Annotated in this window: 50 protein-coding genes and 3 pseudogenes (1 of these 53 only partly in view); 26 read left to right on the forward strand and 27 right to left on the reverse strand. The window is 71.7% G+C overall.

All coding sequences use genetic code 11. The annotated features are described in order from the left end of the window. The first annotated feature begins 681 nt into the window (after positions 1-681). From AB0M83_RS16370 to AB0M83_RS16380, 3 genes are read left to right on the forward strand one after another with little or no spacing between them, the layout of a single operon-like run. The gene (locus AB0M83_RS16370) at positions 682-1,083 is read left to right on the forward strand and encodes an STAS domain-containing protein (RefSeq protein WP_364517699.1); all 402 of its coding nucleotides are present in this window, start codon (positions 682-684) and stop codon (positions 1,081-1,083) included. After that, positions 1,080-2,057, forward strand: a complete 978-nt coding sequence (locus tag AB0M83_RS16375) for an acyl-CoA desaturase (protein ID WP_364517701.1) — start codon at positions 1,080-1,082, stop codon at positions 2,055-2,057. Before AB0M83_RS16370 ends, AB0M83_RS16375 begins: the two co-directional genes overlap by 4 nt. A 55-nt stretch (positions 2,058-2,112) precedes the next feature. Then, the gene (locus AB0M83_RS16380; RefSeq protein WP_364517703.1) at positions 2,113-2,394 is read left to right on the forward strand and encodes an iron-sulfur cluster biosynthesis protein; all 282 of its coding nucleotides are present in this window, start codon (positions 2,113-2,115) and stop codon (positions 2,392-2,394) included. A 7-nt stretch (positions 2,395-2,401) separates the two neighbouring features. On the opposite strand, the gene AB0M83_RS16385 is transcribed toward AB0M83_RS16380, so the two are convergent. Continuing rightward, on the reverse strand, positions 2,402-3,292 hold the full coding sequence (locus AB0M83_RS16385) for a universal stress protein (protein WP_364517705.1): 891 nt from the start codon (positions 3,290-3,292) through the stop codon (positions 2,402-2,404). 270 nt (positions 3,293-3,562) lie between these two features. Between AB0M83_RS16385 and AB0M83_RS16390 the strand changes: the two genes are divergently transcribed. From AB0M83_RS16390 to AB0M83_RS16400, 3 genes are all read left to right on the forward strand, one after another. Continuing rightward, entirely contained in the window at positions 3,563-4,129 is a 567-nt protein-coding gene (locus tag AB0M83_RS16390; RefSeq protein ID WP_364517906.1) for a DoxX family membrane protein, read from the forward strand. Between the two features lie 83 nt (positions 4,130-4,212). Further along, positions 4,213-4,335 (forward strand): hypothetical protein, encoded by a 123-nt coding sequence (locus tag AB0M83_RS16395; protein WP_364517707.1) that lies wholly within the window; start codon positions 4,213-4,215, stop codon positions 4,333-4,335. A 201-nt stretch (positions 4,336-4,536) separates the two neighbouring features. After that, entirely contained in the window at positions 4,537-5,556 is a 1,020-nt protein-coding gene (locus AB0M83_RS16400) for an NAD(P)H nitroreductase (protein WP_364517908.1), read from the forward strand. Positions 5,557-5,614: 58 nt separating this feature from the next. On the opposite strand, the pseudogene AB0M83_RS16405 reads toward AB0M83_RS16400, so the two are convergent. Together AB0M83_RS16405 and AB0M83_RS16410 are read right to left on the reverse strand one after the other, a co-directional pair. After that, positions 5,615-5,789: pseudogene (locus AB0M83_RS16405) on the reverse strand (ATP-binding cassette domain-containing protein); the annotation flags it as partial. Continuing rightward, positions 5,786-6,778 carry a nitroreductase gene (locus AB0M83_RS16410; protein WP_364517709.1) on the reverse strand — a complete coding sequence of 331 codons (993 nt, stop codon included), beginning with the start codon at positions 6,776-6,778 and terminating at the stop codon, positions 5,786-5,788. The gene AB0M83_RS16410 and the pseudogene AB0M83_RS16405, both read right to left, overlap by 4 nt. A 172-nt stretch (positions 6,779-6,950) precedes the next feature. On the opposite strand from AB0M83_RS16410, the gene AB0M83_RS16415 reads away from it, so the two are divergent. Further along, entirely contained in the window at positions 6,951-7,409 is a 459-nt protein-coding gene (locus AB0M83_RS16415; protein WP_364517710.1) for a universal stress protein, read from the forward strand. A gap of 66 nt (positions 7,410-7,475) precedes the next feature. Here the strand turns inward: AB0M83_RS16415 and AB0M83_RS16420 are convergent, their stop codons facing one another. The 5 genes from AB0M83_RS16420 to AB0M83_RS16440 all read right to left on the reverse strand — a co-directional run bounded on the left by AB0M83_RS16420 (position 7,476) and on the right by AB0M83_RS16440 (position 15,874). Then, entirely contained in the window at positions 7,476-10,148 is a 2,673-nt protein-coding gene (locus AB0M83_RS16420) for a cation-transporting P-type ATPase (protein ID WP_364517712.1), read from the reverse strand. Then, a complete protein-coding gene (locus AB0M83_RS16425) occupies positions 10,145-10,879 on the reverse strand; it encodes a hypothetical protein (protein WP_364517714.1) in 735 nt (244 codons plus the stop codon). The genes AB0M83_RS16420 and AB0M83_RS16425 overlap by 4 nt, the downstream gene beginning before the upstream one ends. Further along, a complete protein-coding gene (locus tag AB0M83_RS16430; protein WP_364517716.1) occupies positions 10,879-11,259 on the reverse strand; it encodes a hypothetical protein in 381 nt (126 codons plus the stop codon). The genes AB0M83_RS16425 and AB0M83_RS16430 overlap by 1 nt, the downstream gene beginning before the upstream one ends. A gap of 10 nt (positions 11,260-11,269) precedes the next feature. Next, on the reverse strand, positions 11,270-13,960 hold the full coding sequence (locus tag AB0M83_RS16435) for a GNAT family N-acetyltransferase (protein WP_364517718.1): 2,691 nt from the start codon (positions 13,958-13,960) through the stop codon (positions 11,270-11,272). 168 nt (positions 13,961-14,128) lie between these two features. Beyond that, positions 14,129-15,874, reverse strand: coding sequence for a GAF domain-containing protein (locus AB0M83_RS16440; protein ID WP_364517910.1), 1,746 nt, complete (start codon positions 15,872-15,874; stop codon positions 14,129-14,131). A 133-nt stretch (positions 15,875-16,007) separates the two neighbouring features. On the opposite strand from AB0M83_RS16440, the gene AB0M83_RS16445 reads away from it, so the two are divergent. Beyond that, positions 16,008-17,006: a hypothetical protein gene (locus AB0M83_RS16445; protein ID WP_364517720.1), complete on the forward strand. Its 999-nt coding sequence runs from the start codon at positions 16,008-16,010 to the stop codon at positions 17,004-17,006. Here AB0M83_RS16445 and AB0M83_RS16450 read toward each other — a convergent pair. From AB0M83_RS16450 to AB0M83_RS16485, 8 genes are all read right to left on the reverse strand, one after another. Continuing rightward, the gene (locus AB0M83_RS16450) at positions 17,003-17,641 is read right to left on the reverse strand and encodes a response regulator transcription factor (protein ID WP_364517722.1); all 639 of its coding nucleotides are present in this window, start codon (positions 17,639-17,641) and stop codon (positions 17,003-17,005) included. The genes AB0M83_RS16445 and AB0M83_RS16450 overlap by 4 nt on opposite strands. A 150-nt stretch (positions 17,642-17,791) precedes the next feature. Next, positions 17,792-18,124: a cupin domain-containing protein gene (locus AB0M83_RS16455; protein WP_364517724.1), complete on the reverse strand. Its 333-nt coding sequence runs from the start codon at positions 18,122-18,124 to the stop codon at positions 17,792-17,794. Between the two features lie 52 nt (positions 18,125-18,176). Next, the gene (locus AB0M83_RS16460; RefSeq protein WP_364517726.1) at positions 18,177-19,925 is read right to left on the reverse strand and encodes a molybdopterin-dependent oxidoreductase; all 1,749 of its coding nucleotides are present in this window, start codon (positions 19,923-19,925) and stop codon (positions 18,177-18,179) included. A 340-nt stretch (positions 19,926-20,265) separates the two neighbouring features. Continuing rightward, the gene (locus AB0M83_RS16465; RefSeq protein ID WP_364517728.1) at positions 20,266-21,255 is read right to left on the reverse strand and encodes a universal stress protein; all 990 of its coding nucleotides are present in this window, start codon (positions 21,253-21,255) and stop codon (positions 20,266-20,268) included. Then, a complete protein-coding gene (locus AB0M83_RS16470) occupies positions 21,252-21,863 on the reverse strand; it encodes a CBS domain-containing protein (protein WP_364517730.1) in 612 nt (203 codons plus the stop codon). The genes AB0M83_RS16465 and AB0M83_RS16470 overlap by 4 nt, the downstream gene beginning before the upstream one ends. 796 nt (positions 21,864-22,659) lie before the next feature. Beyond that, the gene (locus tag AB0M83_RS16475; protein WP_364517732.1) at positions 22,660-24,417 is read right to left on the reverse strand and encodes an enoyl-CoA hydratase-related protein; all 1,758 of its coding nucleotides are present in this window, start codon (positions 24,415-24,417) and stop codon (positions 22,660-22,662) included. Next, positions 24,383-24,937 (reverse strand): hypothetical protein, encoded by a 555-nt coding sequence (locus AB0M83_RS16480; protein ID WP_364517734.1) that lies wholly within the window; start codon positions 24,935-24,937, stop codon positions 24,383-24,385. Before AB0M83_RS16480 ends, AB0M83_RS16475 begins: the two co-directional genes overlap by 35 nt. Continuing rightward, the gene (locus AB0M83_RS16485; protein WP_364517736.1) at positions 24,934-25,161 is read right to left on the reverse strand and encodes a hypothetical protein; all 228 of its coding nucleotides are present in this window, start codon (positions 25,159-25,161) and stop codon (positions 24,934-24,936) included. The genes AB0M83_RS16480 and AB0M83_RS16485 overlap by 4 nt, the downstream gene beginning before the upstream one ends. Positions 25,162-25,388: 227 nt before the next feature. Here AB0M83_RS16485 and AB0M83_RS16490 point away from each other — a divergent pair, with 227 nt between their 5' ends. After that, positions 25,389-26,150, forward strand: a complete 762-nt coding sequence (locus AB0M83_RS16490) for a TIM barrel protein (protein WP_364517738.1) — start codon at positions 25,389-25,391, stop codon at positions 26,148-26,150. 29 nt (positions 26,151-26,179) lie between these two features. Here the strand turns inward: AB0M83_RS16490 and AB0M83_RS16495 are convergent, their stop codons facing one another. After that, on the reverse strand, positions 26,180-27,592 hold the full coding sequence (locus tag AB0M83_RS16495; RefSeq protein ID WP_364517740.1) for an RICIN domain-containing protein: 1,413 nt from the start codon (positions 27,590-27,592) through the stop codon (positions 26,180-26,182). Between the two features lie 214 nt (positions 27,593-27,806). Here AB0M83_RS16495 and AB0M83_RS16500 point away from each other — a divergent pair, with 214 nt between their 5' ends. Next, entirely contained in the window at positions 27,807-30,737 is a 2,931-nt protein-coding gene (locus AB0M83_RS16500) for a beta-galactosidase (protein ID WP_364517742.1), read from the forward strand. Here the strand turns inward: AB0M83_RS16500 and AB0M83_RS16505 are convergent. Beyond that, positions 30,717-31,796 carry a substrate-binding domain-containing protein gene (locus AB0M83_RS16505; RefSeq protein WP_364517744.1) on the reverse strand — a complete coding sequence of 360 codons (1,080 nt, stop codon included), beginning with the start codon at positions 31,794-31,796 and terminating at the stop codon, positions 30,717-30,719. The genes AB0M83_RS16500 and AB0M83_RS16505 overlap by 21 nt on opposite strands. After that, the gene (locus AB0M83_RS16510) at positions 31,796-33,622 is read right to left on the reverse strand and encodes a heparinase (protein WP_364517746.1); all 1,827 of its coding nucleotides are present in this window, start codon (positions 33,620-33,622) and stop codon (positions 31,796-31,798) included. Before AB0M83_RS16510 ends, AB0M83_RS16505 begins: the two co-directional genes overlap by 1 nt. Before the next feature lie 106 nt (positions 33,623-33,728). Between AB0M83_RS16510 and AB0M83_RS16515 the strand changes: the two genes are divergently transcribed. From AB0M83_RS16515 to AB0M83_RS16535, 5 genes are all read left to right on the forward strand, one after another. Next, positions 33,729-35,042 (forward strand): extracellular solute-binding protein, encoded by a 1,314-nt coding sequence (locus tag AB0M83_RS16515; RefSeq protein WP_364517748.1) that lies wholly within the window; start codon positions 33,729-33,731, stop codon positions 35,040-35,042. After that, positions 35,042-35,968, forward strand: a complete 927-nt coding sequence (locus tag AB0M83_RS16520; protein WP_364517751.1) for a sugar ABC transporter permease — start codon at positions 35,042-35,044, stop codon at positions 35,966-35,968. Before AB0M83_RS16515 ends, AB0M83_RS16520 begins: the two co-directional genes overlap by 1 nt. Before the next feature lie 104 nt (positions 35,969-36,072). Continuing rightward, positions 36,073-36,882 (forward strand): carbohydrate ABC transporter permease, encoded by an 810-nt coding sequence (locus tag AB0M83_RS16525; RefSeq protein WP_364517752.1) that lies wholly within the window; start codon positions 36,073-36,075, stop codon positions 36,880-36,882. Further along, the gene (locus AB0M83_RS16530; protein WP_364517754.1) at positions 36,879-37,892 is read left to right on the forward strand and encodes a hydroxyacid dehydrogenase; all 1,014 of its coding nucleotides are present in this window, start codon (positions 36,879-36,881) and stop codon (positions 37,890-37,892) included. Before AB0M83_RS16525 ends, AB0M83_RS16530 begins: the two co-directional genes overlap by 4 nt. Next, the gene (locus AB0M83_RS16535) at positions 37,889-39,856 is read left to right on the forward strand and encodes a DUF2264 domain-containing protein (protein WP_364517756.1); all 1,968 of its coding nucleotides are present in this window, start codon (positions 37,889-37,891) and stop codon (positions 39,854-39,856) included. The genes AB0M83_RS16530 and AB0M83_RS16535 overlap by 4 nt, the downstream gene beginning before the upstream one ends. Positions 39,857-40,015: 159 nt before the next feature. Here AB0M83_RS16535 and AB0M83_RS16540 read toward each other — a convergent pair whose 3' ends face one another. Next, positions 40,016-40,837 carry an oxidoreductase gene (locus AB0M83_RS16540; protein WP_364517758.1) on the reverse strand — a complete coding sequence of 274 codons (822 nt, stop codon included), beginning with the start codon at positions 40,835-40,837 and terminating at the stop codon, positions 40,016-40,018. Between the two features lie 5 nt (positions 40,838-40,842). Beyond that, positions 40,843-41,982: a cytochrome P450 gene (locus tag AB0M83_RS16545; RefSeq protein WP_364517760.1), complete on the reverse strand. Its 1,140-nt coding sequence runs from the start codon at positions 41,980-41,982 to the stop codon at positions 40,843-40,845. 153 nt (positions 41,983-42,135) lie between these two features. Here AB0M83_RS16545 and AB0M83_RS16550 point away from each other — a divergent pair, with 153 nt between their 5' ends. Then, positions 42,136-42,837, forward strand: a complete 702-nt coding sequence (locus AB0M83_RS16550; protein WP_364517762.1) for a helix-turn-helix domain-containing protein — start codon at positions 42,136-42,138, stop codon at positions 42,835-42,837. Between the two features lie 29 nt (positions 42,838-42,866). On the opposite strand, the gene AB0M83_RS16555 is transcribed toward AB0M83_RS16550, so the two are convergent. Then, positions 42,867-43,610, reverse strand: a complete 744-nt coding sequence (locus tag AB0M83_RS16555) for an SDR family NAD(P)-dependent oxidoreductase (RefSeq protein ID WP_364517764.1) — start codon at positions 43,608-43,610, stop codon at positions 42,867-42,869. Positions 43,611-43,794: 184 nt separating this feature from the next. Here AB0M83_RS16555 and AB0M83_RS16560 point away from each other — a divergent pair. The 3 genes and pseudogenes from AB0M83_RS16560 to AB0M83_RS16570 form a co-directional block, all read left to right on the forward strand. After that, positions 43,795-44,256, forward strand: a pseudogene (locus AB0M83_RS16560) (ATP-binding cassette domain-containing protein); the annotation flags it as partial. Positions 44,257-44,327: 71 nt separating this feature from the next. Then, positions 44,328-44,759 (forward strand): organic hydroperoxide resistance protein, encoded by a 432-nt coding sequence (locus tag AB0M83_RS16565; RefSeq protein WP_364517766.1) that lies wholly within the window; start codon positions 44,328-44,330, stop codon positions 44,757-44,759. After that, the gene (locus AB0M83_RS16570) at positions 44,759-45,373 is read left to right on the forward strand and encodes an SRPBCC family protein (protein ID WP_364517768.1); all 615 of its coding nucleotides are present in this window, start codon (positions 44,759-44,761) and stop codon (positions 45,371-45,373) included. The genes AB0M83_RS16565 and AB0M83_RS16570 overlap by 1 nt, the downstream gene beginning before the upstream one ends. A 137-nt stretch (positions 45,374-45,510) precedes the next feature. Here the strand turns inward: AB0M83_RS16570 and AB0M83_RS16575 are convergent, their stop codons facing one another. Both AB0M83_RS16575 and AB0M83_RS16580 read right to left on the reverse strand, forming a co-directional pair. Next, the gene (locus tag AB0M83_RS16575; RefSeq protein ID WP_364517912.1) at positions 45,511-46,032 is read right to left on the reverse strand and encodes a HupE/UreJ family protein; all 522 of its coding nucleotides are present in this window, start codon (positions 46,030-46,032) and stop codon (positions 45,511-45,513) included. A gap of 13 nt (positions 46,033-46,045) precedes the next feature. After that, a pseudogene (locus AB0M83_RS16580) lies at positions 46,046-46,474 on the reverse strand (HupE/UreJ family protein); the annotation flags it as partial. Between the two features lie 141 nt (positions 46,475-46,615). On the opposite strand from AB0M83_RS16580, the gene AB0M83_RS16585 reads away from it, so the two are divergent. After that, positions 46,616-47,026 carry a YkvA family protein gene (locus AB0M83_RS16585; RefSeq protein WP_364517770.1) on the forward strand — a complete coding sequence of 137 codons (411 nt, stop codon included), beginning with the start codon at positions 46,616-46,618 and terminating at the stop codon, positions 47,024-47,026. Here AB0M83_RS16585 and AB0M83_RS16590 read toward each other — a convergent pair. Then, positions 47,023-47,676, reverse strand: a complete 654-nt coding sequence (locus tag AB0M83_RS16590) for a hypothetical protein (protein ID WP_364517771.1) — start codon at positions 47,674-47,676, stop codon at positions 47,023-47,025. The genes AB0M83_RS16585 and AB0M83_RS16590 overlap by 4 nt on opposite strands. A 161-nt stretch (positions 47,677-47,837) precedes the next feature. On the opposite strand from AB0M83_RS16590, the gene AB0M83_RS16595 reads away from it, so the two are divergent. The 3 genes from AB0M83_RS16595 (at position 47,838) to AB0M83_RS16605 (ending at position 51,739) form a co-directional block, all read left to right on the forward strand. After that, positions 47,838-49,028 (forward strand): HupE/UreJ family protein, encoded by a 1,191-nt coding sequence (locus AB0M83_RS16595; protein WP_364517773.1) that lies wholly within the window; start codon positions 47,838-47,840, stop codon positions 49,026-49,028. A gap of 116 nt (positions 49,029-49,144) precedes the next feature. Beyond that, a complete protein-coding gene (locus tag AB0M83_RS16600) occupies positions 49,145-50,695 on the forward strand; it encodes a metallophosphoesterase family protein (RefSeq protein WP_364517775.1) in 1,551 nt (516 codons plus the stop codon). 63 nt (positions 50,696-50,758) lie between these two features. Then, positions 50,759-51,739 carry a DUF916 domain-containing protein gene (locus tag AB0M83_RS16605; protein WP_364517777.1) on the forward strand — a complete coding sequence of 327 codons (981 nt, stop codon included), beginning with the start codon at positions 50,759-50,761 and terminating at the stop codon, positions 51,737-51,739. Positions 51,740-51,760: 21 nt separating this feature from the next. Here AB0M83_RS16605 and AB0M83_RS16610 read toward each other — a convergent pair whose 3' ends face one another. Next, on the reverse strand, positions 51,761-53,716 hold the full coding sequence (locus AB0M83_RS16610) for a potassium transporter Kup (protein ID WP_364517779.1): 1,956 nt from the start codon (positions 53,714-53,716) through the stop codon (positions 51,761-51,763). Positions 53,717-53,825: 109 nt separating this feature from the next. Next, positions 53,826-54,215, reverse strand: coding sequence for a metalloregulator ArsR/SmtB family transcription factor (locus tag AB0M83_RS16615; protein WP_364517781.1), 390 nt, complete (start codon positions 54,213-54,215; stop codon positions 53,826-53,828). A 108-nt stretch (positions 54,216-54,323) separates the two neighbouring features. Here AB0M83_RS16615 and AB0M83_RS16620 point away from each other — a divergent pair, with 108 nt between their 5' ends. The 3 genes from AB0M83_RS16620 to AB0M83_RS16630 form a co-directional block, all read left to right on the forward strand. After that, a complete protein-coding gene (locus tag AB0M83_RS16620) occupies positions 54,324-55,325 on the forward strand; it encodes a cation diffusion facilitator family transporter (protein ID WP_364517914.1) in 1,002 nt (333 codons plus the stop codon). 44 nt (positions 55,326-55,369) lie between these two features. Further along, complete coding sequence (locus tag AB0M83_RS16625) at positions 55,370-55,669, forward strand: hypothetical protein (RefSeq protein ID WP_364517783.1); 300 nt, start codon at positions 55,370-55,372, stop codon at positions 55,667-55,669. Between the two features lie 602 nt (positions 55,670-56,271). Continuing rightward, positions 56,272-56,793, forward strand: the 5' end (the start) of a protein-coding gene (locus tag AB0M83_RS16630) for a cytochrome bc complex cytochrome b subunit (protein ID WP_364517785.1). 1,110 nt of this gene lie beyond the right edge of the window; only the first 522 of its 1,632 coding nucleotides appear in the window; it begins with the start codon at positions 56,272-56,274; the stop codon falls past the right edge of the window.

Genomic DNA, 56,793 nt, shown 5'->3' on the forward strand with positions numbered 1-56,793 from the left:
GGACAAGAGGTAGGGCACCCGGGCGGGCTGGAGCAGGACCGGTCCGCGGGACGTACCGGTCCGGGCACCTCGGCGTTCGGCGAGACCCATGCCCGAACTCTGCGACCGCACGCCCTGGTTGCCGATGGGTCCTTGGTCCCCCGGGGAGCAGGTCTCCCGGTCCTTTCTGCGTCGGGCGACTCGTCGACGCCGCCGCCGGTCGAGGAGCGCGACGTCTTCCGTCCTTGGACGGGGAGCAGTTCGGCCCGGTGCCGAGCATCCCGGATACTCGGGGCGTCGCCGTCATGATCGCCCTGCAGGTGTCGATCCCCTACCTCCCGCTGATGAACGAGCCGTCGGAGTGGCTGCGCCCGGCGTCGGGCGTTCGGAAACCGGCCCGGAAACACCGCTGTGGCTCACGCATCGCGGTAGGATCGGGGGGACAGCGCCGGAGCGCCCAGTCCCTGCCCTCGCGACGATCGACCGCCAAAGACGGCCGCATCTGTCCACCAGCCGCGCGTAAGTCGTCACAGCGGTGAGGGTCAGTAGCGGTCGGCAAAGTCAGGAGCCCCGATCGTGAGGCGCAGAACACTCGATCTTCATCGTCTCCGCTGCCCACTCGCGGAACCCGGTGTGGTTCGTGCGGCCAGGGAGGCGCCCGGAGGGCGCGAGTCCCCGACACGCCGGTATCCGCCGCTGACCGTGGCGACAGAACAATGTGGACGGACGCTCGTGCTCGTCGTGGAGGGTGACGTGGACCTGCGCACCGCCCCCGCGGTGCGCCAGGCACTCGAATCGGCGTTGGGCCGGCGGCCGTGGCGGCTGGTTGTCGACCTGTCCCGCGTCCAGTTCCTCGATTCCGCCGGACTGGAGGTCCTGCTGGCCGCACACCGGCAAGCCGCACCGCGCACCGACCTGCGGCTGGTCGCCACCACCCGCGCGACTTGGCGCCCCATTCAGATCACCCGGCTGCACGAACAACTGGCCATCCACACCTCGCGGGCGGAGCCCATCGCCGCGCCCGCCCGACGCGGAAATAAAGACCGCCCTCCCCGAGGCGAAACCCACCAATCCGTCCCCTCGCTCGAATCGGCACCGTCATGACCACAACCGAACACACCTCGCCACCACAACTCTTCCCGGCAGGACCGAAACCCATCGTTGACGGGGAGCATTCCCGGTCCGAGCTGGTCACCATCCGGATCTTCCTGCTCGCCCCGTTCCTCGCCCTCATCTCGGTCGTGGTCCTGGTGTGGGGCTGGGGCTTGAGCTGGCTCGACATCGGCATCGCGACGGGCTTCTACTTCGTCACCACGCTGGGCGTGACCGTCGGCTACCACCGCTACTTCACCCACGGCGCGTTCACCGCCACCCGCGCCCTGCGCATCGCGCTCGCGGTCGCCGGCGGCCTGGCCGCACAGGGTCCGGTGATCAGCTGGGTCGCCGACCACCGACGGCACCACGCCTTCTCCGACCGCGAAGGCGACCCGCACTCCCCCTGGCTCTACGGCACCTCACCGCTCGCGCTGGCCCACGGGTTCTGGCACGCCCACCTCGGCTGGCTCTTCGGCCGCGACAAGACCAACATCGCCCGCTTCGCCCCCGACCTGGCCGCCGACCCCGACATCCGCCGGGTGGACCGGCTCTTCCCGCTGTGGGTTGCCGCCACCGTGCTGGTCCCGGCTGCGTTGGGCGGTGTGATCGGCGGCTCCTGGTGGGCCGCGCTGACCGCGTTCCTCTGGGCCGGGCTGGCGCGGGTGTCCCTGCAGCACCACGTCACCTGGTCGGTCAACTCGATCTGCCACATGATCGGCACCCGCCCGTTCACCAACCGCGACCGCTCCGCCAACTTCTGGCCACTGGCGATCCTGTCGATGGGCGAGTCCTGGCACAACTCCCACCACGCCGACCCCACCTGCGCCCGCCACGGCGTCCTGCGCGGTCAGATCGACATCTCCGCCCGCGTCATCCGCATCTTCGAAAAACTCGGCTGGGCCACCAAAGTCCGCTGGCCCACCCCGCAACGCTTGGCCAGGATGTCCGCCCCGCACCGCGGCAACCGCAAGGCCGCCGGGTGAACCACAGCCGTTCCGCGCTCACCCCGTACAGAAGGCGAGACCGTCGATGTTCACGATGACCGAATCGGCCACCGAAGCGATCAACCAGCTCACCTCGGCCCAGAACGTCCGAGCCGAAGGCGGCCTGCGCCTGACCCTCGACGGCCCGCCCGAGGAAGGCGCCGAACTGACGGTCGAGGTCGCCGCGCACCCGATGGCCGGCGACCGCGTCGTCACCACCGCGAACACTCAGGTGTTCCTCGGCCGCGAGATCCGGGTCCATCTTGCCGACAAGGTCCTCGACGTCCGCAAAGACATCGACGGGCACTACACCTTCCTGATCACGACCCCGAACTGACGGTCGCTCAGGGCGTGGGTGACTGGACGACCATGAGCGGGCACGTGGCGTGGTGGATCAGGGCCTGGCTCGTCGAACCCGTCAGCATGCCGGAGAAACCGCCGAGGCCGCGGCTCCCGACCACCAGCAGCTGGGCGTCTACGGAGTGGTCCAGCAGGCACCGCACCGGGTGGTCCCGTGCGACGACGCGCCGCACCACGACGTCCGGGTACTTCTCCTGCCAGCCGGCGAGCCGTTCCGCCAGGAGTTCGCGTTCGTTCTCCTCCAGGGCGTCGAACTCGCTCAGCAGCTGCTGACCGAGGGTGTGCGCGGTGCCCGCGGAGACCGACAGCCAGCTGTGCACGGCGACCAGGTCCGCGCCCCGCGACGATGCCTCGTCGAAGGCCACCGCGATCGCGGGCTCGTTCGCGGGGGAACCGTCCATGCCGACCACCACCGGACCGTTCTCACGGCCGCCGCCGCGGACCACCACGACCGGGCACCGGCCCCGCGCGACCATCGCCACCACCGTGGAACCGGTCAGCATGCCGCTGAACCCGCCAAGCCCCCGGGAGCCGAGCGCGACCAGCCGAGCATCAGCCGAGGCCTTGAGCAGTTCTGTCACCGGGCCGCCCGTCGCCAGGTCGGCGTGGATCTCCAGGTCGGGATGGGCCGACCGGATGGCCTCGTCGGCGTCGGCGAGCCACTGACGGCCCTGCGTTTCCAGCACCTCGGAGAATCCGTCCGGTGGCCGGACACCGGCGCCGTAGGACAACGCAGGTGGTGACACGGCGTGCACGACCCGCAGCGGCAGGTGCCGGCGCGCGGCCTCGTCCCCCGCCCAGCGCGCGGCCTGCAGCGCCGAAGCCGATCCGTCCACGCCGACGATGATCTGCTGCCTGGTTGTGGTGTCGGCCATGAGAAGAACTCCTCGGCTGTCGCGGACTATCGGAATTCCGAGTCTGTTCCTCCGGGAGATCTCGGCACTAGAGGATTCCACCGCGTTCCGCAGGGACTTTCTTCCCTGCCTCCCCGCGTGGAACCGTCCGGGCAGTGCACCAAAGTCACCGTGATCCGGGGATTTCGGCACCAGCGTCCGGACCGGACGACGGCTCATGCTCTGGCCACAACCGAAAAGGAGATCACGATGTCCGTCCAGGACCGCGGCCCGTCCCTGACCACTCCCTTCATGCCTGACCAACCGGAAGCACGGACTGCCGAACGGCCTCGGCCCGCCTCATCGGCTCGCGGCTCGGCACTGGCCGTCCTGCGCATCGTGATGGGCCTGACGTTCCTCTGGGCCTTCTTCGACAAGCTGTTCGGATTGGGCTACTCCACGAGCTCGGCGCAGGCGTGGATCAGCGGCGGCTCGCCGACCAAGGGATTCCTCGGCCACGTCCAGGTCGGGCCGATGCAGTCGATGCTGCGCGGCTGGGCCGGTGCCGGCTGGGCCGACTGGCTGTTCATGCTGGCCCTGCTCGGCCTCGGCGTCGCCCTCCTGCTCGGGGTGGCCCTGCGCCTGGCCGCCGTCTCCGGCACGGTCCTGCTCGCTCTCATGTGGATCGCCGAATGGCCGCTCGCACAGTCCACGTCGGCCGGGACGGCCACGTCGTCGACCAACCCGCTGATCGACTACCACCTCGTGTACCTCGTCGTGCTCGTCGTCTTGGCCGCCTTCGCCGCGGGTGACACCTGGGGTCTCGGCCGTCGCTGGGCGAAGGTGGATCTCGTCCGCCGCACCCCTTGGCTCCGCTGACAAGGCCTTTCACGTCCACAACGGACACCTGTCGTGTCGGCGACGTTGTTGCCGGCACGACACTCGTCACCACAGGAGACACCTTGCAGCTGAAGCCGACAGTCAGCGACGTGATGACCCACGAGGTGATCACCGTCGCGCCGGAACTGCCGTTCAAGGGCCTCGTCCAGGTGATCGTCCCAACGGCATCAGCGCCGTCCACCTGACCAAAGAGGGCTGGCGCAAGGCCGCCGGTCAGACCGCCGCCAAACTCCGCGGAAGTCGATCGCGCTGGCGGTGGCGTGCCTGGTACCCGGACACCGAAAGTCCTCAACCAAGAGGCACTCCGGCCCTCCCGGTGAGCGCGCCGCCGGTGCGAGGGTCGAGCCGTCAGAGAAACTCCACACCGATCGCGAAGCAGGCTGATGATGGACCGAGGATTCTCGGACGACTTCACCGTCAAGACCGCGGTGGCCATGGCGGTCCGCGCCCCGTCCGTGCACAACTCCCAGCCCTGGTCCTGGCGGATCGGCCCCAGTTCCCTGCACCTGTACGCCGACCAGGACCGGCGGCTGGCGGAGACCGATCCGGACGGCCGGGACCTGCTGCTCAGCTGCGGCGCCGCTCTGCACCATCTCCGGGTGAGCCTGGCCGCGCTCGGCTGGGCCGCCGACGTGCTCCGGTTCCCGAACCCGGACGAACCCGACCACCTCGCGGCCATCACCCTGCACCAGCACGAACCGTCTCAGGACGAGGTCGCGATGGCCGCGGCGATCCCGCGGCGGCGCACCGACCGGCGTCGCCTCAGCTCATGGGCGGTGCCCGGCGGACACACCGAGGCGATGGCCAAGGCCGCGTCTTCGGAGGGCACCGTGCTGCAGGTGGCCGAGAACAAGGCCCGCTACCACCTGGCGACCGCGATCGAAGAAGCGTCCCGGCGCCACGCCGAAGACCCCGCTTACCGCACCGAACTCGAGGCGTGGAGCGGGCGCCACTTCGCGCCCGACGGCGTCCCGGCTCGCAACTCCCCGACGCCGGACGACACCCCGGGCGCGCTGCGGGCCCGGGCGTTCGCCGACCCGCTCCTGACCCAGCCGGCCGACGCCAAGGCCGAGGACGACGAGACCGTCCTGCTGGTGCTTAGCACCGCCTCCGACGACCGGATGTCGCGGCTGCGCGCGGGCGAGGCGACCAGCGCGGTACTGCTGACCGCCACGGCTTTCGGCCTGTCTTCCTGCCCGTTCACCGAGCCGCTGGAGATCGCCGACGTCCGCGAGTCCGTCACCGAGAACGTGACCGGCGGTTCGTACCCGCAAATGGTGTTGCGCATCGGCTGGGCGCCGGCCAACGCCGACCCCCTCCTCGCGACTCCGCGGCGCGATCTCGCGGACGTCTTGCAGCCGCTGGAAGCGCCGCCGAAGAACCACTTCCGTTACCAGAGCCATTAGCGGGGACCGCTCCGTGGCGAGATCGACCAGGCCGAATACCCACGCCGACCGCGCACCAGCCTGCTTCGGCGTGCAGCAGGCCGAGCAGCAGCCGGGGTGTCGTCGTCTTGCCGGCGCCGTTCGGGCCGAGGAAGCCATGCACCTCCCCGTTCCGACAGTCAGGTCGAGCCCGTCGAGTGCCCGAGTACGTCCGAAGGATTTCCGGAACCCTTGCTCTCGATCGCGGCGGTCATCGCGCTCCTCCCCTGTGCCCTTCGGGGAACAGCTCGCCGAGGGGCAGCCTCGGCGAGGGAGCCGCGGGGACCTCGGGGTTGCCGAAACGGAAGATCGCCTGCGGCACCCCCGGCAGGACCAGCTCCGAGACCAGGCGGGCGCGGAAGCCGGTCAGGTGCAGGGGCTGGGTGATCACCGAACCGACGAGCGCCTTCGCCGTCGCGGTCAGCCAGACGCGCTGCAGCGCCGTCCCGGCGGCCAGGTGTTCGGCCCGGGTGTCGCCGTCGGTGCAGACGACCAGGAGGTTCTCCGCGGCCAGCCGGTCGGCGAGCACGGCGTCGTCGGGTACCGGAGTGTCGGTACGCACCAGCCCCGCCACCGGCAGGGCTTCAGCGCTCAGTGCGTCCTCGGGGACGCCGTCCCCGGTCGCCAGCGGGCCTGTGGTGTGGGCGGTCCACATCGCGAGCTCACGCTGGTAGCCGCGGTCTTCGCGGAGCACCCGGGTGGCGAAGCCGAGCAGCTGGGCGAACTCGTCCAGATGCGCGGGCACCACCAGATGCACACCGGTCGCCTCCCCGGCCGCGACCAGCGCCCTGTGCACTGCCGCCGCCACCCGGCTGTGGGAGAACTCGTGCCGATGACTGCGGCGGCGGGCGATGGCATGGTAGAGCGCGAAGTCCCGGTCGGAGACCGCACGCGGACGGCCGATGGTCACCGTGGCCACGGCGTCTTCTTCGTCTTCCCGGAATGCGACATGGCAGTCCCGCCCGAGCACGCGCAACGCGAGTTCGAGGTTGGTGAGCGCGGCGCCGCAGGACATCATCCGGTCCCGGCCGAACGGGTCCTGCCGTCGCAGCACAACGCTGCGACGTTCCAGCAGATCCACCTCGGTACCGCGGACGAGCAGCTGCCACGGCTGGCTGTTGTGCACCGAGGGCGCGCGGCTCACCGCTCGGGCGAGCGTGCCGATCTGTTCGGAGGTCAGTGCTGCCGGTGCTACAGCGGTCATCGCGGTCCCTCCGGTACGCGGAGCCGGACGCTCCGCCTGAGTCATCGTGGGCCCTCGCCGGGGGCCGGCGCCGGAGCACAAAGTCCCGGTTGCGGCGGAATTCGGCCTCTACCAGCGGCCTCGGTGGATGGCGCACGATCGCAGTGACATCGAGGAGAAAGCAGGAGCCGCCATGAATTCGCCACGTCCGCACACGGGCCGGGTCATCGTCGTCGGGATGGACGGGTCGCCCCGCGGCGAATTGGCCTCGAGGTGGGCGCTCGAAGTCGGCGCCCACGCCGGAGACGTCGTCCGGGCGATCCTCGTCCGGACCCGGGACACCCTGCTACCGGGCGCGTCGCTCGCGCTGCAGCCGCACGGGCGAGTCCCGGAGTACTCGCTGGAGGACCACGTCGCCGGCCTGGGTATCGACACCGCCGCCACGGTGGAGGCCCGCACGGTCCACGGCGACCCGGCGACCGAACTGGTGACGGCTTCGGCGGACGCGGACCTGCTGGTTCTCGGCACCCACCGCGGTGGCGCGATGGCGGACCTGGTGCTGGGCAGTGTCGGACGCGAGTGCGTGCGCTTCTCCCGCTGCCCGGTGGTCGTCATCACGCCGGAGCCGGCACACCACCTCACCCTCGCCTGATGTCGTTGAAGGCCGACCTACCGGGCCGAAGCCGAACACGATGGATCGGCGTGGCCAGCCGAACTCTCAGCCGCCGCGGGTCGCCCGGCGGAAGAGTTCGTCCGCGCCCCACACCAGTACCGGCATCGGCAGCATCAGCGCGATCACCCACGCCGGCAGCGCCGCCGTGCCGAACATCGTCTGCAGCGGCGGCAGGTAGATCAGCGCCGCCGCGAAGACCAGCTCGAACGCGATACCGCCCAGCAGCAGGCGGTTCGTCGTGAGGCCGACCGCCCGCAGCGACACCCGCTCCGTGCGGGACGCGAACGCCGTGCCGATCTGGCAGAACACGATCGCCGCGAAGGTCGCCGTCGTCGCTTGGAGGTACGCCTGGTGCAGCGGCGCGCCCGGCGAGACGTCCGCACCCGGGTGCCAGCCCGCCGCGTACAGCACCGCGAAGTACGCGCCCAGCACCAAGATCCCTGACAGCAGACCCATGATCCCCCACGCGCGCACCAGCATCCGCCCGGTGACCACGCCTTCCGACCGCCGGCGCGGACCGCGGGCCATCAGGCCGGGCTCCGCCGGCTCACGACCCAGCGCCAGCGCCGGCAGCGTCTCCGTGCCGAGGTCGATGGCCAGGATCTGCAGCACCGTCAGCGGCAGCGGGATCATCCCACCCGACACCGCGAACAGCAGGAACGGCAGCACCTCCGGCACCGCGTGCGCGAAGATGTAGAGCACGAACTTGCGGACGTTGTCGAAGACCCGCCGCCCCTCCCGCACCCCGGCGACGATCGTCGCGAAGTTGTCGTCGGTGAGCACCACCGTCGCCGCTTCCTTCGCGACGTCCGTGCCGCCGACGCCCATCGCCACGCCGATGTCGGCCCGGCGCAGAGCCGGTGCGTCGTTGACGCCGTCGCCGGTCATCGCCACGACCTCGCCGCAGTCGCGCAGCGCGTCGGCGATGCGCAGCTTGTCCTCCGGCGCGGCGCGGGCGAACACGATCTCCCCGCCGGCGGTGAGTGCCTCGTCGAGGGCCGGCTCCGGCATCTTCGCGAGTTCGTCGCCGCTGATCACGCGGTCCGCGCCGATCCCGACGCGGCGGGCGACCTCCGCCGCCGTCCGGCCGTTGTCGCCGGTCACGACGTGGACGGTGATCCCCGCCGAATGACAGTTCGCGACCGCGGCGGCGACTTCGGGACGCGGCGGGTCGACGAGCCCCACCAGCCCCAGCAGGCACAGGCCCGACTCAGCTTCCTCGCGGCTCCCGGGGACCGCGGGCACGCCGCGGCGGGCGACGGCCAGCACGCGCAGGGCCCGGCCCGCCATCTCGTCGACGCGCTCGCTGATCCGTTCCCGCAGCGCGGGCGTCAGCGGGAGTTCGGCGCCGCAGGCGTCGAAAACCGACGAGCACCGGGGCAAGACCTGCTCAGGCGCGCCCTTGGTGGCCACGAACAGCGAGCCACCAATGGAGTCCACAGTGGACATGCGTTTGAGCCGGGGGTCGAACGAGTACAGGGTCAGCCGACCGGTCTCCCGGGTCGTCGGCTCGAGGGCGGTCCCGTGGCCGGCCGCGTAGCCCAGCAACGCCAGCTCCGTCGGGTCGCCGCTGTCCGAGGCGAGGTCGGCGGTGCTGCAGCGGGCGAGCGACGCGGCCAGCACGCCCGCGTCCTCCAGGGTCACGCCCAGCCCGTCCCGGACCTCTTCGACGTGCATCGCGTTGCGGGTCAGGGTCCCGGTCTTGTCGGTGCAGATCACCGTCGTGGAGCCCAGGGTCTCCACTGCGGAGAGCCGTTTGACCAGAGCGCCTTCCTTGGCCATGGACCGTACGCCGGCGGCCAGCGCAAGCGTGATCGTCGGCAGCAGGCCCTCGGGGACGTTCGCGACGAGCAGGCCGATCGCGAACACGAACGCCGCCGACCACGACAGCCCGGCCAGCCAGCCCAGCGGCAGGAACGCGATGCCGACCACGACCGCGACGCCGGCGATGAGCCACGCGACGCGGCGCACCTGCCGCTCCAGCGGGCTCTCCTCCCGGCCCACCCGGGCCGACAGCGACGCGATCCGGCCGATCTCGGTGTGCCGCCCGGTGGCGTGCACCACCGCGTGCGCGGCGCCGGCGACGCACACCGTGCCGCTGAACACGAGCACCGGCGACTCCAGCGGCCGGGACGCGTCATCGAGTACGTCGGCCATCCGCGTCACCGGCGCCGACTCCCCCGTCAGCATCGAGGCGTCGACATCGAGGGTGCCCTCCACGAGCCGGGCGTCGGCCGGGACGCGGTCGCCCTCGGCGAGCACCAGCACGTCGCCGGGCACGATCTCGGTCGCGGGGACGTGGCACACGCTGCCGTCGCGCAGGACCGAAGCGCGGTCGGGCAGGTAGCGGCCGAGGGCTTCGACGGCCTTTTCCGCCTGTTGTTCCTGGAAGAAGGCCAGCAGGCCGTTGAGCAGGATGACCCCGACGATCGCGATCGCGAGGCTGGTCGTCCCGGCGAACCAGGCGAGCCCGGCCGCGACCCACAGCAACAGCGCGAGCGGGTGGACCAGCTGCCGCAGCAGCGCCAGCGGCCATCTCGCGCCACGGTGGGTCGGCAGCGCGTTGGGGCCGCTGACCTGGAGCCGGCGAGCGGCTTCCCGGGCGGTCAGGCCGGTGATACCGGTGCGCAGGTCCCGCAGCAGGCGGGCGACGGGCTCACGGGCGTCGATCGCCGGGGGTTCCCCGGCGTCCGGCTTCGGCTTCAGGTGGGTGGTCATCGTTTGGGGTTCCTTCGTTTCGGGGTGGCGAGGCCGACCAGGAGCACGGCTTGCGGGATGCCGGGCAGCGGCGACTTCTCGACGTACCGGGTTCGCTCGGCGGGCGACCGCATCGGCAGGATCCGCGAGGAGAAGCCGCGGCTCGCCGCCCCGAGGCGGGTCGCGTGCAGTGCGGCGCCGGCCAGGACGTGGTGGCGGCGGCTGTCATCGGGTGTGGTGATCAGCAACGACGAGTGCCCGGTGACGTCGGCGCCGAGGTGCTCGAGTGTCGAGACCCAGTCCGGGCGGACGGTGCGGACGGTCGTGTCCGGCCAGAAGTCGTCGCCGGCCAGCGCGCCCAGCACGGCGAGGCTGACCGGTCGCAGCACCGTTCCGCGGCCGGGTTCGTCGAGCTTGCGCAGTGCCGCGTAGCGCGCCCACTCGCCGCTGGATGTGCCGCGCGCGTCGCCGGCCCGGACGATGGCCGCGACGTCGGGGCGGGCCGGGTCGCCCGGGAAGTTCACCAATGGTTCGCGGCCCAGCACCCGCACAACGGTCCAGATCGTCGACAACGCCGCGCCGCACTCGAGGAGAGCGGCGGCTCCCGGCCGCTCGTACCGGGTGGGCGGCTCGGTCAGCAGGACCTCGTCCGGCCGGACCTCGGTGACGCAGCGATTCGGGCCGAGTCGCAGCAGCGCGGCGGCGAGCATCGTCCGCGACGGCCGGTCCCAGCGGAACTCCAGCGAGGTCATCAGCCCGCGCCGAGGTGTCTCGAGCCGCGAGTGAGCGCCTCTTCGGCGCCACTTGCCAGTTCCGGGTCTTCCCGGGGCAGGATGATCAAGGCGTGCACCGGCGAGTCCGCAGCGGGGACGATCCGGTCGAGGTCGGTGTGCGGGACGTCGCCGACGAGTAGACCGAGCACCCCGAGCCCGCTGAGGACGGCGGTGATCATCTCCGGCTGATGCTCCGCGACGAAGCAGGCGTCGTCGACCGGCGCCGGTGCCTTCTGCGCCCCACCGTGGACGAAGCGGACGGCGATCGCGTCCACATCGGACCAGCGGCGGATCGCCTGGGCGACCGCGCCGGGGTCGCCCATGCTCGACGAGCCCGGGTTCAGGGTCAGCACACGCACGATCGCTCCATCAGTCTCGCAGGCGGCGCAGGAACGGGTCGGCGGATACATCCGGCTCGAACCGGGCGCGGACGTCGAGTGCCACGCAGCCCTCCTCACGGTCTTGCGGGGGTTCCGGGTGGCGGAGCCCCCGGCCCGGGGCGGAGCCCCGGTTGTCACGGACACGCACCGGGTTGAGGTCCAGCTCGGCGAGCTCGGGTACGAGCTCGGCCAGCCGGCTGACCTTCAGCAGCAACTCGCGCACCGCCGCCCGGTCGAGCTGACCCGACCAGAGCGCTTTCGCCGAGCGGAGGCCGTCGAGCAGCAGGTCGGCGTCGGCCCCGGTGAGCGGGGCCAGCCTGGCGGCGTGGTCGGCGATCAAGTCGGTGTCGACACCACCGAGGCCGAACACGACCAGCGGCCCGAACACCGGGTCCGACCGCACGCCGACCAGCACCTCCCGGCCGGGTTCGGCCATCGGCTGCACGGTGACCCCGCGCAGGGTGGAGCCGAAGCGGGACCGCAGGGTGCGGAACGCGGCGCGGATGCGATCGGCGCCGCGCACGTCCAGCACCACGCCCCCGCCCGCGGACTTGTGCAGCAGCCCCTCGGCGTCGGCCTTGAGCACGACCGGCGAGCCCAGGTCGGCGGCCGCGGCGTCCATCGCGTCGCCGGCCTCGACGTAGGTGGTCTCCACCATCGGGATGTCGGCCAGGCGCAGCAGTTCGACGGCGTCCGCCGGCGGCAGCCAGCCCTCGCGTCCGGCGGCGAAGGCGCGCAGCGCCTCGGGATCTTCCAGCGGGGTCAGGGATCCGCCGGTGCCGGGCCGGTTCAGCCACTGCTCGTAGCGGACGAGCCGGGCCAGGACAGCGGCGGCCGCGGCCGGGTCGTCGTAGCACGCCGTCACACCGGTGCCGGGCACCAGCGGGGCGACCCGTGCGCGCTGCCCGGGTCGCACGGCGAAGACGGTCTTGAACTCGGGCGGGAGCACGTCGGCGAGCGAGGTCCCGGGATCGCCGACGGCGGTGGGGACGGTCGCGGCGATCACCGCGTCGACGCCGTCGTCGGCGAGCACCGCGCGCAGCGCGTCGGCGAACACGTCCGCGGGGACGGCGGCGGTCGTGTCGACCGGGTTCCGCACCGCGGCTTCGTGCGGCAAGATCTTGGCGAGCCGTTCCCGAGTGTCGTCGGACAGCTCCGCCATCACCAGGCCTTCGCGCTCGCAAGCGTCGGCGGCCAGTACCCCGGCGCCGCCGGCGTTGCTGATCACGGCCACGCGCGGGCCGCCCGGCAGCAGCTGCCAGGACAACCCGGCGATGACGTCGACCAGTTCGGCGACGGTGTCGACGGCGATGATCCCGGCCTGGTCGAACAGCGCGTCCCGGGTGACGGCCGGGGTCGCGGCGGCAGCGGTGTGCGACGCGGCGGCGCGCTGGGCGGTCCCGCCGCTGCCCGAGCGGACGGCGAGCACCGGGCGGGTGCGGGCCAGCTGCCGTGCCAACCGGCTGAACTTGCGGGGGTTGCCGAACGATTCGAGGTAGAGCACGGCCATTTCCGTGCGGCGGTCGGCGGTCCACCACATCAGCAGGTCGTTGCCGCTGACGTCGTACTTGTCGCCGGTCGACACCAGGCTCGACAGGCCGAGGCCAAGGTCGTTCAGCGACTCCGCGAGCGCGATCCCCACGCCGCCGGACTGGGTGACCACGCCGATGGTGCCCGGGTTCACCGCCCCGGCCAGGAAGGTCAGGTTCAGCGGGCAGGCGGGGTCGGTGGAGACGACGCCGAGGCAGTTCGGGCCGACCAGCCGCATGCCGTAGCGGCTGACGGCTTCGCGGACCCGGGTCCCCGCCGGGGTCCCGGTCAGGCCGGAGGAGATCACGAGCACGGCGCGCACGCCCCGCTCGCCACAAACCTCGACAGCGTCGGCGGCGGCCGCTGCGGGCAGGCAGATCACGGCGAGTTCGGGGATCCGGGAAAGCTCGGCGATGCTCGCCACGGACGGCACGCCGAGGATCTCCCCGGCGTGCGGGTTCACCACCTCGACCGGTCCCGGGTAGGGGGCGGCGAGCAGGTTGGCGAGCACGGCGTGTCCGACGGAACCGGGTCGCCGTCCCGCGCCGACCACGGCGATGGAGGCGGGCTTGAGCACGTGGGCCAGGCTGGCCGCGTCGGCGACGGAGTCGCGCTTCAGCACAGCGTCCAGGTAGGTGGCGTCCTCCTCGAGGACCATCACGACGTCCCGTTCGGGGCCGCCTACGCCGGCTTCGAACCGCAGCCCGAGGTGGGCGAAGACGTGAATGATCTTGGCGTTCTCGGCGAGCACTTCGGCGATGAACCGTTTCAGGCCCGTTTTCCGGGCGTGGGAGACGAGGTGTTCCATCAGCAGGGTCGCGACGCCCTGGGTGCGTACGGCCGCGTCCACGACGAGCGCGACTTCGGCGTCGGTGGAGTTCTCGAGGACTTCGTAATTCGCCACCCCGACGAGCTCGCCGCGCAAGTAGCAGCCCACGGCGTAGTGCCCTGGGCCGGGATCGGCAGCGATCTCCGCCGCCAATTCGTCCAATCCGGACGGTCGAGCGCCGAAGAACCGGAAGTAGGTGTCCTGCTGGGTGAGACGGGTGTGCAAGCCGAGAACCTCAGCGGTGTCGGCCGGGTGCAACGGGCGCACGAGCACCACGTCGCCGTCCGCGAGCAGGGCCCTGGAGCCCACGTCCACACTCATGGCTGTCTCTCCTCGGGCACAGGGGACGACCGGCCGACGAGCCGTCTGCCGTCGTCTGTCAAGGAGACCTCGGACAGGGGGCGCCGCGACGCGGCCGGACTACCCGAACTCCGAGGACCTTCGTCACCGAAGTGCCCCGCTACACCCGTCGGTGCGGCACCCGGGCGGTCAGCCGAGCGGCGCCGACCACTCCAGCTTCACGCCACCCTCGGGCCCGGGTTCGAGGGTGAACCGCCCGCAGACTGCTTCCGCGCGATCGCGCAGATTGCCGAGCCCGCTCGGCGAGACGTCGGCGGGGATGCCCTTGCCGTCGTCGACCACGACGATGCGCACCACGGCGTCCTTCACCGCGATCGACACCGACAACGTCGAGGCCTCCGCGTGCCGGACGGCGTTGCTGACCGCCTCGCGCACCACCGCTTCCACGTGCTCGGCCAGCTGTGCGGGCACCGTGTCGAGCGTGCCGGACATGCTGACCGTCGGGTGCACCGGCGCGTCGTCGGTGAGCTCGGCGATCGCGTCGTGCAGCCGGTGCCGCAGCCGCGTCTCCCCCGCCGCGCCGCCGTGCAGGTCGAAGATCGCCGTCCGGATCTCCTGCACGATCTCGTGCATCTGCTCGATGCTGTCCCCGAGCCGCTTCTGCAGCTCCGGCGACTTCGTGCGCCGCTGGGTGCTCTGCATCGACAGCCCGACCGCGAACAGCCGCTGGATCACGTGGTCGTGCAGGTCACGGGCGATCCGGTCGCGGTCGCCGAGCACGTCCAGTTCGCGGGCGGCCCGCTGTTGGGCCGCCAGCTGCAGGGCCAGCGCCGCCTGGTCGGCGAAGGAGGCGACGACCGAGAGCTGAGTGGCACCGAACGACGGCGCACCGGTCTCCCGGACCGTGATGAGCACGCCGCTCGTGCGGTCACCGGCCCGCAGCGGAACGACCAGTGCCGGTCCGAGGCGGTAGTCGCCGAGTTCGAGTTCGGGGACGCTGCGCGGCGTCCGGTCCCGGTACACCGCGCCGGGCAGGCTGCCGTCGAGGTCGATGTGCAGGCCCGACAGCTCGGCCGCCCGGGCCCCGGCGCAGACAGTGACGGTGAGGTCGTCGACGTCGATGCCCCAGTCTTCGTCGACGTCGAGCCGGCCGGAGTTCGGCAGGGCGAGCATCGTGACGTCGGAACCGGTCAGCTCCAGGGCGCGGGTCGCGATGGTGTCGAGCGCTTCGGCCGGGTCGGTGCCGCCCAGCAGTTCGGTGGTCACCTCGCTGGTCGCGGCCAGCCATTGCTGCCGCACCTGCGCCTGTTCGTAGAGGTGGGCGTTCTCGATCGCGATGCCGGCCGCGGCGGCCAGTGCCTGCACGACGACCTCGTCGTCGTCGGTGAACGGCTCGCCGTTCTTCTTCTCGGTCAGGTACAACCGGCCGAACACATCGTCACGCACCCGGACCGGCACGCCGAGGAACGAGTGCATCGGCGGGTGGTGTGCCGGGAAACCGGCCGACGCCGGATGGGCCGAGATCTCCTCGAGCCGCAACGGTTTCGCTTCTTCGATGACCACACCGAGGACACCGTGCCCCTCGGGCAGGTGGCCGATCAGGTGGCGGACCTCGTCGTCGATCCCGAGGTAGATGAACTGCGACAGAGAGCCGTCCTCGGCGAGCACGCCCAGCGCACCGTACTTCGCCTCGCCGAGCTCGACCGCGGCCTGCACGATGCGCCGCAGCGTGGCATCCAGCTCCAGCCCGGACGCGACGGCCAGCACCGCGTCCAGCAGGCCGTCCATCTTGTCGCGGGTGCCGATCAGCAGCTCGATCCGGTCCTGCAGGTCGCGCAGGACCTCGCGCAGCCTCAGCCCGGACAGCGTCCCCGCCGTCCGCCGGGACCCGTAGTCGGGCTGCTGTCCGGATTCGTCCACCGACACCGTGCCCACGACCTTCACCTTGTCCACTCCAGCCTCGCCGCTGGTGACTTTCTCCCCTTTCCACCGTCCGGTGGCACGAGAGACCGTCACTGGAAGCTGTCCGGAACCACAGTGTGCCGCCCGACGGCACCGAGAGGGAACCATGACACCACCCATCACCTCGATCGGCCTGCTGAATCCCGATCAGGTGAAGTCCGTGCTCGGGGCGGCGGTGCTCGCACCGTCGACGCGCAACACACAGCCCTGGCGGTTCCGCTGCACGGCCGCGGGGATCGAACTGCACGCCGATCCGGACCGCGCTTTGCCGGTGGCCGACGCCGGCCGACGGGAACTGCTGCTCTCCTGCGGGGCCGCGTTGTTCAACCTGCGCACCGCGATCCACGCGCTGGGCACGCACCCGGCCACCACGCTGCTGCCCCGCCGCGACAACCCGACGCTGCTCGCGGTGGTCCGGCCGTTCGCGGCCCGCAACCCCGACCGGCGGCTCGTCCGGCTGGCCGACGCGATCCCGCGGCGCCACACGAACCGCATCCCGTTCGAGACGGCCGTGATCCCGGACACGGTCGTTGCCGAGCTGCGCCACGCGGCCGAGGCCGAGCAGGCTTGGCTGCCCCGGCTGGACGCGAACCAGCTGGACCGGCTGCGCGAGCTGACACACAAGAGCCACCACGCTCAAGTGACCGATCCCGCGTTCCTGGCCGAATGGCGGCACTGGACCGCTCGCCCCCAGGACAGCCGCGACGGCGTCCCCGAAGACGTCCCCGACGCCGCCGGCGGGATGCCTTCAAATGACGGCGACTGGGCCCTGGGCGACTTCGGCTCGCCACGGCGGGGCCTGGTCGATGACTCCGATCCACTGGTCGTGGTCGTCGGCTCCTTCGACGACAAGCAGGCCGACCGGATCAGGGCCGGTCAGGCGATGCAGCGAGTTCTGCTGACGGCCACCGCCGCCGGGTTCGACGCGTCGTTCGTCTCGCAGCCGGTCGAGGTCCCCGCGGTACGGGCAGAGCTGCGCACCCTGCTCGGCGGCGGGCTGTGGCCGCAGGTCGTGCTGCGCTTCGGGCACGGGACACCGGCGCCGTGGATGCCGCGCCGGTCTTTGGAGGACGTCCTGCTGGCGCCGGAGCGGCTCAGCGCCTAGTTCCCGTGCTGGCGCAGCTCGGTGGCGAGGACGGCGGCCTGGGTGCGGCGCTCCATGCCCAGCTTGGTCAGCAGCCTCGACACGTAGTTCTTGACCGTCTTCTCGGCCAGGAACATCCGCTCGGAGATCTGCCGGTTGGTCAGGCCCTCACCGATCAGGTCCAGCAGCTTGCGTTCCTGGTCCGACAGATCGGACAACGGCCCTTTCTTCGTCTGGCTCTCGCGCAGCTTGGCCATCAACGCGGCCGTCGCGTGCGCGTCGAGCAGGGACTTGCCCGCGCCGACGTCCCGGACGGCCGAAACCAGGTCCATGCCCTTGATGTCCTTGATGACGAACCCGCTGGCGCCGGCCATCACCGCGTCGAGCATCGCCTGCTCGTCGGTGTAGGAGGTGAGCATCAGGCATTTCAGCTCCGGCAGCTTGGAGCGCAGCTCGCGAGCCAGTTCGATGCCGTTGCCGTCGGGCAGCCGCACGTCGAGCACGGCGACGTCGGGGTTGAGCGCAGGGATGCGCGCCAAGGCCTGGGAGACACTGCCGGCCTGCCCGATCACGGTCAGCTCTTCGTCCTCGTCGAGCAGGTCGGCGACGCCGCGGCGGACGACCTCGTGGTCGTCGACGAGAAAGACCCGGAGCATCTCCGACCTCCTGAGATGGGAAGACCCGACGGGAATCAGCGTACGGCCCCCAGGACCCACGGAGAGATGACCAAAGTCCTCGGCTGGGTGCCGAACGTCCCGTTCACGGCCTCGCGAGGATCGGTGATCGCCGGCGGGCGTAGTGCGAGATCACCGGTGCGCTCCCACGGTGAGCAGGACCGCGGAGTCCTCGATGGCGTCCAGGGAATGGCGGTCCGGCGGCACGATGAGCAGGTCCCCGGGCGAGCCTTCCCACTCGACATCGGCGGCGACGAGCCGCACCCGCCCGTGGAGCACGTGCACGGTGGCCTCTCCCGGGTTCTCGTGCTCGTCGAGGCCGTGGCCGGCGATCAGCGCGATCAAGGTCTGCCGCAGGACATGCTCGTGGCCGCCGTAGACGGTGCGCGCGCTGCGCCCGCTCGAGGCATGCGCGGCGATCTTCAGCTGTTCGCAGGCCAACGCTGTCAACGACGACTTCTGCATGTTCGCACCGTTCTCAGGTCTAGTTCCGGACGGCGGACACCGTCCGGCCGGGCTAGATGGACTGGCGGTAGCCGAAGAACTCGTGGTCGTTGTTGTACCCGCCCTCGCCGCCGCCGATCTCGGCGAAGTCCTCGACGAACTCCACCCCCTTGATCCATTTGACGAGCTTGAACCCGAGCTGAACCTCGTTGCGCAACCGCAGCGGGGCCCCGTGGCCGTAGGGCAAAGCGGCGCCGTTCATGTCGTAGGCCAGCATCGTGAGGTGGTAGCCCATCTGCTCGATGGGGTGCGCGTCGTAGTAGATGCCGCCGTCGGCGCCTTCCGCGAAGGAATAGAACACGACCCACCGGGCTTCCGGTTTCGGCTGGACGAGGTCGACGATGGTCTGCATCGACACCCCGCCCCACTTGGCCACCCCGGACCAGCCCTGGATGCAGAAGTGCTGGGTGATCTGCTCGTGGTAGGGCAAGGCCCGCAGCTGCGACAGGTCCAGCTCCACCGGGTGCTCGACCAGACCGGAGACGCGCAAGCGGTAACCGGCGAAGTCGTGTGCGAGCAGATCGGCGTATTCCGCGGTGGCCGGGTACTTGCCGTTGTGCCACAGGTACGGGGAGATGTCCTTCTCGGAGTACTGGCCGGGCTTCGCGTCGAGGTGCTCGAAGAGGCGCTGGACCGGCCCGATGAGGGCGTACCCGACTCGCTGCACCGTCCGCGGGTGGCGGTAGGTGACCGGGGTCGCCGCGACCCACACCACGGTCAGCACCACCAACGACGCCGCGAAGACCCAGAACCCGTGCCAGCTGTCGTCGTCGCGGTTGGTGTACATCATGGTGAAGTTGCGCAGCACGTCCGTGGTCACCACGAGAGTCACGTGCGCCACGATGAACACCAGGAACCAGCCCAGCACCAGGAAGTGCAGCGAGCGTGCGACCTGGATGCTGAACACGCTGCTGATCCGCCGGAACCTGGTCGACAAAGCCGGCGACATGCCCAGGCCGGTGATGAACGCGAGCGGGGCCGCGACGAACACGGTGACGAAGTAGGCGATGAGCTGCAGGCTGTTGTAGGCCAGCCAGTCGTGGCCGGTCGGCCAGTCCAGCGACAGGTACTGGATCATCGCCGACAGCGCGTTGGGGAACACGTCCCAGCTGGTCGGGACCAGCCGCGTCCAGTGCCCGGTCGTGAAGACCAGGATGTAGAAGATCAGCCCGTTTCCCAGCCACAACGTGTTGACGCCCAGATGCCACCACCGCGCCAGCCCGATCGAATGGCGTCGCCCGGGGAGCCCGACCCCGTCGGGCAGCGTGATGGAATCCTGCTTCGCGGTCCACAGCGGGTCGGCCGGTACCGGCTTCTGCACCCGGAACCAGTCCCGGCCGGGGGTCGAGTGGCGGGTCCAGTAGAAGCGGGGGTGGTCGGCGATGATGGTCAGCCCGGACCGGATGATGGGGATCAGCAGCAGCATGTTGAAGAAGTGCTGCCATCCCACCCACCCTGGTGAACCTGCCGTGTCCTCGGCGCCCGCCGGGACGACGGTGCCGGGATGCGCGGTCACGAACCCGGCCACCGCGGGCAGCTCCCGCAGTCCCTTCGCGACAGCCACGGCCACGATCAGGAGCACAAAACCGACCGGCAGCAGCCACAGCAGGTTGAACCATTTGTCCCGCCCGACGCGGACCCGCGGAGCCACCCCGTAACTCCGCGGGACCGCCCCCGCCCACGAGGCGTCGACGACATCGTGGTCCTTCTTCGAGAGCTCGTCGCGGAAACTGGCCGACGGGCGGGGGGCGAAGTCGGTCACTGCGGCCGGGGGTAGCTCCTCGGAGGCGGATCGGCCGAACCAGTGCGGGGCGTCCTCGTTGCGGAGGTGACCGCCTTCGTTCTCCCAGGCAAGTTCGGTGGAGGAGGCCCGGAGGGACGGAACGGCGCGCCGCGCCGCCGACCTCGTGGCGCTCGGAGGTGTCGAAGACGGGAGGTGGGGTTGCATGGCGAGGCTCCCTCGGACGCAGCATGACACGGTCGGCTGGCGCGGCACCGGGATCTCGGGCAACAACGTCGGCTATGGACTGCACGCGCCCTGCGCAGCATGAAAGTCACCTCTCAGCCTAGGAAGGCGGCACCTCGGGCACAGCCGGCGTCGGTCACCGGACGCGAGGACTAACGTCCCTTCGACCAGTTACGTCCGCAAAGGACGAAGACTCTCGCGCACGTCGTGCCGCACCTCGACCGGCCGGGGCGTTCGCCCGCTCCGGGCGCACGACGAGCACCGGGCAGCCGGCGTGCTGGACCAGCGCCTGGCTGGTCGAGCCGAGCAGCATCCCGGTGAAGCCGCCGCGGCCGTGGCTGCCGACGACCACCAGTTGCGCGGTCTCGCTCGCCTCGAGCAGCGCATGTCGGGGCCGGTCGCGCACGAGCAGGTGACGGATCTCGACGTCGGGATACTTCTCCTGCCAGCCCGCGAGCCGCTCGGCGAGCAGCCGCTGTTCTCCCTCTTCGAGGGTGTCGGGCTGGGTGAGGATCCGGGCGGTGCCGCGGGTGTCCTCGTAGGTGACGTCGTTCCAGGCGTGCACCGCGACCAGCGGCACGCCGCGCACCGCAGCCTCCTCGAACGCGACGCCGATCGCCGGTTCGCAGTTGGGGCTGCCGTCGATGCCGACCACGACCGGTCCCGCGTCGGGGACCATCGTGGTGTCCTGACGCCCGCGGATCACGGCGACCGGGCCGTGCGCGTGGCTCGCGACCGTCGCCGCGGTCCCGCCGACCAGCATCCCGGTGAACCCGCCGGCGCCGCTCCGGCCGACCACGAGCATCCGGGCGTGCCGGGACTCGTCGATCAGCATCGACACGGGCGGATCGTTCGGCAGTTCCGTCGTGATGACGAGGTTCTTGTCGATGGACGCGGCGAGGCTGCGGGCCTCGGCGATGATCCGCTCGCCGTCGGCCTGGATCGCGTCGACCAGCCCGGCGAGACCGGACAGGCCGCCGCCGTACAGGCCGGTCGGCTGCCTGCCGTACACGATCTTGAGCTGCCAGTGCCGCAGGGAAGCGATCCGGGCGGCCCAGGCGACGGCGGCCGAGGAACCGGCGGAGCCGTCCACACCCACGGTGATCCTCGGGTCGGTGGTGCTCATCGGTTCTGCTCCTCACCCGCGTAAGCGGTGTCTGCGGCGACGACGCCGGGCACGGCGAGCGCCAGCAGCTGGGCGACGTGCCGATCGGAATCGTCGTCGAACTGGTCGAGAATGTGGGCACAGCCGTCGCGGACGTCGATCTGCCAGCGGCCGCTGCCGCCGTAGATCTCCAGCCGGTGCTTGACGTCCCTGGCGATGTCGGTGTCCTCCCGGGCGAGCACGCGGACGATGTCGCCGCGCGTGACGATGCCGACGACGGCCGAGCCGTCGACGATCGGCATCGCCCGGATGCGCGCGTCGACCAGTGCCTGGCAGAGGTCGGCGACGTCGGTGCCGGTGCTCATGGCGGTGGCGGGGCTGGTCATCAGGTCGCCCACCGTCTTGCCCACGGAAGCGGCTTCGTGGCGCTCGTTCGCGTTCCGGACGTCGACCGGGATCCGGCCGCGGATGAGGTCGGCCTCGGTGACGATGCCGATCAGGCCCCCGTCGTCATCGACCACGGGAAGGGCGGTGAAGCCGTGCGTGGACAGCAGCTCGGCCGCTTCCTTGGCGGACGTCCACGGTTGCACGGTGATCACCGGTGCGGTCATCAGGTCGCGTGCTCGCATCGGGTGTTCCTGCCTTTCAAGTCACTTCCAACCTAGGAAGGCGGCACCTCGGGCACAGCTGGCGTCGGTCACCGGACGCGAGGACTTACGTCCCTTCGACCAGGCGACGTCGTGTCCGGCGTCGAAGATGAGACCGATGACGTCTCGGGTCAGGAAACAAGCACAGCCGTGTGCGGCCGATCGTTCCGGAAAGCAACCGGCCGTTGATGGTTCGCAAGGTCGACAGGCGCCACACGAAGATGATCAACGGGACGAGCGCGAGACTCAGTTCCACGTTTTCTTCGGCGTCGTGAAGCCGCGACGGCCACCTTTTGCGCCACTTGGCAATGCCGCTGAACCGGTCGAAACAGCCTTGGAATTGGCTAGGTCGATCGCCCACGAGCTGATCTCTTCACGACTGGGAGCCCCAAATCCGAGCCCCATGGTCCACCCCTCAAGCCAACCTGCAGACGGCACTCGAGGGGAACGAACGGTTGAAGCACCGGGCAGAACGAACATCCACCCTCAGGTCGCTGGTTCCTGCCGCTCGCTCGGGCGGGTGGGCAGGACGACGACGCCGAGTGCCAGCAGCCGGAGCACGCGCACCAGGAGCAACCCGGGCCGACACCAGCCTCACCGAGTACGGGCGACGCATCTGTACCAACTGCTGCAGCCAGGCGCCAGAAGCCGGAGAAGCATCAGGTGCTCACCCCAAGGGCGGGCGGGTGATGCCGATCCTGCGGTGGCAGGGGACGTCGAGTTTTCGAGTGGCTGCACCCGGGTGAATCGGAGCGACGCGGATAAACCTCGGCACCGGTCAACGCCAGCCCACGGGCCTCATCTCGGGGAGTCGTGGGACTGGCAGGCGGGGCGAGTTCGGCCGCGTCCGGACTGCGGGCCGTCCGGTGAGGAAGGTGCGCCTGGCGTGGGCGAAACCGTGGCGGTCGTCGAAGATGTCGCGGCTCATCTCGGCGAGTTCCCGTACCCGGTAGGTTTCCAACGGCCGGCGTTGCTCCTCGGCTGCCCGGATGGCGCGTTTGCGGTCGAGCAGGGCCGCCGCCTGGCCGCCGGCGACGAGTTCGGTGGCGTAGTCCAGCACGGTCGCGATGAAGCCCGTGCGGTCGCTCGCGGCGAGCTGGTCGATGATCCCCATCGCGGCCGCTTCGGCGGCGGTGATCGGCTCGCAGTGCGTGGTCAGCCGGTCTGCCTGTGCTTCGCCGACCCGGTGGGGCAGCACGTAGGTCCAGTACTCCGAGCCGTACAGGCCCATCTTCCGGTAGTGCGGGTTGAGCAGGACACCGTCCCGGGCGATCACTTTGTCCGCACCGAGGGCCAGCATCACGCCGCCCGCACCCGCGTCGCCGGCGAGCGCGGACACCACGAGCTGCCCGGTGCAGGCGATGATCTCCCGGCAGAGGTCGTCGATCGCGGTGATGTTCCGCCACGCTTCCGCCGCAGGATTCGGATGGGCGTCGATGACACCCAGATGCAAGCCGTTGGAGAACACCTCACCGCCCGCCAGGACCACGACAGCGGTGTCTTGCGCGGCCGCGTGGCGCACGGCCGCGGCAAGCCGCCGACACTGCGCGGTGCCCATCGCGCCGTTGTAGAACTCGAAGCGCACCAACCCCACCTTGCCCACCCGCCGGTAGCCGATCTCCCGAACGCTCGGCGGGGCTGCGGTCCGCGGCACCTCGGGAAGGCCTCCGAGAGCCAGGGCCGCGGGTAGCTTGACCGTCGTGCCCGGGGCCTCGGGTGCCAGCCGCCGCGCATGCCCGATCCACAGCGCGCCGTCGCCGGTGCGGACCAGCACCGCACCCTGACAGCGTGCCGCGATGGTGCCGGGCTCGCCGGGCGAGGACTCGCCGGCATGGGCGTCGAACACCGCGACCGGCACACCGGCCAGCTCGGTGTGCACTCCGGGACGGCCGTCCGCGGCGCGGATGCGACGCAGGATGTGGTCGGTCGGGTCACCCCAGGAGAAGGACCGGTCGGCCTGCCGGACCAGGGGACGGACGGTTTCCTGCCGATGGTGGTCCTGTCGCCGCGGCGTGAACCCGCCGCCTTCGGCCTTGGTCACCACCTCGTCGATGAGGCTCAGCGCGGCGTCGGACACTTCGGTGTTGTAGAGGGTGCTCTTGCGCGGCGGATCGGCCGGCATCCTGAACACTCGCGTGCCCCAGATCGGCCCGCCGTCGAGGTCGCCAGTCGCCTGCAGCGCGGTCACACCCCAGGTGGGTTCGGCGTCCATGATCGCCCAATCCAGCGCGGACGGGCCGCGGTCCCCTTCCGGGCCGGGATGGATGATGATCGTGCAGTAGCTCCGCCACACCACCTCGGGAACCCGCTGGCGCAGGAACGGACAGATGATCAACTCGGGGTCGGCCGCCGCCACCGCCGCGGCGATCTCCCGCGGATCGTGCACCATCTCGACCGTCACGCGGTGGCCGAGGGCGCGGAGACCCAGCCAGGCGCGCTGGCTGAGGCCATTGAACGCGGAGCACAGCAGCAAGATTTTCAACGGGCCTCCGCTCGTCCGGTCATGCACAGCGATTCGGCCGGCCGGGCCGAACATTCGATAGCGGGCGACGAAACAACCGGTCGACGGTACCTCGCGCGGCGACGGGCGTGACGCAGCCGAAGGGGTAAGCAGAGGGGGCTACTCGGGTGAGCACGTCATATCTGTCCGTAAAGGCGAAACCGCGCGACAGCGGATCCAGTCCGAAAGAAACACTTACGGCGATTGCTTGGAGATATTTCCCCCATGGCTCGCGTGGGAGGCCGAACTTCCATCCCCCGCGACGGCGGTGCCGCCTCCGGTGCACGGCGTAGCTGATGACCTGGAGCAGCGCGACCGCCGCGACGTACGCGCCCAGCCACGGCAGGAATCCCGCCGGCACGCGGTCCAGCAGGAAGTCCAGCACCAGCGGGATGACCGCCAGCACCGGCGACGCCGCATACACCGCCTCCGCGCGCAATGCGCGGGCGACCGCCAGGGACGCGGTGTCTTCGGCGAGCAGCGGACGCCGGAGCAAGCCGGCCAGAACCCAGCCGGTGACGACCGCGCTCAGGAAAAGCAGCACGAGCCAGCTCACCGCGTACGTCCGGGCCGGCGTGGTGAAGTAGATCGCGCCGGCGAGCGGGAGTCTCCCGCCGGGAGCTTCCGGCGCCGGTACTGCGTGGAGAAACCGATCGCCTGGGTCACCACCACGACCGCTCCGAGCGCCAGGAGGCCGAGCCGGCTCAGCGCCCAGGCCGGCTTCGACGTCGTCACCGACATCGCGACCGCGAGCACGGCGCCACCGCCGAAGGTGATCACTACCGAAGCCAGGTTTCACCCGCTCAGCGACGTCCGCCAGTCCGGCCGGGGCCGGTCGACTCCCCGGCCGGCCAGGCGTTCTATCTGGCCTTTTCACGCGCGCCGGACAAGTTCCATCAGACCTTCCTCGATGAGAGCCCATGCACGAGATCACCAGCGGTGAGCTGACACCGGGTGTAGTCCGATGTCGCGCGAGAGGCAGGCGGAAAGCGCTTACCATTCCTGCCATGACCACCGACCTGCGAGACCGGATCGGCCTGTGTTCCGTCACGTTCCGGGCGTTGGCCGCCCGCCGGGTGGCCCACGAGGCCGCCGCGGCCGGTCTGCGTGTCGTGGAGTGGGGCGCGGACGTCCACGCTCCTCCGCACTCGCCCGACGTCCTGCACGAGGTGCGTGAGCAGACCGCCGTGAGCGGGTTGACGACCTGTTCCTACGGCTCGTACTGGCGTGCGGGCGTCGACGACACCGAGTCGTTCGAGGTCCTGACCGAGGCGGCGGCCGCGCTCGGGACCACGCGGATCCGGGTGTGGGCCGGCGCCGAAGGGTCCGCGGGCGCTTCCGGCGCACTGCGCTCCCGCGTCACCGGCGCACTGCGCGACGCGGCCGCCATCGCCGCTGCTCGCGGGCTGTCGGTCGCGCTGGAGTTCCATTCGGGAACGCTCGCCGACACCGCGCCGGAAGCGGTGCGGCTGCTGGACGACGTCGGCGACCCGCTCTCCACCTACTGGCAGCCCCCGGTCGGCGAACCCGACGACCGCGCCCTCGACGGCCTCCGCCTGATGCTCGACCGCGTCAGCGCGATCCACGTCTTCTCGTGGTGGCCGGGACAGACCCGGCTGCCCCTGTACGAGCGCGAGCGGCTCTGGCGCCCGGCCCTCGAACTCGCAGCCCGGGCCGCGCCGGTGGACCTCCTCCTCGAATTCGTCCCGGGCGACGACCCGGCCGTGCTGCCGCGGGAGTCCGCGACCCTGCTCCGCTGGCTGGCCTGAGGCCCGCGGCCGGCTCGAGCCGGCGTGGATCAGCCCGCCGCGACGATCCGCCAGCGCTGGTTCGGGCTGGTGCTGCCGCTGTACTGGCCGAGGTCGGCGCCGTCGGCGGTGCGGCCCATGCTGTCGAGGTACTCGCCGGTGGCGATGTTCCTGATGCGGACGTTGTCGGCGTCGGTCACCACCGTCCACTTCTGGTTGGCGCTGCCGCTGTCCGCGTACTGGGCGACCGCCGCGCCATCGGTGGCGCGGCCGGCGCCGTCGAGGTAGAGGCCGGTGGCGCGGTTCTTGATGCGCACCGCGTTCCCCGAGTTCTCGACCACCCACTGCTGCCCGTCGCCGCCGTTGCCGCTCGACTGGCCTGCCGTCGACCCGCCGGCCGTGCGCCCGAGGCCGTCGATGGACAAACCGGTGGCGGCGTTGACGATCTTCACGTAGGTGCCGCCGCCGTTCCCGATGCCCCACGCGTACCGCAGCCGCGTCAGCCCGGACGGGTTCACCAGCGACAGCTTGGTCCCGGCGCCGGTTCCGGTCCTGGTCGTCATGCTGTACCAGTCGCCGTCGCGCAGGCCCGGCCAATAGACGCTGCCCATGCCGAGGCTGCGCAGCTTTTCGCTGACCCCGCGGACGTAGTCGGCGAAGAACGACCCGCTCGGGATGCTGTAGTCGATCGCGTTGTAGTGGACGCCGTTCTTGGTGCCGGGGCCCATCGGGGCGCCCCATTCGGTCGCGACCGTGCGGTCGGCGTACGCACCGATGGAGCTCGCGATGTGGTTGGCCCACTCGGTTTCGCTCTCGTAGCCGGCGAAGAACGAGTAGTCGTGCACCGCGAGGAGCGTGCCGTCGAGCCGGCTGTCGCCGCCGACCGCGGGGACGTTCTGGGCGTAGCCGGTGCCGTCGAGGATCACGCGGGCGCGCGGCACGCCCGGGTACCGGGCCAGCCAGTCGCGGTAGAAATTGGTCAGATCGCCGGCGCTGTAGGCGTACGGCTCGTTGATGACCTCGAAGTAGGCGTTCGGATTGGTGCCGTACTTCGCGACCACCTTGTCCCACATCTGCTGGAACCCGGCCACGCTCGCGGGCTTGCCGCCGCTGTAGGCCCAGTAGGCCAGGATCACCCGGCCCTTCTCCAGTGCCTTGTCGATGGCGCCGGTGTAGGTGCCCCAGTAGCCCGAGACGGTCGGTTCGTTGATCGGCAACCGGACGGTGTTGGCCCCGGTGACCGCGTACATCTGGCCGATCACCTGCTCGGCGGTCGCGGCGGCCGAAGAGTACGTGTCCCCGGCACCGAGCCCGGACACGTAGAGCACGCCGTTGACGAAGTTGTCCCGCTGGTCGGCCCAGTTGACGCCCCGGAACCCGGCGGTGGACGCCCGGGCCGGCTCCGGGCCGGCCGTCAGCATCCCGCCGGCGAGCACCAGCAGCACCAGCAGCCGCACAGCCACGGAAAGCGTTCTCCGCGCCGCGGCGTGATTCGACGATTTCATCGGCTCGTCCCTTTCCTGACCACCATTCGCCCCTGCTTGGTACTCGTAACAGAGGCACCGGCGGTGAGCCAGAACAGCGAAACGAAACGTTCAGAATCGGTCAGGGAAGAACATCCGCCGGTCGGTCACCGCCCGCTTGACGGCGTCAGCGCGGCGGGCGACACTCGCCCTCATGCGCCGTCGCCTGTCCGCCCTCGCGCTCGCCGTGGCCACCCTGGCCGGGATGTCCTTCGCACCAGCGGTTTCCGCGGCGCCCCGGCCGCCGGAGCGGCCCCGCCACGAGATCACCTTCGACCAGTATTCGCTGCTGCTGGACGGGCGGCGGCAGTTCGTCTGGTCCGGGGAGTTCCACCCGTTCCGGCTGCCCAGCCCGGACCTGTGGCGGGACGTGCTGCAGAAGCTGAAGGCGAGCGGGTACACCGCAGTGTCGATCTACTTCGACTGGGACTACCACTCCCCCGCTCCCGGCGTCTACGACTTCACCGGCGTGCGCGACATGGACCGGCTGCTCGACCTCGCGCAGGAATCGGGCCTGTACGTGATCGCGCGGCCCGGCCCCTACATCAACGCGGAGGTCTCCGGCGGCGGCTTCCCCGGCTGGTTGTCCACCCAGGCCGGCAAGGCGCGCAGCGACGCCCCGGACTACCTGGCCGCGGCCGACGAGTGGCTGACCGCCGTCGACCGGATCATCGCGCGGCACCAGTACGTCGACGGCCGCGGGCCGGTGATCCTGTACCAGATCGAGAACGAGCTGGCCGCCACCGGCGTGTCCCAGCGGAACTACGTCGCCCACCTCTACGACAAGGTGCGCGCGGACGGCATCGGCGTGCCGATCTTCCACAACGACAAGGGGCGCAACGGGATCTGGGTGCCACCGGGTTCGGGTGTGCCGGGCACCGTGCCCGGCAAGGTCGACCTGTACGCCTGGGACACCTATCCCGGCGGCACCTGCCACACCGACGGCACCCCGGGCAGTCCGAGCCCCGCACCCGACTGGGGACTCTACGGACCAGGCGGGGCGAAGGGCGGCGCCAGCGCTTCACCGAACACGCCCGGGTTCACCGCCGAGTTCGGCGGCGGCTGGTTCGACTACTGGGGCAGCAACGGCACCTACCCCTGCACCTCGGTGCGCGAGGGCCCGGGCTACGAACGCGTCTTCTACGGCACCAACATCGCGAACGGCCTGAGCATCCAGAACTTCTACATGACCTTCGGCGGTACTTCGTGGGGGTGGCTGCCCGCGCCGGTGGTCTACACCTCGTACGACTACGGCGCGGCCGTCGACGAGGCACGGCAGCTGCGTCCCAAAGCGGCGACGATGAAGGAGCTGGGTTACTTCCTGCAGGCCGTCCCGCCGATCACCAAGCAGGACAAGGCGGACCCCGTCACGCCGACGTCGGCGGCCGTGAAGGTCTACCACAACGTCAACCCCGACACGAAGACCCACTTCTACGTGCCGATGCACACCCCTTCGAACGCCACGACGAACGACACCTTCACCTTCCCGGTGTCCACACCGGACGGTTCGTACACCGTGCCGCAGGCCGGGACCCTGCGACTGAATGGCCAGGACGCCAAGCAGCTGGTGGCGAACCACGACCTCGCGGGCCAGCACCTGGTGTACTCGACGTCGGAGCTCATGACCGCGGTGGGCGGGACCGTGCTGCTGCACGGGCGTCCGGGCGAAGACGGCGAGACGACGCTGCGCTACGCCCGGGAACCGAAGGTCGAAGTGCTGGCCGGGACAGCCACCGCCACCTGGAACGCCGGCGATCTCCGCTTGAACTACGTCCACAATGGACTGGCCAGGGTGCGGATCTCGGGCGGCGGCCGGCCGCCGGTCACGCTGCTGCTCGCCGACGACGCCACCGCCGACACGTTCTGGCGCCAGGACACCGCGGCCGGGCCGGTGCTCGTCCGCGGGCCCGCGCTGCTGCGCACCGCGCGGTCGGCCGGCGGTCTCCTCGAGCTCACCGGCGACACCGCGCAGGCCAGTGACCTCGAGGTGTGGGGTCCCGGTGCGGTGCTCAGCTGGAACGGACGGCTCGTCCCGGCCCGCCGCACGACGTCGTCGAGCCTGCTCGCGACGGCGCAGCTGCCCGGCCCGGACGCGGTGCGGCTGCCGGCGCTGACCGGCTGGAAGCAGGCCGGCGGCTCCCCCGAGGCCGCGGTCGGCCACGACGACACCGCGTGGCGCGCCGCGGACCTCACCAGTACCGCGAGCACCACCAAACCGCCGGCGGGGCAGCCGGTGCTCACCGCGGACGACTACGGCTTCCACACCGGCGACGTCTGGTACCGCGGCCACTACCGCGGCGCGACACCGGACCGGATCAGCCTCGTCTACGGCGGTGGCGGCGCCGGGATGCTCCAGGCGTGGCTCGACGGCCGGTACCTCGGCCAGCACGTGCTGCCGAGCGCGCTCGCCGCCCCGCCGACGACCGGCACGGCGACCTTCACCGTGCCGGAAGACCTGCGCGGGGACGGCGACCACCTTCTGTCGGTCATGGTGCGGGGCGACGGGCGCAACGAGGACGGCGGGGTGAACGACGCCCACAAGGAGGGCCGCGGGCTCATCTCCGCGTCCCTCACCGGCGTCGCCTGGAAGATCCAGGGCGGTGTCGCCGATCCGGTGCGCGGCCCGCTGAACAACGGCGGCCTCGACGGCGAACGCGCCGGCTGGTCCCTGCCCGGCTACCCCGACCGCCGCTGGGCCCCGGCCGTCGTGCCCGCCACGACCGCGGCGCCGGGCACGACGTGGTACCGGACCGGCTTCACCCTCCACGTCCCCCGCGGGCACGACGCGTCGCTGGGCCTGACCATCGGCGACCCGGCCGTGCCGAGGTCCGGCGGGCACTACCGGGCACTGGTGTTCCTCAACGGCTGGAACCTGGGCCAATACGTCGCCGACGTCGGGCCACAGCACACGTTCGTCCTGCCGACGGGCATCCTGAACCCCCACGGGCCCAACACCCTCGCGCTCGCCGTGACGAGCGACGGCGGCCCCGGCAACGGCCTGGAAACCGTGGCCTTGACCACTCTCGCCACGGTCCGCGGCGGCGTCCCGGTCCACCTGGTCGATTCACCAGGCTACCGGCGCTGAATCGGCGGCGGCGCCGCAGGATTCGCGCACCACGAGCGTCGGCCAGAGCTGGACGCGGTGCACCGGGCGGTCGGCGCCTTCGGCGAGGCGGGCCAGGGCGAGTTCCGCGGCCAGCGCCCCGAGCCGGTGCTTCTGCGGGCGGACCGCGGTGAGCGGCGGATCGGACACCGCCGCAACTTCGTCGTCGTAGGAGACCACCGCCAGTTCGCCGGGTACCGCGATACCGCCGTCGCGAGCCCGCTCGATCAGGCCGATGGCCTCGCGGTCGGAATGCACCAGCAGGGCGCGGACGTCTTCGCGGCGGCAACGGTCCAGCACGCCGTCGTAGACCCCGGCCCAGTCCGGCGAGCCGTACGCCGGGACGTCGAAGTCCGCGCCGGGTTCCTGGCCTAGCGACTCGATCGTCTCGCGCCAGCCGGTGCGCAGCGCGCGGCTGGTCGGGCTGGACCGGGACGTCACCAGCCCGACCCGGTGGTGGCCCAGCGACACCAGGTGCCGGACGGCCAGCCCCGCGCCGAGGGCGTGCGCCGTCGTGACGGCGTCCAGCGCGAGGGTCGGCAGCTCGGGTGGGGGCAGGCGTTCCACGAGGATCACGGGCACGGGCAGGGAACCCAGCCACCGCAGCAGTTCCCGGCCGCCGCGCCCGCCGGTGTCCGGGGCGGCCAGCACCGTCTGCACGCCCCGCTCGAGCAGCTTGCCGATCTGGCGGCGGTCCTCCGCGGCGTCGTACCGCGACGCCCGCAGCACCAGCCGGCCGCCCGCACCGGCCGCTGTGGACTGTGCGCCCTGGATCACCTGCGGCCAGTAGTACTCCACCGACGGCGCGACCATGCCGATCAGGGCCCCGGGCGTACCGCGTTCGGGCTGCGCGGCTCGCGGCCGCACCAGGGTGACACCGCCGTGGACGCGCGTCAGCAGGCCGCGGTCGGCCAGGTCGGTGACGTCCCGCCGGACCGTCACGGAACTGACGCCGAGCCGGCCCACGAGGTCGGCCAGCCGGACCGTGCCGTGCTGGCGCAGCAGCGACAGGATGATTTCGTGCCGTTCGGAGGCCAGCATCACGGGACGCGCTCCAGCCGGACGCGGACCGGGCCGGCCCGCACCACCAGCGTCAGCCGGCCCAGGCGCTCGCCCCAGGACGCGCGCAGCAGCGGGTCGTCCAGCGCCCGGTACGCGAACTCCGGCGTGGCGACCAGGGGATCCCAGGTCAGCCGCAGCACCGGGGATTCGCCGTGCGACACGACCGCGTACCCGGCGCCGACCTCGACGTCCCCGGCGAGCACGTAGCGGAGCAGACCGGTGACGCCCTCGTCGTCCACCAGGACGCAGGCTTCGTCGCGGACCAGCCGGACGGTCCGGATCCACCGGCGCACCAAGCCCTCCGGGTACGCACCGGCGAGGTCGGCGGACAGCCCCGTCGCGGCCGCAGTGAGTTCGACGCGAACGTCCCGCGCGCCGTGTTCCCGGCCCGGCTGCTGCGGGGCGCCCGGCTCCGGCACGTTGTGCCACTCGCTGCGCAGCGGCCACGCCCCGTAGCGGTCCGGGCCGAAGCTGGCCGCGGTGTAGGTCGGCTGGCCGACGTCGGCCACCACGGGCACGCCGTCGACGGCCACCCAGAACGTGCCGACGTCGAGGTGGTTGTGCCGTTCGCCGTTGTGGCCCGCCTTGACGGCCACCGTCAGCCCGGCCGGCGTCCCGGCCGTCTCGCGCGCGACGAGCACCTGCACCCGCGGCAGCCATTCCTCGCGGGCCAGCCAGGTTCCGGCCGGCTCCGCCGCGACGGCCCGGCGCCAGCGCGGATCCGCCAGTCCGGCGAGCGCGCGACCGAGCCCGGCCTGCGGCCACACCAGCCGGCCGCTTTCTCGCGCGCGCGAAGCCGCGTGGGCGCGGACGCCCGCGTCACCGAGCCGCTCGCCCCACCGGTGGAGCACGTGCCACGGCTGCGCGGCCGGCAGGCGGGCGGGGCCGTCCCCGGCGTTGACGTAGGCGGCTCCGCCGAGATGCATCCGGTGCGGGAAGCGGATCAACGGCGCCAGCACCGGGAGGCCCCGGGCGTCGAGGCCGGTCGTTTCAGCGAGGAGGTCGAGTGCTTCCAGCAGCCGGCAGGCACCGTGCCACCAGTAGGCGACTCCTTCGTCGATCCCGCCGTCGTCGGGCAGCACGGCGACGTAGTGGTCGAGCCCCTCGACGACCAGCCGGACCAGCCGCAGCCGCCGCTCGGGATCCGGTTCGAGCAGGAGCGCGGCGGCGAGGACGGCGTGGTGGATCCACGGGTTCCAGTTGTGCGCGTCGCCGTCCAGGCCGAGCCAGTGCCAGTCGCGGACGCGCTCGAACGGCGTCAGGACCCGGCGGTCGGCCTCGCGCTGTAAGCGCTTTCTCAACCCCGGTGCGCGGACGTCGAAAGCCGGGCCGAGGACGTGGTCCGCCCAGGCGAACAGCGCCACGACCTCGGCGGCGCCCAGGTCGAGGAACGGCTCGTCCGGATCGCCCAGTACCTCGCCGCGCCCGGCGGCGAACCGCTCGTGCGGCGCCCAGCACCACGTCGTCGTCTCGGCCAGCGCGACCAGGCCGTCGATGGCGCCGTCGAGGAACGGCAGCCCCTGGTCCAGCACCGCGGCGAGCACCAGCAGCGTCACGCGGTCCCGCACCTGGCCGGCCGCGTCTTCGTACTCGGTGCGGACACCGTCGCGGAACGTCCGCGCCCACGCCGAGGCCGTCAGGACCGGCATCGGGCGGGCGAGCACGGCCGTGGCTTCGGCGAGGAGAAATTCGCCGTCCACCGCGTCCCAGACGGCCCGGTTCCGCACGTCCGGCACCGATTCCGGCGCCCGCAGCGGCACTGCGGAACCGTCGAAGAGCGCACTCAGCCGCCGCCGGAGCGACATGGGCCTCCCTTGCGGTTCTGATCGCTTCTGATCGAACTTGTCGTTAATTGTTGACTCGAACTATGCCACACGCTGGAGTGGCCGACATCACTCTCACGGAGGAGCAATGACGCTTCGGGGTCCGGCGGCCTTGTCCCGCCGAAGTTTCCTGGCCGGGTCGGCCGGGGTCGCGGCCGCGGGCCTGCTCGGCGGCTGCACGGCGCCGGCGACGGCGTCCGGCGCCACGCGCGTGCGCGTCTGGTCCTGGCTGACCGGGATGGACAAGTACGTCGCCGCGTTCAACGCGGCGCAGCACGAGGTGGCGGTCGAGCTGAACGTGATCGCGTCCGGCCTGAAGGGCGGGTACGCCCAGCAGACCAACGCGCTGCGCGCCCACAACGCCCCGGACATCCTGCACGCCGAGTACCAGGGCCTGCCGCAGCTGCTCACCACCGGCGGCCTCCGCGATCTCACCGCGGACCTCGCCGACCTCGAGCCCGGCTACTCCCCCGCGGCCTGGCAGGGCGTCCGCCCCGGCGGACGCACCTGGGCGGTCCCGATGGACCTCGCGCCGATGGTGCTCTACTACCGCAAGGACCTCTTCGACCGGCACGGCATCGCGGTGCCGCGCACCTGGGCCGAGTTCCGCACCGCGGCCCAGGCCGTCCGCGCGGCCGACGCGGCGGCTCGCATCACGACGTTCCCCCTCAACGACGGCTCGTTCTTCGCCGGGATGTGCTGGCAGGCGGGCGATCCCTGGTGGCGCGTCGACGGCGGGGCGTGGCGCGTGAACGTCGACGGCGAAGGCACCCTGCGCACCGCGGACTACTGGCAGCGGATGATCGCCGACGACCTGGTCGCCGCCGTGCCCACCGGGGACCAGGGCTGGATCGGCGCGATGCACCAGGGCCGGCTGTGGGGGCTGCTCGGCGCCGCCTGGAGCGTCGGCACGCTCGGCAAGTCCGTGCCGCAGGACAAGAACCGCTGGGCCGTCACCACCATGCCCACCTGGGACGGCAAGCCCGCGACCGGCGTCCAGGGCGGCAGCGCCTTCGCCGTCTCGGCCGAGAGCGAGGTGCCGGACGCGGCGGTGAAGTTCCTGCGCTGGCTGAGCACCGATCCCGCCGTGGCGAAGATCGGCACCACCTTCACCACTCCGTTCCCCGGCTACCTGCCGAGCCGGGCCGTGGCCGAGAAGGCGTACCAGGGCGGCTACTTCCTCGGCGACCCCGTCTACGGCGTGCTCGACGAGGCCGCCCGCCGCGTCCCGGACTGGACGTGGGGGCCGAACGCGCTGGGTCTCTTCTCCACCGTCGCCGACCACCTGGGCGGCGTGAAGACCGGGAGCACCACCCTGACGGCCGCGGTCCGGCAGACGCAGGCGGACGCCGTCGCGAACCTCCGGTCACGCGGGTTGACCGTGCTGGAAGGGAAAGCGTGATGACCGTCCTCACCCCCGAACGGGCCGTGCGCGGCCCTGACACCCCCGCGGACGCCGGACGGCCGCGGCGCCGCCGCGGCCACGCCGGGCTCGTGCTGGCGGCACCGTTCGCCCTGCTGCTGGCCGGCACCGTGCTCGTGCCGATCCTCTACGCGCTGTACCTGAGCCTCTTCACCGACCGCTTGTCGGGCCTGGGGTTCTCGGGGCCGCACCAAGTGTTCGTCGCGCTCGGCAACTACCTCGACGTCCTCACCGACCGCGCGTTCCACACCGGCCTCGGCAACGTGGCACTGTTCGTGCTGGTCCACATCCCGATCATGCTCGGCCTGGCGCTGGTCCTGGCCCTGCTGCTCGATTCCGCCGTCGTGCGGCTGCGGGGGGTGTGGTCGCTGGCGATCTTCCTGCCCTACGCCGTTCCGGTGGTGATCACCGGCCTCGTCTGGGCCTACCTCTACAGCCCGGGCTCCGGCCTGTCCGCACTGCTGCCGTTCGATCCGCTGGGCAAGAACGGGATCCTGCCCGCGATCGTCAACATCGCGACCTGGCAGTGGGTCGGCTACAACATGATCATCTTCTACACCGCGCTGCAGGCGGTGCCGCGAGACGTGCTCGAGGCGGCCCGCGCCGACGGCGCCGGGCAGCTGCGGACCGCGTGGTCGGTCAAGGTCCCGATGGTGCGGCCGACGATCTTCGTCGCGCTGGTGTTCACCGTCATCGGCTCGCTGCAGCTGTTCACCGAACCGCTGGTGCTGCGCGGTTTCACGAGTTCGGTCACGAGCTCGTGGTCACCCAGCCTGTACGTGTACGAAGCCGCGTTCGTCGCCGGCGACTACGGGCGGGCCGCCGCCGCGTCCGTGCTGCTCGCCCTCGTCTCGGCCCTGCTCTCGGCGCTGGTGATGCGCCTGTCCGCCCGGAGGTCGCGTTGATCCACTCCCCCGCCGCTGCGACATCCGAGGCTCCGCCTCGGGCCGGGGGCTCCGCCACCCGGAACCCCCGGAAAACAGGCTCGCGGTGGACGTCGCGCACGGTCGTGCACGTCCTGCTGGTACTGGTTTCGCTGTACGCGGTCCTGCCGCTCGTCTGGCTCGTCACCTCGGCCACCAAGTCCGTCGGCGACTTCTCCACCACCAGCGCGTTCGAGTTCGGCCGGTGGAACCTCGGCGCCAACCTCGGCGCGCTGGTCACCCAGGACGGCGGCGTCTTCCTCGCCTGGATCCGCAACTCGCTGCTCTACGCCGGGCTCGGCGCGGTGCTCGGCACGCTGATCTGTGCCGCGTGCGGGTACGCGATCGCGAAGCTGGACTTCCCCGGCCGGCGCGCGCTGTTCGCGGTGACGCTGGCCGGCGTCCTCGTGCCCACCACGGCACTGGCTCTGCCGCTGTACCTGCTGGCCTCCCAGCTGCACGTGGTGGGGACGTTCTGGGCGGTGTTCGTTCCCTTGCTCACCAACCCGTTCGGCGTCTACCTCGCGCGGGTCTACGCCGACGCCGCGGTGCCCGGCGAGGTGCTCGAGGCCGCCCGGACCGACGGCGCCGGCGAACTGCGGACGTTCTTCACCATCGCGCTGCCGATGCTACGACCGGGGCTCGTGACGATCTTCCTGTTCCAGTTCGTGGGGATCTGGAACAACTTCTTCCTGCCGCTCGTGATGCTCACCGACCCGCAGCTGTTCCCGATGAGCCTCGGCCTGTACCAGTGGAGCACGCGCGTGACCCAGTTCCCGCAGTACACTCCGCTCGTCGTCACCGGCTCGCTGCTGGCCGTGGTGCCGCTGGTCGTCGCGTTCGTCCTGCTGCACCGGCAATGGCGGTCCGGGCTGGCGGCGGGCAGCGTCAAATGACCCGTCGCCCGGAGACCCTGCTGGTGATGGCCCCCGACACGATGCGCCTGCAGTTCGGCGAAGCGGAACTGGCGCGGCTGCGCGCCACGGCCCGGCTCGGCGAGCCGGTGTGCGCGGGCGAACTGGCCTCGGCGCCGGTGCGGGCGCGGCTGGCCGAGGTCGAGGTGCTGATCACGTCGTGGGGCTGCCCCCCGCTCGACGACACGATCCTGCGAGCCGCCCCGAACCTGCGGGCCGTGCTCCACGCCGCCGGCAGCGTCCGCGACCACGTCGGCGCCGCGGTCTTCGACCGGGGGCTGCTGGTCACCACCGCCGCCGGGGCCAACGCCGAACCGGTCGCCCAGTACACCCTGGGCGCGATCCTGTGGGCGTTCAAGAAGGTGCCCTTCCTGGCCGCCGACGCCCGGACGTTCCGGGAGGACTGGCGCTACCGGGACGGCCGGGGTGAGCTGTCCGGCCGGGATCGCACGGTCGTGCTGGTCGGCTTCTCCCGGGTCGGCCGGCGGGTCGCCGCGCTGCTGCGGCTGCTGGAGCTGGCCCGGGTCCTCGTCGTCGACCCGGTGGCCGACCCGGCCGAGATCCGGGCGGCCGGTGCCGAGCCCGCCGCCCTGCCCGAGGCGCTTCCGCAGGCGGACGTGCTGAGTCTGCACGCGCCGTCGCTGCCGGAGACGCGCCACATGATCGGCGCCGCGGAGCTGGCCGCCCTGCGGCCCGGCGCGGTGCTCGTCAACACCGCGCGGGGCGCGCTCGTCGACACCGCCGCCCTCGAACACGCCTGTGCCGCAGACGGACTGCACGCCGTCCTCGACGTCACCGAGCCGGAGCCGCTGCCGGCCGGCTCCCCCCTCTACGACCTGCCCAACGTGGTGCTGACGCCGCACGTGGCGGGATCGCTGGGGTCGGAGACGCGCACCATGAGCGCCGAGACGATCGGGGAACTCGAGCGCTACGCCGCGGGACTCCCGCCCCGGGCCCCGGTGACCCGGCAGACCCTGGCCGTGCAGGCGTGACCCCCGCCGAGGACCGGCTGCTCTCGCCGTACACCGGCTGGACCCGCGGGCACTGGACGGCGCTGGCGGACCGGCTGCTCGCGGCGGCCGGCCGGTACCGCTCCCCGGCCGGGGCCCGGATCGACCTGCCGGGCCCGGCCAGCCGCAACGGCCGCGTTTCCGATGGGCTGGAAGGGTTCGCCCGGACGTTCCTGCTCGCCGGCTTCCGCGTCGCCGGGGAGGGCGGCGCGGACCCGGACGGCCTCCTCGAGCACTACGCGCGCGGGCTCGCCGCCGGCACCGATCCGAGGTCCGCCGAGGCGTGGCCACGACCGGACCGGCTAGGACAGTCCAAAGTGGAGGCCGCGTCGATCGCGCTGGTGCTCCAGCTGACCCGTCCGTGGCTGTGGGACCGGCTCGACGACGCCGTCCGCGACCGGGTCGTCGGCTGGCTGGCGACCGTGGTCGGGCAGCCCTACCCGCCGATCAACTGGGTGTGGTTCCGGATCGTCGTCGAATCGTTCCTGCGCGAGGCCGGTGGTCCGTGGTCGGCCGCCGACATCGAGGAGGACCTCGCCGTGCACGCGTCGCTGCGGCGCCCCGGCGGCTGGCTCAGCGACGGTGCCGAACGCGCGTACGACCACTACACCGGCTGGGCCCTGCACCTGTACCCGTCGCTGTGGACGCACCTGTTCGACGTCACCGGCACCTTGTGCCCGGCCGGACTGCGGGAAACGTGGGCGCAGGACCTCCGGGGTTACCTCGACGACGCCGTCCGGCTGGTCGGCACCGACGGGTCGCCGCTGCTGCAGGGCCGCAGCCTCGTCTACCGGTTCGCCGCCGCCGCGCCGTTCTGGGCCGGGGCGCTCACCGGCGCGAGTGGGCTGCCTCCCGGGCTCACCCGCCGCGTGGCCGGCGGCGTGGTGCGCCACTTCGCCGACCACCACGCGTTCGAACCGGACGGACTGCTGCGGCTCGGCTGGCACCACGCCTGGCCCGCGATGCGCCAGTCCTACTCCGGACCGGGTTCTCCGTACTGGGCCGCCAAAGGCCTGCTCGGCCTGCTCCTGCCCGCCGGCCATCCGGTGTGGACGGACGTCGAACAGCCGTTGCCGGTCGAAACCGCGGACGTCGTCCGCGTGCTCGCCGCACCGGGCTGGCTGGTCTCCGCCCGCCGGCGCGACGGGATCACCGTGGTGCTCAACCACGGTACCGACCACGCGAAACCCGGTGACCAGCGCACCGACTCGCCGCTCTACGCGCGGCTCGGCTATTCGACCGCCACCGTCCCGCCACTGACCGGCGACACGGTGCCGGATCCGCTCGACAACTCCGTGGTCGTGCTCGACGAGTCCGGCCGCGCGAGCCACCGCGCGGGCTTCGAGACCTGCTACGCGATCGAACTCCCCGGAGGCGTCGCCGCCGCCGCGTCCCAGGGGCCGGTCCGCTGGGTCGACGCCGTCGGCGACCACTCGCCGGACCACGGGTCGGGCCGCAGCGGCCCGGTCGTACCGGGCCCGATCGTCACGGTCGCTTCCGTGGTGCGCGACGGGTTCGAAGTCCGGCTGGCCCGGGTCGACGCCACGCCGGCCACGTCCGGCCGGAGTGTCCGGCTCGGCGGCTGGCCGGTCGCGGCCGGCTCCCGCCCGGCCGCGGACACCGGCCCGGACGTCAGCGCGTCCGCCTCCACGCCGGCCCTGCGTTCGGCGCTGTGGGGACTGTGCGGCTGCACCACCGCGGGCGTCGCCGTCGAGCACGGCACGTCGCCGCTCGGCGCCTGGACCGCGACGCCCTGGCTGTCCACAGGGGACGGGGTACCGGCCGGCGAGGTGCTCGCCGCGCTGGTCGTCCTCGACCGCGGCGGCCCGCCCGCGCCCGCCGTGCGGGTCGCGGTCACCCCGGACGAGGGCGGCCACCGGATCACGGTGACCTGGCCGGACGCTTTCGACACCACCGTCACCCTGCCCGCACCGGCCGGCCGGTGACCTGATGCCCGCCGCGAACGACCGGACCGAGGCGCTACGCCTCGGCCTGCTCCAAGACCTCGCTTCCCGGCCGACCCCCACGGACCGAACACGCCCAACCGGCTGTTCCCCAGGAGAGTTCCCGACCCGCCGCTGTCGGCCCCACGACCCTCGCCGGCGTCACCCCTGCTCGGTCGACCCGGTGGCCAGCGCGTCGAACTCACGATCGGGCAGTGACCGGTTGAGCTGCAGGAGCTTGTCCGCGAGCCAGCCGACCGCGTAGCGGGTGTCCGGGTGGCCGGACTCGACCGCCTGCCGGATCGTCTCGGCGACGACACGGGGGTCCGAGCCCTCGCTCAGCCCGGTCTCGCCGCGCTTCGCCATGGCCTCGGCCATCTCCCGGTACGCCCCGCGGCCGGACATCTCCCGCAGCTGCGTGGCCGTCCGGTCCTCGAACTCGGTCTTGATGATGCCGGGCTGGACGATCACGACGTCGATCCCGAACGGCCGGACTTCCATCCGAAGCGTGTCGGAGAACGCCTCGAACGCGTGCTTGGACGCGTAGTACCAGGCGCCGAGCGGCAACGCGATTTCGCCGCCGATCGACGAGACGTTGACGATCGTGCCGGCGCGCTGCTCGCGCATGGACGGCAGGACGAGCTGGACCAGCCTGGCCGGCGCAAGGAGGTTGACCTCGAGCTGGTCGCGCGCCAGGCCCAGGGGCACGTCCTCGATGGCGCCGTGCAGGACGGTGCCGGCGTTGTTGACCAGGACGTCGATCCGTCCCTGCTCCCGCAGGACGGTGGCGACCACCCGGTCGAGGTCCTCGTCGTCGCGGGCGTCCATGGCGAGCGCGTGCCCGCCGGCGGCGCCGAGATCGTCCATCTTGGACACGCGCCGCGCGGCGCCGTACACCGTGTGGCCCGCGCGCAGGAGCTCCAGCGCCGTGGCGTGGCCGATGCCCGACGACGCGCCGGTGACCAGGCATACCTTGGCTGCCATGAAAGTTACGCCTCCCAGGTGACGGGCAGCTCGTGCACGCCGTAGATGAGCATGTCGGTTCGCATGGGGATGTCCTCGGCGGGCACCGCCAGGCGCAGGCCCGGGAACCGGGTGACCAGTGCCGGCAGCACGACCGTCAGCTCCACGCGCGCGAGCTGCCGGCCGAGGCACTGGTGGATGCCGTGCCCGAAGGCGACGTGCCCGCCGGCGGGGCGAAGCAGGTCGAGGGTGTCGGGATCGGCGAACTGCGCGGGATCGCGGTTGGCCGCGGGGACCGACACGCTGACCGTCTCCCCCGCGGCGATCCGCTCGCCGTGCAGCTCGACGTCCTCGAGCGCGGTGCGCACCGTGAACGGGATGATGCTCAGGTAGCGCAGCAGTTCCTCGATCGCGTGGCCGGCGATGCCCGGGTCCGCGCGCAGGGCGGCGAGCCGGCGGGGGTGGCTCAACAGGGCGAAGGCGCCCAGCAGCACGAAGCCGATGTGGACCAGTTCCTCGTCGGTGAGGTCGCTGACGGTCAGCCCGCTGAGGAGGTCGTCGGTGGGCTCGGTGCGCTTGGCCGCGACCAGCTCACGGATGAACTCGTGCACGACCGCGTAGGCCGCCCCCTGCTCCTCCGGCGAGGCCGGCCGGAACAGGCCCAGGACGGCCCTCTGCAACCGGGCCCGGTCCGCGTGCGGCACGCCCAGCAGCTCGCAGAACACCTGTGCGGGGATCGGCTGCGCCAGTGCCGCCACCAGGTCGACCGGGCCGCCGTGCTTCTCCATCGCATCGAGGTGGTCAGCCGTGATGCCCTCGATCTCCTCGGTGAGCCGGCGCATGCGGCGGACGGTGAATTGACCGGTGAGCAAGCGGCGGTAGCGGGTGTGCTCCGGGGCGCCCATACCGCTGAAGAGCCCGGGCGGTGCGGGCCGGTCACTGCCGGGAGCACCGGGAACCGGCAGGTGCTGCAGCTCGGGCCGCACACTGAACCGCGGATCGGCCAGGACCGCGCGCACCAGGGCGTGACCGGTCGCCAGCCACCCCTCGTGCCCGTCCGGGTAGCTCAGCCTGCTCAGCGGACGCTGCTCGCGCAGCTCGGCCGGCCCGTCGGGCGGATCGTACGGCCGTTCGGCCGGCCGGGCCGTCGGCAGTGACGGGGCCATGTCGGTCTCCTCTCGTTCTCTTCGCGATAGCCGAAAGCTAGGACTGCCTTTCGTGCTGTCGCAATTCGGCAGCATGGTGTTCCGAGGTCCACGCGATACAATCTGTGCAATGACAATGCACCTGAATGCACTGGTTGCGAGAGGAGCGGCACGATGCCGGGAGGCCGGCTGACCCATGAGGAACGCCAGCGCGTCGCCGCCGGGCTGGCGGCGGGCCACAGCTTCGCCGAGATCGCCCGCCGGCTGCGGCGGCCCGCGTCGACTGTCAGCCGCGAGGTCGCGCGCAACGGAGGCGCCCGCGGCTACCGGGCGAACCAGGCGCAGCAGGCGACGAACTGGCGGGCCCACCGCCGCAAGCCGAACCCGGCCACGCCGCCCGCCGCCGGCCCCGACGGGCGTGACCCGCTGGTCCAGCGCGGTTTCCAGGACAGGTTCACCGAGATGATGATCCAAACCGGCGTCCCCGCGATGATGGCCAAGGTCCTGGTCTGCCTCTTCACCAGCGACACGGGCAGCAGCACCGCCCCCGAGCTCGTCGCCAGGCTTCAGGTCAGCCCGGCGTCGATCTCGAAAGCCATCGCCTGGCTCGAGCAGCGCGGCCTGGTCGGCCGCGAACGCGACGGCCGGCGCCAGCGCTACCTGATCGACGACGATGTCTGGTACCGGGCGTGGCAGACGAGCGCCGAGGGAATGGCGAGGTGGGCCGCCCTCTCCCGGCAGGGAGCCGAGCTGTACGGCACCACCACCCCGGCCGGCGCCCGGCTGCACGCCACGAGCCGGTTCTTCGACCACCTCGGCCACGACATGACCCAGGCGGCCGAACACTGGCGGCAGACCCTCGCCACCCGGCCCTGAGACCGCGCCGGTCGTCCGGGCCGGGTGGCTCACCAGGCGACGGGGCCCAGGCGGTCGATGAAGGTCCCGGTCGGCCCGTCGGCGTCGAGCGTCGCGAGTTCGACGATCGAGTCGGTGCCTTCGGTGACGGTCAGCTGACCGGTGTGCCGGTTCATGTCGGTGGCCGCGAACTTGTGGTTGGCGACCTCGCCGGGGGTGGCGACGTTGAACTTGATGTCCGGCAGCGCCTGCGCGTACCGCACGGTGATCATGTTCAGTGCCGCCTTCGACGAGCTGTAGGCCAGCTCGTGCATCTTCGAGACGGGCTGCGCCGGATCGGTCACGACCGCGAACGAACCGCCGCCGCTGGACACCATCACCACCCGCGGGTTGTCCGCGGCGCGCAGCAGGGGAAGGAACGCGTGTGTGACCCGGATGGGTCCGTACACGTTGGTGTCGTAGACGGAATGGATCTCCTCGGCCGTGGCGTCCGCGGGCGCGACCACGGTGCCCGGCGCACCCGCGTTGTTGATCAGCACGTCGAGCCGTTCGGTGTGCTTCCGGACGAGCCGGACCGCGTCGCTCACCGACTGCTCCGAGGTCACGTCCAGCGGAACCATGACGACGCGGGCCCCACCGGCGGTCAGCTTGCCGGCGGCTTCCCGCCCTCGGGTTTCGTCTCGCGAGCCGAGGAAGATCTGCCAGCCCAGTTCGCCGAGCCGGCGGGCCGCTTCGAAACCGAGGCCCTTGTTGGCACCGGTGATCAGGACCGAAGTGTGTTCTGAGTGAGTCATGCCCACCAGACACCACTTCCCTGCCCGGCCGTGACAGGACGTGAGCGGCGTCACCGGAGCGCCGGCAGAGCGCGGATCGCGGAACGGGTCAGCACCCACCCGGCCACGGTCGCGGCCAGGAAGACCACCACCAGCAGCGTGCTGACGTCGCCGTGGTTGCTCAGCGCGATGTGAGTGGGTCCGGCTGCGGCTGGTCCACGGCGACCTCGCCCCGGACGCCGGCGCCGTGTCGCGGGCCGACGGCCGGATCGCGTTCCTCTCCCAGCGACTCGACCTCCTCGACGACGACCGCACGGTCGCCGAAAACCTGGCCGCCGCCGCCCCCGCGCTGCCGCCCGCGCAGCGGATGAACCTGCTGGCCCGCTTCCTGTTCCGCGGCTCACGGGTGCACCTGCCGGTCGGCGTCCTCTCGGGCGGGGAACGGCTGCGCGCCACGCTGGCCTGCGTCCTGTTCGCCGAACCGGCACTGCAGCTGCTGCTCGACGAACCGACGAACAACCTCGATCGGGTCAGCACCGGCCAGCTGGAGACCGCGCTGACGGCGTTCCGCGGCGCGTTCGTCGTCGTGAGCCACGACGAACGGTTCCTCGACGCGATCGGGATCGACCGGTGGCTGCGACTGGAGAACGGTGACGTACACGGGTGACGTCGGACGACGGTCGCCGCGGGTCGTGCCGGATTCCTAGCGTGGTGAAGTCACCCGCTGAAAGGAAGAACATGTCCGAAGTGACCTACACCGCCGTCGCCACCTCCACCGCGGAGGGCCGCAACGGCGGCCGCGCGACCTCCGACGACGGCGCGCTCGACGTCACCCTCGCCGTGCCCAAGGCCTTCGGCGGCGCGGGCGACGGGACGAATCCCGAGCAACTGTTCGCGGCGGGGTGGGCGTCGTGCTTCGTCGGCGCCGTGCGCCGGGTCGCCGGTGCGAAGAAGGTGCCGCTGAACGACCTCGCCGTCGTCGCGGAGGTGACGCTGCACCACGACACGGAGGCGAGCGAGTTCAAGCTGAGCGCGGTCCTGCACCTGGAGGCGACGGGCATCGACCAGGCCACGGCGGACGAGCTCGTCCAGGGCGCCCACCAGGTGTGCCCGTACTCGAAAGCGACCCGGGGCAACATCGAGGTCACCCTCGACGCCACCGTCGCCTGATGAAGCGCGCGCTGGGCGTCGGGGCGGGCGTGCTCACCGCCGTCACCCCCGGCGCCGGCGTCCGGCGCGTCCCAAGCCGACGATCGGTGGAGCGCGGCACGCCGACCCTGGAGAGTCGGCTGCAGGCAATCCACCCAGACACCCAGGAGAAGGAAATGTCCACATTGCACTTCGTCGAGACGACCACCGCGACACCCGGGCAGGTCCTCGCCGCGCTCACCGATTTCGGGCCCGGTCGTGCGCTGTTGTTCGGCAACAGCGCCGACGAGTACCTGAAGGTCCACGGCCAAGGTCCCGGCTGGGCCGACGTCACCGAAGGCTCGGGCGGGATCTGGGAGCGGCTGCGGTACGACTGGTCGGATCCCCGCCGGATCGTCATGGAAACGACCGACTCGAACCTCTGGGGTGGCCGATCGGGACACACTTACACGCTGACGCGGCAACCGGACGGCACGACGGCGCTGGACGTCGTGGTGGTGCGGGAGGGTAAGAACCTCAAGGGGCGCCTGACCGGCACGCTGCTCGGGTCGGTCGGCAAAGGTGTGCTTCGCAAGGCCTTGAAGAACACGGTCAAGGCCATCGAGGCCCGGGGCGACGACGTAGTGGCTGGGTGATCAGGACGATCGGGTGAGCGTCGGCGAGGTCGTGGAAACCGGGGAACGCACCAACCCAGACGTGCAGTTTCGCCTCGCCCCGCGTCAGCCGGCCGGGTGCGACCGCGGGTCGGCGAACCAGCGGCTCTTGAACTCCATCAGCGAGGCGATTCGGTCGGTTCGTAGAAGTCCCTGGCCGGATGCCCGCCCTCGCCACCGGGGTAGGTCTCGGTGCGCGGGCGGACCGAGCAGCTGCCGATCGCGTCGGCCGGCTCAGCCGTCACCGCGACGACGCTCAGCACGACCGCCGCAACCAAACCGGCCGCGACCAGGCCGCCGTGCGCGGCCTTGTGCGCTCGCGACCACGTCACCACGCGGGCGGCGAGCTTGCCGAGGACGATCATGACCGCGATCGCCAGCAGCTGCCCGATCTCGACACCGACGTTGAACGCGATCACGCGGCCGAACAGTCCGTCCGCGGGCAGGCCGAGGTCCTGCAGCCGGGTCGAGAGGCCGAGGCCGTGCACGAGCCCGAAGGCGAACACGCCGAGGCCGAACCAGCGCCATTGGATGGGGCGGCCGAACCAGCCGACCACGCCGACGAACACGAGGCTGAGCGCGATGACGATGTCCACGACGGTGGCGTCGACGCGCCAGCCGGCCAGGGTCGCGGCGATCAGGGGTGGTGCTGTGCCCGAGCACGAACACCGAGATCAGTTTCGCCGCGCGGCGGAGCTCACCGGCGAGCAGGACGATGCCCGCGATGAACAGCAGGTGGTCCCAGCCCAGCAGCATGTGCTCGATGCCGAGCGGGACGAACTCGAGGGTGGTCTTGTCGGCGGCGCATCCGGAGATCCCGTGCGCCGACGCGGCCGGGGCGCACACGACCGCGGTGACGAGGACGGCGATCCCGGCGGCCGGCCGGGTCAGGACACGCGAGGGGAACACGGTCACTCCCCGCCCGGCGTCGAGGAACCGCGTCGGCGCGCGACGAGCACACCGCCGATCACCGCGAGCACCACGATCACGATGAGGACCCAGCCTCAGGCCGGGAACCCGCCACCGGAGTCGGCCCGGCCAACGCAGCGACCGCGCCGAGCCCGGCACCCACGGCGAGCACACGCAGCATCGGCCAGCGGAAGCCGAAGACCAGGACGACGGCAACCACGGTGAGCACCGCGGCGACCGGGCGGAAGCCCGGCTTCGGCCAGGCCGCGACCCCCGTTACGGAGGTAACTTCGCGATGTGATGAGAGGAGCAGCGATGACCGGCTCGTTCTGGTGGGATCTGCTGATCGGCGTCGCCGCCGCGCTGCTGCTGGCCTGGCTGGCACTCGTCGTCGCGCTGGTGATCGTGCGGCCACGGGGTGGCCTGCTGCGCGAGGCGCTCCGGCTCCTGCCCGACGTACTCCGGCTGATCCGGCGCCTCGCCGCCGACAAGACGCTTCCCTGTGGCGTCCGGATCCGGCTGGGCCTGCTTCTCGCTTACCTCGCGCTCCCGATCGACGTGATCCCCGACTTCATCCCCGTCCTCGGCTACGCCGACGACGCCATCATCGTCACCGCCGTCCTGCGCGGCGTCGTCCGCCACGCCGGGCTCGACGCCGTCCGCGCCCACTGGCCCGGCACCGACGACGGCTTCGCCGCCCTCACCCGCCTGACCGGGATTCGCTAGCCGAGCCGGACCACGATGCCCGTCAGTCCGTTGAGGACGCTCGCGACGCCGGCCCGGACCGCCGCTGACGCGCGCGCGGGGGTGAACGATGCCGGGTCGTAGCCCGTCGATGTGCCGAGACCCTCGCCGCGGAAGGACGCGCCCGGCCAGTTGGCCGCCGTCACATTCGCCGTCGGCTCGGCCAGCTCGGCTCCGAGCACCAGGAACTGGCGATCGAGGTGGTTGGCCGTGACCAGGGCCAGCGGGTCGACGAGCTGCCGGCCCGCGCTGATGATCAGGTCCGGCGCCAGCTTCACGGCCTCGCCGATGCTCTCGGTGTACCGGCCGGGGTCCGCAGCGGTGATGGTCTTGAGGCTGACCTGTTCCTGCTCCGCCCAGCCCGTCACCGCGGCCACGAGCGTCCGGGTCGGCGCGTCGTCCCCGGCGCTCAGCAGCACCACCCGGTAGCCCGGCGACGGATTGACGCCGTCCCAGGAGCCGGGGCTCGGGGTGATCGTCGCTTCGGGCGTCGGCGACGCCGTGACGAACCCGGGACCGAGCACGCCGACGGCGCTGGGCGCCGGGTGCGGCGCGGACCAGTCGCCCGGTGGTCCGCAGCCGGCCGTCAGGACGGCGACCACGGCCAGCGCGACAGCGAACCGGAAACGCAAGCTGATCGTCCTCTCACGAAAGCAGTCGACGCCCCTTCCTACCCGATCGCCGGCGTCGCGCGCCGTCCGTCGGCTTCCGGTCGCCGAGTGTTCGCCTGGGATCCGCCGTCCGTTCGCCCGCGGCCAGCAGGCTTCGGGGCGCAACAGCAGAAAGAGGATCCATGCGCCGTCTCGTCCCCGCCTTCGCCGTCGCCGCGTTCGCGGTCACGGCCGCCGTGCTGGGCGCCGCGCCCGCGTCCGCCCACGGCTTTTCGTCCACTGTGTACGCCGACCTCACCGCACCCGAGCGGGGACACGTCCGCGCCGCACTGGGGCTCGAGTACGACCTGCTCGTCGTCTCGGCCGCCGACGCCGAGCGCGACGATCCGCTGTTCCGGCAAGGCACCGCGGCCTTCGACGCCCGGGACGCGGCCGCGCAGGCCGCCGCGCTCCAGGCCCACACCGCTTCGGTCGTGAAGTACGTGACCGAGCGCTTCCGCGTCACCACCGAGGGCGGAGCGTGCACTCCCGGGCAAGACGGCGGCTTCGCGATCGAGCAGCGCGACGGCGTGCCCTACACGCGGCTGGTCCTCGACTACCGCTGCCCGGACGCCGAGGCGCACGAGGTGTCCAGCGGGCTGTTCCCGGACTCCGAGCAGTACGTCCGCGACACCAAGACGATCCTCACCTACGCCCTCGACCTGACCTCCGGCAGCGCCGCGCTCGACGCGCAGCAGCCGTCGTTCTCCACGCGGCAGGCCTGGACCGAACGGTTCTGGGACTTCTTCCGGCTCGGCGCGGAGCACCTGCTCACCGGGCTCGACCACATCCTGTTCCTGCTGGCGCTCATCGCGGGATCGCGGCGGCTGCGGGAGATCGTGCTCGCGGCCACGACGTTCACCCTCGCCCACTCGGTGACCTTCGTGCTGGCCGCGCTCGGCCTCGTGCGGGTGCCCGCCGCGATCATCGAGCCCCTCATCGCCCTCTCGATCGCGGTCGTCGCGGCTTGGCCGCTGTGGCGGCTCCTGCGCGGCCTGCCGGATCTCGACGCGCGCGACGGGCACTTCAGCCTCGACCGGGCCGGCTGGATCCGGCTCGGGGTGGTGTTCTGCTTCGGGCTGGCCCACGGACTCGGGTTCGCCTCCGCGCTGGGCATCGACACCGCGTGGTCGTGGACGCTGCTGTGGTCGCTGCTGGTGTTCAACCTCGGCATCGAGGCCGTGCAGCTGGCGCTCATCGCGCTGGTCTTCCCGCTGCTCGCCGTGCTGCGCCGCCGGTCCCCCGGCGCGCCGCGCTGGACGACCGGGGCGATCGCCGCTGCGGTCTCGGTGATCGGCCTGACCTGGTTCGTGCAGCGCGTTTCCGGGCTGTGACCGCCAGTTCTTCCGGCCCGCGCAACCGGGACGACGAGCCTTGTTCACCTGGCTCACATGAGCGGCGTAAACGCTTCGTGCGGCTCAACCTCTCCGACCGAAATGGACCCACCCCGATGAAGTTCCTCAGATCGATCGCGGGCGCGCGGCCCGCCGCCCGCGGCCTCACCGCGGCGGCGCTGGGCCTGGCCGTGGCGTTCGGCACCGGCCCGGTCACCGCGGCCGCCGCCGACGAGCCGGTGAAACTGTCCGGCATCGTCCTCGGCGTCGGTGCCCAGGAGAACCAGCGCGTCGTGAGCTGGTACTCCGCCACCGGCGCCGCCCAGGTCGTGCAGGTCGCCCCGAGCGACCGGATCAAGCACGGCCAGTTCCCGAAGAACGCCCAGACCTTCCCGGCCACCGTCACCGCGAACAGCGTCAACGGCGGCTTCAACGCGCACGCCACGCTCGACGGCCTGCGCCAGCGCACCGGCTACTCCTACCGCGTGGGCTCCGGCGGCAGCTGGTCGCCGGTGTACACCTTCAAGACGCAGGACTTCCGCGGCGACTTCGACTTCCTGTTCTTCGGCGACCCGCAGATCGGGTCGTCGGGCAACACGGCCGAGGACGGTGCCGGCTGGGCCGACACCCTGAACGTCGCCCTCGGCGCCAACCCGAACGCCGAACTGCTCGTCTCGGGCGGCGACCAGGTCGAGAGCGCCAACACCGAAACGCAGTGGGACGCCTTCCTCGCGTCCGACAAGCTGCGCCAGTACCCGTGGGCCGCCACCATCGGCAACCACGACGTCGGCGGCAAGGCCTACGAGCAGCACTTCTGGACGCCGAACACCGACCGCTCGTCGGCGTACTACAACGGCGACCCGGCCACCCGGTCCGGCGGCGACTACTGGTTCCGCTACAAGGACGTGCTGTTCATCGACCTGAACAGCAACGCCTACGCCGCCGGCGCGGACGAGGCGCACATCGGGTACGTCACCGACGTCGTGAAGAAGGAAGGCCGCAAGGCGAAGTACACCGTGCTGGTCTACCACCACTCGATCTACTCGCCGGCCGACCACGCCAACGACGCCGACAACCAGAAGCGCCGTCAGGACTTCCCGACCGCGTTCTCGAACCTCGGCGTCGACCTGGTCCTGCAGGGCCACGACCACAGCTACTCCCGCAGCTACGTGATCAAGAACGGGCAGAAGGCGAACCCGGCCGAGCAGCCCGGCGCCACCCAGGTGACCCAGGGTCCCGGCGGCGTCGTCTACGTGACGGCGAACTCCGCGTCGGGCTCGAAGTACTACGACCTGACCGACCCGGACACCACCCAGGACCCGAACTACGGTCCGGACCCGCTCGACCCGGACCACCACTGGGCCAACTCGGTCGAGAACCAGGAGCACGTCCGCACCTACGTCAAGGTCGGGGTGCGGGACGACAAGCTCGTCGTGCAGAACCTCCGCAGCGGCACCTGCGCCGCCCCGAACGCGGCGGTCGAGCTCGGCAAGGTCTCGTGGTGCGGCCCGGACAGCGGTGCCACCCCGGCCCAGCCGGTCGGCTCCGTCGTCGACAAGGTCACCATCCACCCCTACCGCGGCCGCGACCACACGCCCCCGGGCAAGCCGTGCTGGCTCGAGCAGCCGGCCACCGGCCCCGGGCGCACCGTCACCGCGCTGAACTGACCCGCTGACCGCGTGGTGGGGCGGAGACCCCGCCCCACCACACTTTTCCCGACTTGGACCCCCATGCACATCACCCGCGTTGTCGTGGCCCTGCTGGCCGCGGCCGGCTTCGCCGCAAACACCCCCGGCGTCGCCGGTGCCCAGGACGAGGTGCCGTGGACGGTGGCGACGGCGGTCAACGACCTCGGCACCGACCGGGACAACTACAGCTACACCGCCGACGCGGGCGAACGCATCGACGACGGCCTGGTGATCGCCAACCACGGCCCGGCCCCGCTCGACCTGGCCGTGTACAGCGCGGACGCGTTCACCACCGACAGCGGCCAGCTCGACCTCCTCGCCAAGGGCAAGCCGTCGACCGGGGTCGGCGCGTGGGTCCGGCCGAGCCACGATCACGTCACCGTCCAACCGGGACAGACCGCCGAGATGCCTTTCACGGTCACGGTTCCGGCCGATGCGTCCTCCGGTGATCACCTGGGTGGCATCCTCACGTCGACGACCCAGGGCGGCGTCGAGCGGCGGGTCGGCATCCGGATCCGGCTGCGCGTCGGCGGCGACCTGCGTCCGGGCCTGTCGGTCGAGGACGCGGAAGTGGGCTACGCGGGCACCGCGAACCCGTTCGGCACGGGCGACGCCACCCTGACCTACACGCTGCGCAACACCGGCAACGCCGTCGTCGCGGCGCGGCAGTCGGCATCGGTCTCCGGCCCGTTCGGCAGCCTGCGCGTCCAGGCCGGCGCCATTCCCGACTCGCCGCAGCTGCTGCCCGGCGAGACCCGGAAGGTGTCGGTGCCGGTGCCCGCGGTCACCCCGGCGCTGTCCCTGACCGGGACCGTCACCGTCGTCCCGCTGCTCACCGACGCGGCGGGCTCGACCGCTCCCCTGCCCGCCACCGAGACGACGACACACGCGTCGGCCGTCCCGTGGACGCTGGTGGCCTGCGTCGTCGCGCTGATCGCCGTGCTGGTCGTGCTCCGACGCCGGCGGCGAGCCAAGCCCGGCGAAGACGAGCGCCTGCCGGAGCGCGACGAGGTCGCGGTCTGATCCACCCGCGGGCCACCGGCACTACACCTCGATGTGCGAGCCCATGATGACCGTGCGGTCGCGAGGGAGCGCGAAGTACTCCGCGGCGTCGGCGGTGATGTACGACGTCGCGATGAACAGGCGCTTGCGCCAGCCCGCCATGGTCGGCTCGTCGCCGCGGCGGAGCTCGATCTTGGACAGGAAGTAGGACGCCTCGCCGACTTCCAGGCGGCCCTCGGTGGCGTCCGGGTCGAGCAGTCCGAGGGTCCTCGGCACGTCCGGAGTCTCCATGTACCCGAACCGCGCGATGACGTAGGTGATCCCGTCGTCGGCGTACCCGAGGTCGTCGACGGTGACCCGCTCGGCGTCCGGGATCCGGGGCACCGGCTCGGTCTCCAGGGACAGGATCACGACGTGCTCGTGCCGGACGTGGTTGTGCTCGACGTTGGCGCGCATGGCCAGCGGCGCGGTTTCGTTGCCGCGGTTGAGGAACACGGCCGTGCCGGGCACGCGCTGCGTCGCCTCTTCGCCGCTGTGGATCTGTTCGACGAACTCCCGCAATGAGCCTTCGTGGCGGCTTCGCTCGGCGGTGACGATCTGGCGGCCGCGTTGCCACGTCGTCATGACGGTGAACGCGGTGAGGGCGATCAGCAGCGGCAGCCACGCGCCGTGGACGAGCTTGGTGAGGTTCGCCGCGACGAACAGCAGGTCCACCGAGAGCAGCACCGCGCCGCCGAGCCCCAGGAGCCACACCGGTGTGCGCCACTTGATCCGGGCGACGTAGAAGAACAGCGTGGTGGTGATGGTGATCGTCCCGGTCACGGCCATGCCGAACGCGTACGCCAGCGCCGCCGAGCTGCGGAACGCGAACACCAGCGTCAGCACCGACACCAGCAGCAGCCAGTTCACCCACGGCACGTAGATCTGCCCGCGCTCGGTCTCGGAGGTGTGGGCGATCCGCAGCCGCGGCAGGTACCCGAGCTGGGCGGCCTGCGACGCGACCGAGTACGCGCCCGTGATCACGGCTTGGGAGGCGATCACGGTCGCGGCCGTGGCGAGCAGCACCAGCAGGATGCGGGCCCAGCCGGGAACGAGCAGGAAGAACGGGCTGCTGACGTTGGCCGGGTTCTCGAGGATCAGCGCGCCCTGGCCGAAGTAGCTGAGCACGCACGCGGGGAACACCAGGAAGAGCCAGCCGCGGCTGATGGCGCGCCGTCCGAAGTGGCCCATGTCGGCGTACAGCGCTTCGGCGCCGGTGACCGCCAGCACGATCGCGGCCAGCGCGAAGAAGGCGATGCCGAAGTGGCCGGCGAGGAAACCGGCCGCGTAGGTCGGCGAGAGCGCCTTGAGGATCTCCGGGTGCCCGGCGATCCCGGTGATCCCGGCCGCGCCGATGACGGTGAACCAGGCGATCATCACCGGCCCGAACACCCGCCCGACCGCCGCGGTCCCCCGTCGCTGCACGAGGAACAACCCGACGATGATCACCGCCGTGATGGGGACGACCCAGGCGTCGAACGATTCGTCGACGACCTTGAGCCCCTCCACGGCCGAGAGCACCGAGATCGCCGGGGTGATCATGCTGTCGCCGAAGAACAGCGACGCGCCGAAGATGCCCAGCCCGGCCAGCACCACCGCGGCCCGCCGGCCCCGGCCCGCGGCCCACTTCCGCAGCAGGGTGATCAGCGCCATGATGCCGCCCTCGCCGTCGTTGTCGGCGCGCATGGCGAGCAGGATGTAGGTGACCGTGACGATGACGGTCACGGACCAGAAGATGAGGGACACGACGCCGTAGACGTTGTCGACGCTGACCGGCACCGGGTGCGGGTCGCTGGGACTGAAGACCGTCTGCAGGGTGTAGATCGGGCTGGTCCCGATGTCGCCGAACACCACACCGAGCGCACCGACCACGACCGCGAGCCGCACCGACTGGCGGACACTCCGGCCACCGGCCGCCGGCGCTTCGTCCGTTGTCGTCATGTTCCGGTCGTTCGTCACGATCTTCTCCCCAGGGCGAGCCGCACCGGCGCGACGATACCGGCCCTGGACGATCTTCACCCGGCGCGGAGCCGGGCCGGTTCACCAGGACCGCGGAACTCTGGGACGGCTATCGAGTGGTTCGCCTCGCACGCGGCCGGTGCGGTTGGGCGTGGTCGCCGCCTTGGCCCTCCGTGATGCCGCGGTCGACGTGGTCGGCGTGGTGCAGTGCCTGCGCGAGCAGGCCGCGGACGTGGTCGTCCGCGGCCGAGTAGTAGACGAACGTGCCCTCGCGGCGGCCCTTGACCAACCCGGCCAGCCGCAGCTTCGCCAGGTGCTGGCTGACCGCGGTCGGGGCCGCGCCGGCCAGCTCCGCCAGGCAAGCCACCGACGACTCGCCCTGCAGCAGCGCCCACAGCACCTTGATCCGCGTCGGGTCCGCCAGCAGCCGGAGGGACTCGGCGGCGAGGTGCACCTGCTCCTCGGTGGGCATGTCGAAGTCCGGCAGCGATTCGTGCATCCGGCCAGCCTACCTGCTCATCCAGCTGCCTACGTACCTGCATGTGTACGCATATACGCTGCTAACGTGGACAGCGAAGATCCGACGACCGCGGAACCGGAGACAGCCATGGCGAAGCAGGGCCACGACCACCGTGGACACGGGCATGCCCATGGCCACGGCCAGGGGCGGCGCCGCGGATCGAGCGCGCTGCGGCACCTGATCACGCCCCACAGCCACGACAGCGCCGACCGCGTCGACACCGCGCTCGAGACGAGCAAGCGCGGCATCAGGGCGCTCATCCGGTCGTTCACCGCGTTGTTCGTCACGGCGGTCGCGCAACTGGCGCTGGTCCTCGTCACCGGCTCGGTCGCGCTGCTGGGCGACACGATCCACAACTTCGCCGACGCCCTCACCGCGCTCCCGCTCGGGATCGCGTTCCTGCTCGGCCGCCGCGCCGCCACCCGCCGCTACACCTACGGCCTCGGCCGGGCCGAGGACCTCGCCGGAGTGGTCGTCGTGCTGCTCATCGCCGCTTCCGCGGCACTCGCCGGCTACGAAGCGGTGCTGCGGCTGATCACCCCGCAGCCGGTCCAGCACCTGTGGGTCGTCGCGGCGGCCGGCGTGGTCGGCTTCATCGGCAACGAGCTGGTCGCGCGGTACCGGATCACGGTGGGTCGTCAGATCGGGTCGGCCGCGCTCGTGGCCGACGGCCTGCACGCCCGGACCGACGGGTTCACCTCGCTGGCCGTCGTGCTCGGCGCCGCCGGAGTCGGGCTCGGCTTCCCCGCCGCCGACCCGATCATCGGCCTGCTCATCACCGTCGCGATCCTGTTCGTCCTGCGCGACGCGGCGAAGGAAGTCTTCCGGCGCCTGATGGACGCCGTCGACCCGGCGACCGTCGACCTCGCCGAGCGGACCGCCCGCGCGATTCCCGGGGTCCGGGACGTGACCGATCTGCGGATGCGCTGGATCGGCCACGCGTTGAGGGCGGAACTCGCGGTCCGGGTGGACGCCGACCTCACGGTCAAGCAGGCCCACCAGCTCACCCACGACGTCGAAGCCCGGCTGCGGCACGCCGTACCCCGGCTCACCGCCGCGGCCATCCTTACCGAGCCCGCCGCCGGGTGAAAGAGGAGACGGGCCGAACCCGGCACTGCCGGCACGCGCATCACGTGAGTTCCCTGCGGCCGTCTCCGGTCCGGCACGACCCGGCCGCCGGCGGCCAGGCGGCGATCTCGCTCCTCGACCACGAACGCGCGCACAGCGGCCGGGTCCCGGTTCTGACGCTCCTCGAAGCCCGGCTCGCCGAGCTGCGCGACGGCGCCGAACCCACCCCCGGCGACCCGCGGCAGGCACCACCGGTGTCCGGCACCCCGGGCGGTTCGCCGGTCGACGACTCGACCGCTGCCCTCGGAACCACCCCCCTGCGCCACGGCGTGGCCGGCCAGACACCCCAACGCGGCCGTCCCTAGACCGAGCGATGGGGTGAGCCACCTCGGACACGAGGAGAACGCCTGCGCGGTCGGACGATTCGGTCCCGTTTCCGCCCCGCGGAGGTCTGAGGGGGGTCGACCTGCGAGCGGAAACGGGAGACTGAGGCCGGTACGGGGGTCGCCTCTCGGCGGGTGGCACGACACGGCTCCGACCGGATCGGTATTCCGTGAAGGCAAGGGGTGAGGCCCGGGGACACCGCCGTACCGACACCCTCTACAACGTCCCCGCCGCACGGTTGTTTCCGGACCACGGCCGCCCGGCAGGTGACGTCCGTCGCTTCCGGGGCGCGGCCTGCGCACCAGCCGGTTTACCGGGGATCGGTACGGGAATGTCGCCGGTGGACCCCCGTGCTGCCACGACGCTCCGGTCACCCGCCGAGGCGGCACGCTCCGAGCGCGGCCCCGATTTCTCCCGAGGAGATCGGGGCCGTTGCGCGCACTGGCCCGGACCGCACGGCGTATCCGCGGGGAATTCGCCCGCGGATACGCCATGGGGTTCGCGACGCGCCAAGTGATCGAAGGGTTGTCGGCAAAAAGCCCGGGTAAGCGCCGCTGACGGTCACCGATCCCGCGGAGGAACCATGAGTCCCAGCCACGTTCCCGCCCCCACCCGCGGACTGGGCCGAGCCACCCGCGCGGCGGCGTCCGCGGCCGGCGGTGCCGACCGGCGGCTGCACGCGGCCGGGGGCCTGCGGCGGCAGTTCACCAAAGTCTTCCCGACGCACTGGTCGTTCCTGCTGGGCGAGGTGGCCCTCTACAGCTTCATCGTCCTGCTGCTCAGCGGTGTCTACCTGACGCTCTTCTTCGACCCGTCGATGCAGGAAGTCACCTATCAAGGCGCCTACGCGGACCTGCGCGGCGTGCCGATGTCCCGGGCGTTCGCGACCACCCTCGACCTCTCGTTCGAAGTCCGCGGCGGGCTCTTCATGCGCCAGCTGCACCACTGGGCCGCGCTGATCTTCGTCGCCGCCATGATGATCCACATGTTCCGGATCTTCTTCACCGGAGCGTTCCGCCGTCCCCGCGAAGCCAACTGGGTGATCGGCGCGCTCCTGCTGATCCTGGGTATGTTCGAGGGCTTCTTCGGCTACTCGCTGCCCGAC

The sequence above is a fragment of the Amycolatopsis sp. NPDC051106 genome (assembly GCF_040682775.1).
Classification (GTDB): domain Bacteria; phylum Actinomycetota; class Actinomycetes; order Mycobacteriales; family Pseudonocardiaceae; genus Amycolatopsis.

Coding starts and splice junctions, on each gene's coding strand:
- AB0M83_RS16400 (WP_364517908.1), top strand. CDS start 4,537: ATGGACCGAGGATTCTCGGACGACTTCACCGTCAAGACCGCGGTGGCC.
- AB0M83_RS16410 (WP_364517709.1), bottom strand. CDS start 6,778: ATGACCGCTGTAGCACCGGCAGCACTGACCTCCGAACAGATCGGCACG.
- AB0M83_RS16565 (WP_364517766.1), top strand. CDS start 44,328: ATGTCCGAAGTGACCTACACCGCCGTCGCCACCTCCACCGCGGAGGGC.
- AB0M83_RS16445 (WP_364517720.1), top strand. CDS start 16,008: ATGACACCACCCATCACCTCGATCGGCCTGCTGAATCCCGATCAGGTG.
- AB0M83_RS16450 (WP_364517722.1), bottom strand. CDS start 17,641: ATGCTCCGGGTCTTTCTCGTCGACGACCACGAGGTCGTCCGCCGCGGC.
- AB0M83_RS16555 (WP_364517764.1), bottom strand. CDS start 43,610: ATGACTCACTCAGAACACACTTCGGTCCTGATCACCGGTGCCAACAAG.
- AB0M83_RS16375 (WP_364517701.1), top strand. CDS start 1,080: ATGACCACAACCGAACACACCTCGCCACCACAACTCTTCCCGGCAGGA.
- AB0M83_RS16550 (WP_364517762.1), top strand. CDS start 42,136: ATGCCGGGAGGCCGGCTGACCCATGAGGAACGCCAGCGCGTCGCCGCC.
- AB0M83_RS16415 (WP_364517710.1), top strand. CDS start 6,951: ATGAATTCGCCACGTCCGCACACGGGCCGGGTCATCGTCGTCGGGATG.
- AB0M83_RS16585 (WP_364517770.1), top strand. CDS start 46,616: ATGACCGGCTCGTTCTGGTGGGATCTGCTGATCGGCGTCGCCGCCGCG.
- AB0M83_RS16595 (WP_364517773.1), top strand. CDS start 47,838: ATGCGCCGTCTCGTCCCCGCCTTCGCCGTCGCCGCGTTCGCGGTCACG.
- AB0M83_RS16515 (WP_364517748.1), top strand. CDS start 33,729: ATGACGCTTCGGGGTCCGGCGGCCTTGTCCCGCCGAAGTTTCCTGGCC.
- AB0M83_RS16425 (WP_364517714.1), bottom strand. CDS start 10,879: ATGACCTCGCTGGAGTTCCGCTGGGACCGGCCGTCGCGGACGATGCTC.
- AB0M83_RS16520 (WP_364517751.1), top strand. CDS start 35,042: ATGACCGTCCTCACCCCCGAACGGGCCGTGCGCGGCCCTGACACCCCC.
- AB0M83_RS16475 (WP_364517732.1), bottom strand. CDS start 24,417: ATGTTCGGCCCGGCCGGCCGAATCGCTGTGCATGACCGGACGAGCGGA.
- AB0M83_RS16470 (WP_364517730.1), bottom strand. CDS start 21,863: ATGCGAGCACGCGACCTGATGACCGCACCGGTGATCACCGTGCAACCG.
- AB0M83_RS16420 (WP_364517712.1), bottom strand. CDS start 10,148: ATGACCACCCACCTGAAGCCGAAGCCGGACGCCGGGGAACCCCCGGCG.
- AB0M83_RS16500 (WP_364517742.1), top strand. CDS start 27,807: ATGCGCCGTCGCCTGTCCGCCCTCGCGCTCGCCGTGGCCACCCTGGCC.
- AB0M83_RS16620 (WP_364517914.1), top strand. CDS start 54,324: ATGGCGAAGCAGGGCCACGACCACCGTGGACACGGGCATGCCCATGGC.
- AB0M83_RS16545 (WP_364517760.1), bottom strand. CDS start 41,982: ATGGCCCCGTCACTGCCGACGGCCCGGCCGGCCGAACGGCCGTACGAT.
- AB0M83_RS16600 (WP_364517775.1), top strand. CDS start 49,145: ATGAAGTTCCTCAGATCGATCGCGGGCGCGCGGCCCGCCGCCCGCGGC.
- AB0M83_RS16540 (WP_364517758.1), bottom strand. CDS start 40,837: ATGGCAGCCAAGGTATGCCTGGTCACCGGCGCGTCGTCGGGCATCGGC.
- AB0M83_RS16455 (WP_364517724.1), bottom strand. CDS start 18,124: ATGCAGAAGTCGTCGTTGACAGCGTTGGCCTGCGAACAGCTGAAGATC.
- AB0M83_RS16530 (WP_364517754.1), top strand. CDS start 36,879: ATGACCCGTCGCCCGGAGACCCTGCTGGTGATGGCCCCCGACACGATG.
- AB0M83_RS16465 (WP_364517728.1), bottom strand. CDS start 21,255: ATGAGCACCACCGACCCGAGGATCACCGTGGGTGTGGACGGCTCCGCC.
- AB0M83_RS16510 (WP_364517746.1), bottom strand. CDS start 33,622: ATGTCGCTCCGGCGGCGGCTGAGTGCGCTCTTCGACGGTTCCGCAGTG.
- AB0M83_RS16435 (WP_364517718.1), bottom strand. CDS start 13,960: ATGAGTGTGGACGTGGGCTCCAGGGCCCTGCTCGCGGACGGCGACGTG.
- AB0M83_RS16570 (WP_364517768.1), top strand. CDS start 44,759: ATGAAGCGCGCGCTGGGCGTCGGGGCGGGCGTGCTCACCGCCGTCACC.
- AB0M83_RS16505 (WP_364517744.1), bottom strand. CDS start 31,796: ATGCTGGCCTCCGAACGGCACGAAATCATCCTGTCGCTGCTGCGCCAG.
- AB0M83_RS16615 (WP_364517781.1), bottom strand. CDS start 54,215: ATGCACGAATCGCTGCCGGACTTCGACATGCCCACCGAGGAGCAGGTG.
- AB0M83_RS16385 (WP_364517705.1), bottom strand. CDS start 3,292: ATGGCCGACACCACAACCAGGCAGCAGATCATCGTCGGCGTGGACGGA.
- AB0M83_RS16605 (WP_364517777.1), top strand. CDS start 50,759: ATGCACATCACCCGCGTTGTCGTGGCCCTGCTGGCCGCGGCCGGCTTC.
- AB0M83_RS16390 (WP_364517906.1), top strand. CDS start 3,563: ATGCCTGACCAACCGGAAGCACGGACTGCCGAACGGCCTCGGCCCGCC.
- AB0M83_RS16490 (WP_364517738.1), top strand. CDS start 25,389: ATGACCACCGACCTGCGAGACCGGATCGGCCTGTGTTCCGTCACGTTC.
- AB0M83_RS16380 (WP_364517703.1), top strand. CDS start 2,113: ATGACCGAATCGGCCACCGAAGCGATCAACCAGCTCACCTCGGCCCAG.